We start from the raw sequence: 56,721 nt of genomic DNA, 5'->3' as shown, positions 1-56,721 counted from the left end.
CCAGAGGAACAGGAAGCAGCTGAGGATGCCCAGCAGCCAGTTGACGGCCGTCATCGGGTAGTAGACGAGCATCAGGGTGTACGAGAACAGCCGGCCGCAAGGCATGGTGAAAGGCGCCTTCCAGTACTGCTTGAACAGGGTCTCGTAGGTGCCGCGCGACCAGCGCAGCTGCTGGGTGAAGAAGTCGGTCCAGGAGGACGGTCCCTCACCGACGGCGAGGACGTCCGGTGTGTAGACGGACCGCCAGTGCCTGCCCGTCCTCGGATTCCGGTGCAGATGCAGCTCGAACCCGGTGGCCATGTCCTCGGTGATGGAGTCGTACAGCCCCCCGACCTGCTTGAGGGCGGCGATGCGCACGACGTTGTTGGTGCCGACGAACATGGGTGCGCGGTAGCGGTTGCCGGCCCGCTGGATCAGGGCGTGGAAGAGGAACTGCTGGGACTCCGCGGCCTTGGTGACGCGGTTCTCGTAGTTCCCGTACACCTGGGGGCCGACGACGAACGCGACATCGGGGTCCCGGAAGTAGCCCATCATGCGCTCGAGGAAGCCGGGCAGCGGGACATGGTCGGTGTCGACCGAGGCCAGGAAGTCGTACGCGTGACCGTGCAGGGCGAGCCACGCGTTGTAGTTGCCGTGCTTGGTGCGGGCCTTGTGTCTTCCCTCGGGCCGGTTCCACTCGGGCACCCCGTTCCGGGTGAAGTGCCGCACCCCGAGCTCGGCGCAGAGGGCCCTGGCCCGCTCGTCGTCGCCCTCGTCGAGGAGCCAGACGTCGAGGGGGCCGGTATGGGTGATCCCGACCGCGCCTTCGAGGGTGGCGCGGACCGTGGCGAGGGGTTCCTTTCCCGGGACGTACGTGGTGAGGAAGGCGACCCGGGTCGCCTGAGCGGGGACGACGGGGACGGGGTCGCTCGCGACCATCGTCGCGTGGGCGATGCTCATGACGTTGACGACCATGAACAGCTCGATCAGACCGATGGCTATGAGCATGGTGACGTCGAGGGTGATCAGCCATCGCTCGCCGCCCTCGCGTTCCACCCAGTGCGTGGGCCAGACGAGGTAGACGAGGAGCGCGCCGGTGAGAAGGGGCGCGAGGACCATCAGCAGGACGGCTCGTATTCGGTGCGGTTCGCGCGACAGGAGCTTGGTGTACTGCACCTGGTAGGCCGTACCGGACGAAGGCTGGGTCAGAGGTCCGGCGAGTCGGCTGTAGGTGTCGTAGTCGTAGCCCTCGGGCCGCACATCGCCCTCCAGTGGTTGAACGTGTCAGATGATCGTTCTGGCTGGTACCCACACATAAGTGGAGTTTTCCCTACGTGTCGAACGGGGCGCGTCCGAAGGGGTACACGGGGCGTGCGGGCGGGTGGTCTTTCGCACCCGAGGCGCCCTCACCACTGTGAGCGCGGCCGCCACGACCGTCGGGGCACGAAAAAACCCCGGTCCAGGGACCGGGGTTCAGGGTGTGGGCTCCGCGCCCGGGGATCAGGACGACAGGTGTCGTTCCACCGTCTCCACCTTGGAGGTGAGACCGTCCGTCACGCCGGGGCGGATGTCCGCCTTGAGGACGACCGAGACGCGGGGCGCGCGTTCCTCGACGACGGCGACGGCCCGCTTGACGACGGCCATCACTTCGTCCCAGTCGCCCTCGATCGAGGTGAACATCGCGTCGGTGCGGTTGGGCAGGCCCGATTCACGGACGACCCGGACGGCGTCGGCGACGTACTCCCCCACGTCCTCGCCGACACCGAGCGGTGTCACGGAGAACGCGACGATCACGCGTTCACGACCCCTTCCTTGCGGGCGCGGGAGGCGATGACCGCGTCCTCGGCCTCGCGCCTGAGCCTGCGCTCGGCGAAGAAGCCGCCGGTGGGCAGGACGGAGAGGACGAAGTAGAGGACGCCGGTGCCGGCGCTCCACCGGGCCCGGTTCCAGGCGTCCGCCCAGAAGATCACGTACAGGACGAAGAGGACACCGTGGATCGCGCCCATCACGGGCACGGCGTTGAACTCCGTGGTCCGCTTCAGCACCGAGCAGACGAGCAGCAGCAGGAAGGAGACGGCTTCGGGGGCCGAGACCAGGCGGAGGCGTCGGAGTGCGGTGGCGGTCTTCATGTCCACGGGTCACCTTCGGTGGGAGTTTCGCTGTCGGGGGGAACGCTGCTTTGTGAACGCAAGCACAAGCGTCCCGGACATTGTGGCATCCACAGAGCGCGATCCCGGGTCCGGGGCCCCTCGGGGTCGTCTCAGGGGTGACATCCGTCCCGAGGCTCTGTCGGCGGTCCGGCGCTGCGGCTACCGTCACAGCGTGGCGATGTTTCGACTTCAAGGCAGCAAGGTGCTGGCCGTCGACGTGACCGGGGACGCCGTGAAGGCGAAGAACGGCTCCATGGTCGCGTACGACGGCCAGATGGCCTTCAAGAAGCTGAGCGGAGGCGGTGAGGGGATACGGGGGATGGTGACCCGGCGCCTCACCGGTGAGCAGATGACGATGATGGAGGTGAAGGGGCACGGCACCTGCTGGTTCGCGGACCGGGCCTCGGAGATCAATCTGGTGGGCCTTCAAGGGGACAAGCTGTACGTGGAGTCGAGCAATCTGCTCGCCACGGACGCGGGTCTGCGCACGGGCACGACGTTCACGGGGCTGCGCGGCGCCTCGCAGGGCAACGGGCTGTTCACGACCACCGTCGAGGGCCACGGCCAGGCGGCGATCATGTCGGACGGGCCCGCGGTGGTGCTGCGCGTCAGTTCCCAGTACCCGCTGACGGTCGATCCGGGGGCGTACATCGCGCATCAGGGCAACGTGCGGCAGTCGCTGCAGTCCGGTGTGACGTTCCGCACGCTGATGGGCGAGGGCGGCGGCGAGGCGTTCCAGATGCGCTTCGAGGGCGACGGGCTCGTCTACGTCCAGCCCAGTGAGCGCAACACGATCGCGGGGGATGTGTGACATGCCGTTCCGCGAGGTGAATTCGAAGGTGGTCGAGGCCACCGTGGTGCCGGGCCAGCGGCTGTTCAGTCAGCGCGGCGCGATGCTCGCGTACAAGGGCGAGGTGTCGTTCACGCCCAACATGCAGGGCGGGCAGGGCGGTGTGATGTCGATGATCGGCCGCCGGCTGGCCAACGAGGCGACTCCCCTGATGACCGTCGAGGGCGCGGGCACGGTGCTCTTCGGGCACGGCGGCCACCACGTCCATGTGATCGGCCTCACCGGTGACACCTTGTACGTCGAGGCGGACCGGCTGCTGGCGTTCGACGGGACGCTGCAGCAGGGCACGATGTTCCTGGGCTCGCAGGGCGGTGTGATGGGCATGGTGCGGGGTCAGGTGACGGGCCAGGGGCTCTTCACGACCACGCTCAAGGGGCACGGCGCGGTGGCCGTCATGGCGCACGGCGGTGTCTTCGAGGTCCCGATCACTCCGCAGCGGCCGGTGCACGTCGACCCGCAGGCGTATGTGGCGCACCACGGCGACGTGCGCAACAAGCTGTCCACGGCGCTGGGCTGGCGCGACATGGTGGGCCGCGGTTCGGGCGAGGCGTTCCAGCTGGAGCTGAGCGGGAGTGGTTCGGTGTACGTCCAGGCCTCGGAGGAGAAGCTGTGAGCGGGTACGGAGCCCCGGGCGGCCCGGTGATCCACGATCCGATGTCGCTGCCGGTCGACGACAACGTCAACAACTACACCTTCTGCGTGGAGCTCAAGGGGAGCCAGTGGTTCCTGCAGAAGGGCAAGATGATCGCCTACTACGGGTCGATGGAGTTCAACGGCATCGGGCACGGCCGTCTGGACCGACTTGTCCGTACGTCGTTCCATTCGCCTCTGCACGCGAGCGACTGGGTCGTGGCGGAGGGTTCGGGCAAGATGCTCCTCGCCGACCGGGCCTTCGACGTGAATTCGTACGACTTGGACGAGGGCAACCTGACCATTCGCTCCGGCAACTTGCTCGCTTTTCAGCCAAGTCTGGCACTCAAGCAATCGATCGTGCCGGGCTTTCTGACGCTGATCGGAACCGGCAAGTTCGTGGCCGCGTCCAACGGTCCGGTGGTGTTCATGGAACCCCCGATCCGGGTGGACCCGCAGGCCCTGGTCGGATGGGCGGACTGCCCGTCCCCGTGCCACCACTACGACCACGGGTACATGACCGGTGTGATGGGCGGTCTACGTGCGATGACGGGCCTCGGAGGGGCTTCCGGGGAGGAGCACCAGTTCGAGTTCGTGGGGGCGGGCACGGTGCTGCTCCAGTCCACCGAGATCCTGATGGCGGAGCAGGCCACGGGGGCGGTCCCGCAGCAGCCCGGAGTGCCCGGCGCGGGAGGGGTGCCCGGTCAGCACGGGCAGCAGGCCGGCGCACCGCGCCTTCCCGGACAGCTGGGGGACCTCCAGCGTCGCTTCGGGCTGTGAGCGGTAGTCTGCGGAGTGTGACATCGAACGCGTGCGCGCAGTCACACACACCCTCACTAGTTCGCCTTTCAACATTTTAGGTAGACTTCATTCATGGAGACCGAGACGGCCACGCGCTGGCTGACCGATGCGGAGCAGTGCGCCTGGCGCACCCACCTGGAGGTCAACAGGCTGTTGACGTACCAGCTCGAAAGGGATCTTCAGCCGTTCGGGCTGACGATGAACGACTACGAGATTCTGGTGAACCTCTCCGAGTCGGAGGGCGTACGCATGCGGATGAGCGACCTCGCGTCCGCCACCCTCCAGTCCAAGAGCCGCCTCTCGCACCAGATCACGCGCATGGAGAACGCGGACCTGGTGCGCCGGGAGAACTGCGAGTCCGACCGGCGAGGGCTGTACGCCGTCCTCACCGAGCACGGCATGGAGACGATGAAGAAGGTCTCGCCGCATCATGTGGCGTCCGTACGGAGGCACTTCATCGACCTGGTGTCACCCGAGGCGCTGGAGGACCTGCACAAGTCGCTGCGGCCGATCGCCGAGCACTTGCTGGGGCAGCGCGGCAAGCCGTAGCCCCCGTCAGAAGGTCCGGCGCGGCAGCCGGAGCTCGAAGAGCGCTCCGCCTGCGGGCGCCTCACCGACCGTGAGCGTCCCGCCGTGCCGTACGGCGACATCCCGGGCGATGGCGAGGCCGAGACCGGCTCCGCCGTCGTCCCGGCTGCGGGCGTCGTCGAGCCGTACGAACCGCTCGAAGACCCGATCGCGCTGACCGGCGGGGATCCCGTCCCCGTCGTCGGCGACGGTCAGCACCGCCCACGCGCCGTCGCCGCGCACCCGCACCTCGACCCGCTCCCGGGCATGCCGGCGCGCGTTGTCCAGCAGATTGGCCAGCAGCCGCCCCACCTGCCCCCGGGACCCGGCCACCTCCAGCTCGTCATCGGCCGCGACCGCGACCCCGGCCCGGCGTTCGCCCTCCTCCACCGCGAGGACGCCCAGGTCGAAGCGTCCGTCCACCGGCCGCTCCCCCGCGTCCAGCCGGGCGAGCAGCAGCAGGTCCGCGGCCAGCCGTTGCAGCCGTACGGTGTCCTCGACCGCGCCCGCCACGTCGAGCAGCTCCGGATGGGCGGCGCCCACCTCCAGCTGGGTCCGCAGCGAGGCGATGGGGCTGCGCAGCTCGTGCGAGGCGTCGGCGACGAACCGGCGCTGCCGCTCCACCGAGGCCTCCAGCGCGGCCAGCGTCTCGTTCGTGGTCCGGGCCAGCCGGGCGACCTCGTCGTGCGCGGCGGGAACGGGCACGCGCCGCGCGAGGTCCTGCGAGGCGGTGATGGCGGCCATCTCGCCGCGGATCCCCTCGACGGGGCGCAGGGCGCGCCGGGTCACCCGCCAGGTGACGCCTGCCACCGTCGCCAGGAGGAGCGGCAGGCCGATCAGCATCGCCGTCAGGGCGGTCCGGACGGCTCCCTGTTCGGCGGCGAGCGGGGCGCCCGCGTGCACGGTGAGGGTGACGTCCTGGGGGGTGGTGACCTCGACGGCCGCGAACCGGTACGCCGCGGTGTCGCCGTCGACGGTGGCGGTCCCCTGGCTGTTGCGCACGTCCTCGGAGATCTGCCCCACCGCGGGATCGTCGTCGTCCCGCCCGGCGTCGTCGTCCCCGCTGCCACTGCCACTGCCACTGCCGCGGCCGCTCCGCCTGCCGTGGTTGTCGTCCTTCCCGTCGTCGTCCCCGCCGTCGTCGTCCTCGGCGGTCACGGACGGGGCCGGGCTCGCGCTCGGGCTCCGGCTCGCGCTCGGCCGCACTGCGGAGACCCCCGTCCCGTCCACGCTCTCCAGGTCCTCGCTCGCGGCGACCAGCCCTCCCTCCTCCTCGGCCACCTGCACCGGGTGCTCCTCGGCGTCGCCGAGCTCCAGGTCCCCGTAGGCGATGCCCGCGGCCAGCTGCGAGGCCACGTGACGGGCCGCCGAGTCGGCCTGGGCGTCCGCCTGGTCGACGAGGTCGGCTCGCAGCGAGAGGAGCACGGCGGCGCCCGCGGCGACGAGCGCGACGGCGACCACGACCGTGGCGGCGAGGGTCGCCTTGGCCCGTACGGACCCGAACGGGCGCCTCATCGCGCGTCCAGGCGGTAGCCGGCCCCGCGCACGGTCCGGATCGTCTCGGCGCCGAGTTTGCGGCGCAGCGCGCTGACGTAGACCTCGACGATGTTGGGGTCGCCGTCGTAGGCGAAGTCCCAGACGTGTTCGAGGATCTCGGCCTTGGAGACGACCTCGCCCGCCCGGAGCACCAGGTGTTCGAGGACGGAGAACTCCTTCGTGGTGAGCGCGACTTCGTCCCCGTCGCGCAGCACGCGCCGGGCGGCGGTGTCGACCTCCATGCGGCCGAGGACGTGCACGGGCGAGGCACCGGCCTGCCCGCGCCGCCGCAGCAGCGCCTTGATGCGGGCGACGAGCACCACATAGGAGAAGGGCTTCGTCAGATAGTCGTCGGCGCCCGTGTCGAGTCCCTCGGCCTCGTCGTACTCGCCGTCCTTGGCGGTGAGCATCAGGATCGGGACGTCGTGTCCGGCGGAACGGAGCGCGGCGCAGACGCGGTAGCCGTTCATGCCGGGCAGCATGATGTCGAGAACGACGAGGTCGTGGTGTCCCTCGGCGGCCCGGTGCAGTCCTTCGAGCCCGTCGTGCACGACGTCCACGGCGTAGCCCTCGGCCCTCAGACCCCTCGCGAGCGACAGGGCGAGCCGCTTCTCGTCCTCCACGATCAACAGGCGCATGAGCACAGCGTCGCAAACCGAACCTGAAGACGGCTTCAGGTTTCTTCAGGCTGCCTTCAGCGTCCATCCCTCAGATTGGTCCCCGTCGAACCGCTCCGGCGGACCGACCTGGACGGAACAGCGGGAATCAGTGGATACCGGGAGGCTCTCCATGAAGCGCAACATCGTCATCGCCACGGTCGCGGCCGCGACCCTCATCGCCGGAGGCACGGCGACGGCCCTCGCCGTCACGGGGAACGACGCGACGGCACCGGCGAAACGGTCGAGCGTGCAGCCGGGGACGGACGACGCCCGGGACGCCACGGCCGAACGTACGGCCACGGCCACGGCCACGGCCACGGCCGAGGGTACGGGCGCGGCCGGCCGCACGGCCCTGACCGCGGAGGACGCCGTCACCCGCGCGCTGGCCCACACGCCGGGCACCGCCGTCGGCGCCGAACTCGACGACGAGCACGGCGCCGTGATCTGGGAGGTCGAGATCATCGACCCGGCGGGCGCCTGGCACGACGTCCGGGTCGACCCGACCACCGGCAAGGTGCTCGGCTCCCGGACCGAACACGAGGACGACACCGCCCGGGTACGGGCCGCGCTCACGGGCACCTCCGTCTCGGCGGCCGAGGCCGCCCGGGCCGCCGCGGCCAAGGGCACGGTCACCTCGATCGACGTCGACGACGACGGGACACGCGCCTGGGACGTGGAGACCCTGACGCCGAACGGCATCGAGCAGGAGTGGCGGATCGACCTCCGCACGGGCCGCATCACACCGGACCACGGATCGGACGCCGGGTCGGACGACGTGTCCGACGACCGGACGGCACGTGGATCGGACGACCGGACGGAGCACGGGTCGGACGACCGGACGGCGCGCGGGTCGGACGACGGAGCCGGACACACGTCGCACCATGGCGCGGGGCACGGGTCGGACGACAGTGCGGAGCGGGGGTCGGACGACGGTGCGGAGCGGGGGTCGGACGACGACTGACCGGCATCCGCGAGGGCGGCACCCACGTGTGGGTGCCGCCCTCGCGGGCTGCTCCGCCCCGCGGGGAGCCGCGCGTGGAGCCCCGGTGACCGCGGCGGTCAGACGCTGCTCGGCTCGGCCTCGGCCGTCGCGGCCTCGCCCGCCGGTGCGGGCGCCGTGGGCGTGGTCCGCAGCGCGATCATGCCCGCCGCCAGGGCCACCGCGCCCGAGATCGCGAAGCACCAGCCCAGGGACACCTGGCCCACCAGCAGGCCCGCACCGGCGGCGCCGCCGGAACTCCCGGCGTTCACCGCGGTGTTGACCCAGGCGCCGGCCTGGGTGCGAAAGCCGGGCGGGGCGGCCGCGTCGGCGATCAGGTAGGACGTCGTCAGGGCCGGGGCGACGAAGAATCCGGCGCAGACGATGGCCAGGGTCAGGGTGACGAGACCCGGAGCGAGCGCGGCGGCGAGCAGCGCTAGGCCGAGACCCGCGGCGAGCAGAGGCAGCCGTACGCCCGGGGACATCCGCCAGTCGACCGCGCCGTTCAGCAGGCCGCCCAGCGCGCTGCCCAGCGACAGTGCGGCGAGCACCCAGGCCACCACGCCCGCGCCGTGGTGGCGTTGCTCGGCGAACGCCATGACCAGGAGGTCGACGGCGCCCAGGGACAGTCCGACGCCGAGCGCGACGACGACGGGCTGGGCGAGTGCACGTCCGCCACGCCAACGGCGCCCGCCGTGCGCCGCCTTCGCCGCGGCCGGACGGACGCCCGCCACGACCGGGGAGAGGACGAACGCCAGGGTTCCTGACCACACCAGCAGGGCGCTCAGCGCGACCGCCGCGGCCGGCGGTGCCGTCTGGACGACCGCGCCGACGAGCAGCGGTCCGGAGACGAAGAGGATCTCCTCCACGACACCGTCCAGGCTGTAGGCGCGCTGCAACAGCCGCTCGTCCTGGACCACTTCGCCCCACACGGCACGCATCGTGGGGCCGAGCGGCGGCGTGCAGGCGCCCGCGGCGACCGCCAGCGCGCCGAGCGCCGCGGCCGGTGCGCCGGGGCGCCAGGCCGTGGCCGCGAAGGCCGCGAGCAGGCCCGCGTAGAGCGAGGCCATGGGGATCAGGGCACGGCGGGCGCCGTGCCGGTCGATCAGCGCAGCTCGCGCGGGCGACAGGAACACACTCATCGCGCCGAACAGCGCCATGACCGTGCCGGCCACGGCGTACGACCCGGTGGCCCGGGTGGTGGTGAGCATCATGGCAAGCGGGACGACGCCGTACGACAGACGGCCGGTCATGGCCGCGACGAAGGTGCGGCGGGCATGGGGAATGCGGAAGAGCGCGGCGTAGGACGGCCGCGAGGATGACGCAGACATGAAAGGAGTTCCTCAACAGCGAGGCGGGACAGGGGTCGCCGGAGTGCCGCGACGCCGCGGCCGGAATGCCGTCCGTGCGTCGCGAGCCTGGGCGGGCCCTATGCCAAGAGGAGGAACATGCCGCTCAACGTAACAGCGGGTGCGGGGAGTCGGCCAGGTGTTTCTCCCGGCCGTCCCGCACCCGCCGTCGGGGTGTGCTCGCTCAGGACTCCGTCAGGCCCTCGACCAGCGAGTCCGCGGCCCGGTAGGGATCCAGTTCGCCTGCCACGATGCGCTCCGCGAGGGCGCTCAGGCGGCGGTCCCCGTGGAGGTCGCCGATGCGTTGGCGCAGCGCGGTGACGGCGATCGTCTCGACCTCCTGGGAGGCCCGGGCGAGCCGGCGCTCGGCCAGCACGCCGTGCTCCTCCATCCACGCCCGGTGCTTCTCCAGGGCCTCGACGACCTCGTCGATGCCCTCGCCGCGCGCGGCCACGGTCTTGACGATCGGCGGACGCCAGTCGCCAGGACCTCGGGACTCACCGAGGCCGAGCATGTGGTTGAGCTCGCGGGCGGTGGCGTCGGCGCCGTCGCGGTCGGCCTTGTTGACGACGTACACGTCGCCGATCTCCAGGATTCCGGCCTTGGCCGCCTGGATGCCGTCGCCCATCCCGGGGGCCAGCAGCACCACCGAGGTGTCGGCCTGGGACGCGATCTCGACCTCGGACTGGCCGACGCCGACGGTCTCCACCAGGATCACGTCGCAGCCGGCCGCGTCCAGGACGCGGATCGCCTGGGGGGCCGACCAGGCCAGTCCGCCCAGGTGGCCGCGCGTCGCCATCGAGCGGATGTAGACGCCAGGGTCCGAGGCGTGGTCGGACATCCGGACGCGGTCGCCGAGGAGCGCGCCCCCGGAGAACGGCGAGGACGGGTCGACGGCCAGCACACCGACCCGCTTGCCCTGCCGCCGGTAGGCCGTCACCAGCGCCGACGTCGAGGTCGACTTGCCGACGCCGGGCGAGCCGGTGAGGCCCACCACGTACGCGTTGCCGGTCAGCGGGGCCAGCGCGGCCATGACCTCACGGAGCTGCGGTGCCGCGCCCTCCACCAGGGAGATCAGCCGGGCCACGGCCCGCGGCCGTCCTTCCCTGGCCTGGGTCACCAGCGAGGAGACGTCCTGCATCACAGCTCCGTTCACGAGAGGTCGTCGGTCGAAACGCGGGTCAGGCCTTGGCCACCCGCACGATCAGCGCGTCGCCCTGACCGCCGCCACCGCACAGGGCGGCCGCGCCCACGCCGCCGCCGCGCCGCTTGAGCTCGAGGGCGAGGTGCAGGACGACCCGCGCGCCGGACATGCCGATCGGGTGGCCGAGGGCGATGGCACCGCCGTTGACGTTCACCTTTTCCGTGGACACCCCGAGGTCCTTCATTGACTGGACCGCGACCGCCGCGAAGGCCTCGTTGATCTCGATCAGGTCGAGGTCCTCGACCTCCAGGCCCTCCTTCTTCAGGGCGTGCAGGATCGCGTTCGAGGGCTGCGACTGGAGGGAGTTGTCCGGGCCCGCCACGTTGCCGTGCGCGCCGATCTCCGCGATCCACTCCAGGCCCAGCTCCAGCGCCTTGGCCTTGCTCATCACGACCACGGCGGCGGCGCCGTCCGAGATCTGGGACGAGGTGCCGGCGGTGATGGTGCCGTCCTTGGCGAAGGCGGGGCGCAGCTTGCCGAGCGACTCGGCGGTCGTCTCGGCGCGGATACCCTCGTCCTTGCTGAAGACGACGGGCTCGCCCTTGCGCTGCGGGATCTCGACGGGTGTGATCTCCGCCTCGAAGATGCCGTTCTTCTGGGCGGCGGCCGCGCGCTGGTGCGAGAGGGCGGCGATCTCGTCCTGCGCCGGGCGCTGGATCCCGAGACGGGTGTTGTGCTTCTCCGTGGACTCGCCCATGGCGATGCCCTCGATGGAGTCCGTCAGACCGTCGTACGCCATGGCGTCGAGCATCTCGACCGCGCCGTACTTGTAGCCCTCGCGGGACTTCGTGAGCAGGTGCGGGGCGTTCGTCATGGACTCCTGGCCGCCGGCGACCACGATGTCGAACTCACCCGCGCGGATCAGCTGGTCCGCGAGGGCGATGGCGTCGAGGCCGGAGAGACACACCTTGTTGATGGTGAGGGCCGGGACGCTCATCGGGATGCCCGCCTTGACGGCGGCCTGGCGTGCCGGGATCTGCCCTGCCCCGGCCTGGAGCACCTGGCCCATGATCACGTACTGCACCTGGTCGCCGCCGATCCCCGCACGGTCGAGGGCGGCCTTGATCGCGAAGCCGCCGAGGTCGGCCCCGGAGAAGGACTTCAGCGAGCCCAGCAACCGTCCCATGGGCGTTCGGGCGCCCGCGACGATCACCGAGGTACTGCTGTTCGTTCCAGACATGAGGTGCGATCCCCTTACCGGCTTGCACAGCCGAGGAGTGAACGAGGGTTTACTGAGAATGTACTGAGCGGTAGGCCACCCGTCATCCGGCCCGCAGTGTGATCGCGCGCACGTTGCGTAACCACGCCGGGAGCGCTGCACTGACTAAATGCTGACGCGAATCGACCACATCGGGATCGCCTGTTTCGACCTCGACAAGACTGTTGAGTTCTACCGTGCGACGTACGGCTTCGAAGTCTTCCACTCCGAGGTCAACGAGGAGCAGGGTGTCCGGGAGGCCATGCTCAAGATCAACGAGACGTCCGACGGCGGCGCCTCCTACCTCCAGCTGCTCGAACCCACCCGCGAGGACTCCGCCGTCGGGAAGTGGCTGGCCAAGAACGGCGAGGGCGTGCACCACATCGCCTTCGGCACCGCGGACGTCGACGGAGACGCCGCGGACATCCGGAACAAGGGCGTCCGAGTGCTCTACGACGAGCCCCGGATCGGGTCCATGGGGTCCCGGATCACCTTCCTCCACCCCAAGGATTGCCACGGAGTACTGACAGAACTGGTCACTTCGGCGGCGGTTGAGTCACCTGAGCACTGACCTCCGTATATCTGGGCCGGTAGGGTTGGGGGCGGCCGTCACCTTTCGCGGGGGACGGCCGTGGTCCTGGCGCCTTCCGGCGAGCGGGACCAAGGGCCGGGGTCCAGGTTTCGGGGGGCGAGCGTCGGGGCAGCAGCCCGTGCTCCGCCGTTGATCTGACACCATTCCCCGGGGGCCCCGTTCGGCGGATGGACGGTGCTCGTTCGGATTTACTTGCGACCAGGGGACGGATGGGACCGCGCAGTGCGGGGCTACGAACGCCAGGAGCGAGAGCCGGCGGCTGACGTCGACCACCTCTCTCGGTTCGAGGCCGAGATGGAGCGGCTGAAGACCGAGCGGGAGAAGGCCGTCCAGCACGCCGAGGACCTCGGCTATCAGGTCGAGGTGCTGCGCGCCAAGCTGCATGAGGCGCGCCGCAGTCTGGCGACCCGTCCTGCCTACGACGGGGCCGACATCGGCTATCAGGCCGAGCAGCTGCTCCGTAATGCCCAGATGCAGGCCGATCAGCTGCGCACCGACGCCGAGCGCGAGATCAGCCAGGCCCGGGCGCAGACACAGCGCATCCTCCAGGAGCACGCCGAGCAGGCCGCCCGGCTCCAGGCGGAGCTGCACCAGGAGGCGGTCACCCGTCGCCAGCAGCTCGACCAGGAGCTGGCCGAGCGCCGGCAGACCGTCGAGTCGCACGTCAACGAGAACGTGGCGTGGGCGGAGCAGCTGCGCGCCCGCTCCGAGGCACAGGCCCGCCGTCTCCTGGAGGAGTCGCGTGCCGAGGCCGAGCAGGCGCTGGCCGCGGCCCGCGCGGAGGCCGAGCGGGTCGCCGCCGAGGCACGCCAGCGGCTCACCAACGACGCCGAGTCGGCCCGGACGGAGGCCGAGGCGCTGCTGCGCCGGGCCCGCACGGACGCCGAGCGGCTGCTGAACGCCGCGTCGACGCAGGCCCAGGAGGCCACCGACCACGCCGAGCAGCTGCGCAGCTCCACGGCCAGCGAGTCGGACAACGCCCGACGCCAGGCCACCGAACTGAGCCGGACCGCCGAGCAGCGGATGAGCGCCGCCGAGACGGCGCTGCGCGAGGCGCAGGCCGAGGCGGACAAGGTCCTGGGCGAGGCCAAGGAAGCCGCGGCCAAGACGCTCGCCGGCGCCGAGTCGGTCAACGAGCAGCGCACGCGGACGGCGAAGGAGCAGGTCGCCCGGCTGGTCAGCGAGGCCACCAAGGAGGCCGAGAGCACCAAGTCCGAGGCCGAGCAGATCGTCGCCGACGCCCGCAGCAAGGCCGAGACGATCGTCGCGGAGGCCGAGGACAGCGCGCGCAGCCTCACCGCCGAGGAGACCGCCTCCCAGCTCGCCAAGGCCGCCCGTACCGCCGAGGACGTGCTCAACCGGGCGTCCGAGGAGGCCAAGAGGACCACGAAGGCGGCGTCCGAGGAGGCCGAGCGGATCCGCACCGAGGCGGAGACCGAGGCCGACCGGCTGCGCGCCGAGGCGCACGACATCGCCGAGCAGCTCAAGGGCACGGCGAAGGACGACACCAAGGAGTACCGCGCCAAGACGGTCGAGCTCCAGGAGGAGGCGCGCCGGCTGCGCGGTGACGCCGAGCAGCTGCGCTCGGACGCGGTCGCCGAGGGCGAGCGCATCCGTGCCGAGGCCCGGCGCGAGGCCGTCCAGCAGATCGAGGAGGCGGCGCGGACCGCCGAGGAGCTGCTCGCCAAGGCGAAGGCGGACGCGGACGAGCTGCGCCAGGCCGCCACGGCGGACAGCGAGAAGGTCCGCACCGAGGCCATCGAGCGCGCCACGACCCTGCGCAGGCAGGCCGAGGAGACGCTGGAGCGGACCCGCGCGGAGGCCGAGCGGCACCGCGCGGAGGCCGTCGAGCAGGCCGAGACGATCGCGGCCGACGCGGAGCGGGCCGCCGAGCGGCAGCGCGAGGAGACCGAGCGGGCCATAGCGGCCCGTCAGGCCGAGGCCGCCGAGGGACTGGCCCGGCTGCACACGGAGGCCGAGGAGCGTCTCACCGCCGCCGAGGCTGCGCTGACGGACGCGCGCGCGGAGGCCGAGCGGATCCGTCGCGAGGCCGCCGAGGAGACCGACCGGCTGCGTTCGGAGGCCGCCGAGCGGCTCCGTACGCTCCGGGCGCAGGCCGACGCCGAGGCCGAGCGGCTGCGCAACGAGGCCGCGGCGGACGCCGCGGCGTCCCGCGCCGAGGGCGAGACCATCGCCGTACGGCTGCGTTCGGAGGCGGCGGCGGAGGCCGAGCGCCTGAAGTCGGAGGCACAGGACAGCGCCGACCGGGTGCGCAGCGAGGCGCAGGCCGCGGCCGAGCGTCTGGCGACCGAGGGCGCCGAGACACTGGCCGCCGCCCAGGAGGAGGCCGCACGGCGCCGCCGCGAGGCCGAGGAGACCCTCGGTTCGGCGCGCCAGGAGGCCGACCAGGAGCGTGAGCGGGCCCGCGAGCAGAGCGAGGAACTTCTCGCCTCCGCGCGCAAGCGGGTCGAGGAGGCCCAGACCGAGGCCGTACGGCTGGTCGAGGAGGCCGACCGGCGCGCGACCGAGATGGTCTCCAACGCCGAGCAGACCGCGCAGCAGGTGCGGGACGCGGTGGCGGGGCTGCACGAGCAGGCGCAGGAGGAGATCACCGGGCTGCGCTCGGCCGCCGAGCATGTGGCGGACCGTACGCGGACCGAGGCGCAGGGAGAGGCGGACCGGGTCCGCGCCGACGCGTACGCCGAGCGCGAGCGGGCGTCCGAGGACGCGGCGCGCCTGCGGCGGGAGGCGGCCGTGGAGACGGAGGCCGCGAGTTCCCTCGCGGAGCGCACGGTCGCCGAGGCGATCGCGGAGTCGGAGCGGCTGCGTTCGGAGGCCGCCGACCACGCCCAGCGGGTGCGCACCGAGGCGTCGGACGCGATCGCGAACGCCGACCAGGACGCCTCGCGCACCCGTGCGGACGCCCGGGAGGACGCGAACCGGATCCGTTCGGACGCGGCCACGCAGGTGGACACCCTCATCACGGAGGCGACGGCGGAGGCCGAGCGGCTCGGGACCGAGACCGCGGCCGAGGCCGAGCGGCTACGCACCGAGTCCGTGGCCAAGGCCGAGCAGCTCATCTCGGACGCGACCGGTGACGCGGAGCGGCTGCGTGCCGAGGCCGCCGAGACGGTCGGTTCCGCGCAGCAGCACGCCGAGCGGATCCGCACCGAGGCCGAGCGCGCCAGGACGCGGGCGGCGGAGGAGGCCGAGCGGCTGACGTCGTCGGCGCGCACCGAGGCCGAGCGCACGCTGGACGAGGCCCGCAAGGAGGCCAACAAGCGGCGCTCCGAGGCGGCCGAGCAGGTCGACACGCTCATCTCCGAGACGGCGTCCGAGGCGGACAAGCTGCTCTCCGAGGCGCAGCAGAGCGCGCAGAAGACGACGGCGGACGCCGAGTCGCAGGCCGACACGATGGTCGGGGTGGCGCGGGGCGAGGCCGAGCGGCTCGTGTCGGAGGCGACGGTCGAGGGCAACACCCTCGTGGAGCGGGCGCGTACGGACGCGGACGAGCTGCTGGTCGGCGCACGCCGGGACGCCACGGCGATCCGGGAGCGCGCCGAGGAGCTGCGGGACCGCATCACCTCGGAGATCGAGGATCTGCACGAGCGGGCCCGCCGTGAGTCGTCCGAGACGATGAAGAACGCGGGCGACCGGTGCGACGCGCTCATCAAGGCCGCCGAGGACCAGCTCGCCGAGGCCGAGGCGAAGGCCAAGGACCTGCTGTCGGAGGCGAACTCCGAGGCGAGCAAGGTCCGTATCGCCGCCGTGCGCAAGGCCGAAGGACTCCTCAAGGAGGCCGAGCAGAAGAAGTCCTCGGTCATCGGCGAGGCCGAGAAGATCAGGTCCGAGGCCATCCAGGAGGCGAAGGCCGCCGTCGAGGAGGGCAAGCGCGATCTGGAGGTGCTGGTCCGCCGGCGCGAGGACATCAACGCCGAGATCTCCCGTGTCCAGGACGTCCTGGAAGCGTTGGAGTCGTTCGAGGCCCCGCCGGGCACCAAGGACGGCGGGGTGAAGGCGGGGGCCGCCGCGGGTGCGACCCGTTCGGGTGGCAAGGCGTCGGAGAGCTAGCCAGATACACAGGTTCCATGCTTAATAGGGACCTTTGCCACAGGCTCTGGCAAGCCATCCGACAGCTAGCCACCCAAAAGGAGTGTCATTCTCCAGATCAAACACGTATCCGCTCGATGACACACCGCATTGACCCCTAGGATTCCCCTATCACCTCACCGGTCTCATTCGACAGGAACCCCATGAGCGACACTTCCCCCTACGGCTTCGAGCTTGTGCGGCGTGGATACGACCGCGCTCAGGTGGACGAACGCATTTCGAAGCTCGTCTCCGACCGTGACAGCGCTCTGGCCCGTATCACAGCCCTCGAAAAGCGCATCGAAGAACTCCATCTCGAGACGCAGAACGCCCAGGCCCAGGTCAGCGACGCCGAGCCGTCGTACGCGGGTCTCGGCGCGCGCGTCGAGAAGATCCTCCGCCTCGCCGAGGAGGAGGCCAAGGACCTGCGCGAGGAGGCCCGTCGCGCGTCCGAGCAGCACCGCGAACTCGCCGAGTCGGCCGCCCAGCAGGTGCGCAACGACGCAGAATCGTTCGCTGCGGACCGCAAGTCCAAGGCGGAGGACGAGGGCGTCCGGATCGTCGAGAAGGCCAAGAGCGACTCCTCTCAGCTGCGCTCCGAGGCGCAGAAGGACGCGCAGTCCAAGCGCGAGGAGGCGGACGCCCTCTTCGAGGAGACCCGCGCCAAGGCCGCCCAGGCCGCCGCCGACTTCGAGACGAACCTCGCCAAGCGCCGCGAGCAGTCCGAGCGTGACCTGGCGTCGCGCCAGGCCAAGGCCGAGAAGCGCCTCGCGGAGATCGAGCACCGCGCGGAGCAGCTCCGCCTGGAGGCCGAGAAGCTGCGTACGGATGCCGAGCGCCGCGCCCGCCAGACGGTGGAGACGGCTCAGCGGCAGGCCGAGGACATCGTGGCCGACGCGAACGCCAAGGCCGACCGCATCCGCTCGGAATCCGAGCGCGAGCTGGCCGCCCTCACCAACCGTCGCGACTCGATCAACGCGCAGCTCACGAACGTCCGCGAGATGCTCGCGACGCTCACGGGCGCCGCGGTGGCCGCCGCCACCGGCCCGGCCGAGGACGAGCCGATCTCGCGTGGGGTTCCGGCACAGCAGTCCCGGTAACCGCGCAGTCCGACACCAGGGCCCGCTCCTTCTGCCGAGGGTGCGGGCCTTGTCGTACCGTCAGGTCCTGCCGCCCGGAGCGCGCCCGCCCGTGTCGTCCGGCGCCACCGCCTCCCCCGCCGAGGGGTGCCTCCGTGCCGGTGCGGCGCCCCCCTGACGAGCCTCCCGACCGTCTCCCCGCTCAAGTGGCATGCCCCCGGGGGCCGTCTTAGCGTGGCCGCATGATCGAGCTCGAGGGGCTGACCAAGCGGTACGGCGAGAAGGTGGCGGTCAACAACCTCACCTTCGCCGTCAGACCGGGCATCGTGACCGGCTTCCTCGGTCCCAACGGCGCCGGGAAGTCCACGACGATGCGGATGATGCTCGGGCTCGACCGTCCCACCACGGGCGACGTACGGATCGACGGAGAGCACTACGACCATCTCAGGGACCCCCTGAAGTACATCGGCGCCCTGCTGGACGCCAAGGCCATGCACGGCGGCCGCAGCGCCTTCAACCATCTCCTCTGCCTAGCCCAGAGCAACGGCATCCCCAAGGCGCGCGTGCACGAGGTGCTCGACACGGTCGGCCTCACCGCGGTCGCGAGGAAGAAGGCGAAGGGGTTCTCGCTGGGCATGGGCCAGCGGCTCGGCATCGCGGGCGCGCTCCTCGGCGACCCGCGGATCCTGATGTTCGACGAGCCGGTCAACGGCCTCGACCCCGAGGGCATCCACTGGATCCGCAATCTGATGAAGTCCCTCGCGACCCAGGGCCGTACGGTCTTCGTCTCCTCCCACCTCATGAGCGAGATGGCGCTGACCGCCGACCACCTCGTCGTCATCGGCCAGGGCCGGCTGCTCGCCGACACCTCGATGGCCGACTTCATCCAGCAGAACTCGCGTTCGTACGTCCGTATCCGTTCCCCGCAGCGCGAGCGGCTGCTCGACGTGCTGCAGGGCGCGGGGGTCACCGTCGTCCGGACGGGCAGCGGCGCGCTCGAGGTGGACGACGGAAAGCCGGAGCACATCGGTGAGCTGGCCGCGCGGCACCAGATCGTGCTGCATGAGCTGAGCCCCCAGCAGGCCTCGCTGGAGGAGGCGTTCATGCAGCTGACCGCGGAGTCGGTGGAGTACCACGCGCACTCCGACACGCCGGGTCCGCCGGGCACGCCAGGTCCGCCGGGTTCACCGCGCGCTCCGGGTCCGCCGGGCACTCCGCCCGCCCCGCAATGGGGCGGCGACTGGAAGAAGGGCTGACGATGGCGGCCACCCAGGTCCTCAAGTCCGAGTGGACCAAGATCCGGTCCGTGTCGTCCACGGTGTGGACACTGAGCCTCGCGGCGGTCGTCACGATCGCCCTGGGCATCCTCATCTCGCTCCTGTCCAAGAACGAGTGGGACAGGATGAGCACGAGGGACCAGCTCTCCTTCGACCCGACGTTCATCAGCTTCGCGGGCATGAGCCTCGGCCAGCTCGCGATGATCGTCTTCGGGGTGCTGGTGGTCGGCAACGAGTACAGCACCGGCATGATCCGGACCTCGCTCGCGGCGGTCCCGCAGCGTGGCACGTTCCTCTTCAGCAAGGTCGCGGTGGCGGCCGGTCTCGCCCTCGCCGTCGGCATGGTCACCAGCTTCATCACGTTCTTCCTGGGCCAGGCCGCGCTCGGTACGCACAAGGCCTCGATCGGCGATCCGGGTGTCCTGCGCGCGGTGATCGGCGGAGGGCTCTACATGACGCTCATCGCCGTCTTCTCGATGGGCGTCGCGGCGATGCTGCGCAGTCCGATGCTCTCGCTGGGCATCCTGATGCCGTTCTTCTTCCTGATCTCCAACATCCTGGGCGCCGTGTCCGCGACGAAGAAGGTCGGCCGCTACCTCCCGGACCAGGCCGGCAGCAGAATCCTGCGGGTGGTGACTCCCCTCGACGACACCCCGTACGGGCCCTGGGGCGGCCTCGGCATCATGGTGCTGTGGGTGGCGCTGGCCCTGATCGGCGGCTACACGCTGCTCAAGAAGAGGGACGCCTAGGTCTCCGGCCGGGTGCCCGTGGCCCGGACGCCTAGCCGGGCTCTTCACCGTTCGGCCGGGGCGGGGTCAGTCCGTCGAAGTCGGACCAGCCCTCCCAGCGCCACACGTCCTTGTCGAGCTCCGGCTGGAGCGGCACGAAACGGCCGAGCTCGAAGTCCCCGGCCTCCAGGTCGAACCAGCGCTCGTCGGCGACCTCGGTGCCGAGCCCGACGGTCCGCGCGGTCAGCCGGACGAGCAGCTTCACGCCGTGCGAGCCGGACAGGTCCTTGCCCTGGATCCGGCGGAACGGCAGTTCGGCCACCGGCGCCTCGACCGGTATCCACACCGTGAAGGGCGCCCCGCGCTCGACCGCGAGCCAGCTCCGCTCCTCCGCCGGCTCGCCCTGCGCGTCCAGGACCTTCAGCCACTGCTTGTAGATGACGAGGCTGCCGTCGTGCGGGGAGCGCTCCAGGTAGCGCAGATGTGCGCGGGCCCGCAGGTCGACGACCGACAGATTGTCGAAGCGGTTGTAGAAGCGGACGGCGATGATGGCGTCGTCGCTGTCCGCGTTCCGCCGCGAGTAGCCAGGGAAGTCGGCGGTCCAGGCGTGCGAGATGCTGGCCCGCCGCCGCCAGACGAAGGGCCGCAGCGCGAACATCTTGATCAGTACGATGCCCAGCAGCACCGCGGGCACCAGCGAGCCGGTGACGGAGGCGAGCGTGGCGAGCAGCTGGTGAGCGGTGCTGTCCGGTTCGGGTTCGAGATTGTCCGTGCCGACACAGGCCCGCAGTACAGTCAGGCTGAGGTCGAAGAGCCGCTCCTCGTTCGAGAACCGCTCCGCCATCGAACGCGGCGAGTGCTCCGTCAGCGTCCACGCCGTCGCCACGACCACCGAGAGTCCGGCCAGCGCGCCCAGCGCCATCAGGAGCAGCGCGTGGACCGTGCGTCCCGCCATCCACCAGCGCACGGACGTGCGATAGCGCGGATGCGCCCGTCCCCGCCCAGGCCCTCCGTCCCGCCCTGCCCCGCGCCACATCGAGTTCAACTCACTTCCCCCGTAACAGACTTCGGCCCCACTCGTACACTGGGGAGAGCATGATTCCCGGTACCGGTTCGGGCCAACCCGGCTCGACCGGGGGAGACCGGGCCCCGCCCCGGGTACATCTCGCGTGAAAGGCTGTGCCCGTATTCGCGCGACCACCCCCGAAGGGCGTCACCGTGACGACGAAGGACCGAAGCCTTGAGGCGCTGGGCCTGGACGACGTGCCCGCGAAGAAGCCCCTCACCTATCCCGGCCGGCCCACCACCGAGCCGTCCCTGCTGACCGGCGGTGAGCTGCTCCAGCTCGACGTCCGGCCGCTGCGGCTCGGCGAGTGGTACGTGGAGGAGCGCCAGGAGCAGCAGCGACTCGACGAAGCCCTCGCCGACCTGGGCCAGGTCGGCACCGGGCGGCGCCACCCGGTCATCGCGGTCGGCTCGAACGCCTCCCCCGGGCAGGTCGCCCACAAGCTGACCCGGCTCGGCATCCCGGCGACGGTGCCGATGGTTCCGGTGCGGGTGGGCGGGATCGCCGTGGGCTGCTCGGGGCACATCAGCCCGGCGGGCTACGTGGCCGGGACGCCGTACGTGGACCGGACCGCCGAGACGACGCTCGTGGTGACCTGGCTGGACTCGACCCAGCTCAAGGCCGTCGACGACACCGAGTTCCCGGACTACCGGCGGGCGATACTCCCCGGCGACGAGTTCACCATGACGATGCCCTCCGGGGAACGGCTCGGCGGCGCGTACATCTATTTCAGCGCGCACGGCGTGCTCGCGGAGCCGGAGACCGGGCGGCCCCGCCAGGGCGGCGGCGACCAGTCCGAACTGCTCGCCTCCCTGCTCGCCGCCTCCGCACGGCTGCGCGAGCTCCTCGGGCCCGACCCCGCGGCCTGGGTGCGCGACGCCGGGGCCGACCGGTCGCTGCGCGAGAAGGGAACGCTGATCTTCGGCCAGGAGGGCTGGGTGCTGCCGCAGACCGACTTCCTGCCGTACGTCGACGAGTCGGCCGAACTGCGCCTGTACGACGACCTGCCGCCGCTCGGCGGCTCCCTGCCGCACCGGCCCTGAGGATTCCCGCGGACCAGCCGGGCGCCCCTTCCCTTCCGGGCCCGACCAGGAACGACGGGTACCTGACAGGACGCCCGTGCGAAATGTCGCCCCCTACTGGATCTTTCCCCGGCCGACCGGGCACGGTTTTACCCTCTCTTGAGTGGAACCGTCAGCGCCCGGCTATCCTCCTAACCCTTACGGGGGCGTGCGCCCCGACGTCCTGAACCTTTCGATGGGTGCGGAGAATGATCGAGGCAGTCGGCCTGACGAAGCGCTACGGCGCCAAGACAGCCGTGTACAACCTTTCCTTCCAGGTTCGGCCGGGTGCCGTCACCGGCTTCCTCGGGCCCAACGGCTCGGGCAAGTCGACGACGATGCGCATGATCCTCGGACTCGACAATCCCACCTCCGGGCGGGTGACGATCGGCGGCTTCCCGTACCGCAAGCTGCAGAACGCGCCCCGCCAGGTCGGCGCGCTCCTCGACGCCAAGGCCGTGCACGGTGGCCGGCATGCCCGCAACCACCTGCTGAGCCTGGCCCAGCTGTCGGGCATCCCGGCCCGCCGCGTGGACGAGGTGCTCGGCGTCGTGGGCCTCCAGGACGTGGCCAAAAAGCGCTCCAAGGGCTTCTCCCTCGGCATGGGCCAGCGCCTCGGCATCGCCGCCGCGCTCCTCGGCGACCCCCAGGTACTGCTCTTCGACGAGCCGGTCAACGGCCTCGACCCCGAGGGCATCCTCTGGGTGCGCAACCTGATGAAGTCCCTCGCGGCGGAGGGCCGTACGGTCTTCGTCTCCTCGCACCTGATGAGCGAGATGGCGCTGACCGCCGACCACCTCATCGTGATCGGCCGTGGCCAGCTGCTGGCCGACCAGAGCATCAAGGAATTCATCTCGCACAACTCGGCCGACTTCGCCCGGGTGCGCACGCCGGACACCGAGCCGCAGCAGCGCGAGAAGCTGACCGCCGCGCTGACCGAGGCGGGCGGCCAGGTGCTGCCCGAGCAGGACGGCGCGCTGCGCATCACCGGGCTGCCGCTCGCCCGCATCAGCGACCTCGCGCACTCCGCCGACGTCCGCCTGTGGGAGCTGTCGCCGCACCAGGCCTCGCTGGAGGAGGCGTACATGCGGATGACGCAGGGCGCCGTCGACTACCGCTCGACCATCGACCAGAAGGCCGGGCTCCAGCAGCAGCTGCCGCCGGGCGCCATGCCCCCGCCGCAGACGCCGGTGGCGGGCCAGGGCCAGCCGGGCTGGTACGCACCGCCGCCGCCCCAGCAGGGCGGGCAGCCCTTCGCCATGCCGCAGGGCCAGCCGCAAGCCGGTCCGTACGGCGCTCCCGCGGCCCTGCCGGGCCCGTACGGCGCTTCGGCCGCCCCCGGCGCCTCGGACGCCAACCCGTACGCCCACGCGGCACCCCAGGCCCCCGCGGGCCCCCCGGCGGCCGCCGCCGCGCCCGCCCCCGCCGCCGCCGACCTGACCAAGCCCGAGGACGCCCGATGAGCACGCCCCAGCCCCCGATGCCGCAGCAGGCCGCCGCTGCCCCCGAGTGGCAGGCGCCGCCCGGCACTTCGTACACCTCGCCGATCCCCGTCACCCGCACCCACCTCGGACACGCGCTCAACTCCGAGTGGACGAAGATCAAGTCGGTGCGTTCCACGATGTGGACGCTCGGCACCTTCCTGCTCCTGGTGGTCGGCATCGGCTTCCTGGTCGCCGCACAGACCACGAACGAGGACTTCGGCGACGTGCCGTACACGATCCCGGCGTTCTTCGGACTGATGCTCGGACAGATCTGCCTCATCACGCTGGGCGTGCTGGTGGTCTCCTCCGAGTACGGCACGGGCATGATCCGTACGACCTTCACGGCCTCGCCGCAGCGGCACCGGGTGCTCACCGCGAAGCTGGTCATCTTCTTCGCGGTGGCGTTCAGCGTCTCGGCGTTCGCGATCGGGCTCGTCGGCCTGTTCACCGAGGGGATGCACAGCGACGCCGCCGGCGACGCCTCCGAGATCGCCTGGGGCGGCACCGTCGTGATGGGCGCGCTGTACGTGTCCCTGCTCGGCGTGCTCGCGCTCGCGGTGGGCTCGATGCTGCGTCACTCGGCCGGCGCGATCACCACGATGCTCGGCGTCGTGCTGGTGCCCGCGATCATGCCCGCGTTCCTGATGATGTCCGAGAGCATGCGCACGATCGGCGAGAAGATGCAGGAGTACAACGCGCCGAACGCCCTCGCCCATGTCTTCCGGCTGGACTCCGAGAACGGCAACGGCGGCGCGCAGCTCGGTCTGCTCGCCGGGGTGACGGCGGCGGCGGTCATCGGTGCCTTCGTACTCCTGGAGCGCCGGGACGTGTGACGCCCGCGCCCACCGGCCGGACGGCCCGGGCCACCGGGAACGCCGAAGTCGAAGTCGAAGTCGCCTAGAACCTGGGCGCGTTACGGGACCGCTGCACCCGCGAGGTGCGGCGGTCCTTCGCGTTCCAGCAGGCCTTGTGCCAGTGGCGCCGCTCGTCGACGCCCGAGTGCTCCGGCCAGGCCACCACATGCGGAACCCCGGACGGGATCAACTGGTCGCAGCCGGGACAGCGGTAGGTCTTGCCCTGCGCGCTCGCGCCCGCCACATGGCGCACGCTCCACTCCTCGCCCTGCCAGCTCTCCGTGGACTGCCAGCCGCCGTAACGGTCCGACGGGTCCTCCCCGCCGTTCCTGCCGGACGGGCCGGCGTCCTTCGGACGGTTGCGACGCGGGGACAAGGGACACCTCACGGAGCTATACAGGGAGCAGGGGCCACGTCCAGCCTACGCGGCGCGCACAGGGGTACGCGTACTCCGCCAACCCGCACAGATCCCCCATCGGACAGCCCAATTCCCAGACAATCCGCAAATCTCTCCGCAAGGCCGTGTCTTCGGCACGTGTCACGCGGTTATGCCGTGCGGGGGAGCTCCTTGTCGGAGCCGAGGAAGCAGGAAGTTCGATGCACGTTGGAAGCTTTGTACTGGCCGCCCAGTTCCCTGGACAGGGCCAGGGGGAGGCCCTGCACCGCGCGGCGCGGTCGGCCGAGGTCGCCGAGGAGGCCGGGCTCGACACCGTCTGGCTGGCCGAGCACCACTTCGTGCCGTACGGGACATGCCCGTCGGCCGTCACACTCGCCGGGTATCTGCTCGGCCGCACCAGCCGGATCCGGGTCGGCACGGCGGTCAGCGTGCTGCCCACCGTCCACCCCGTGGCGCTCGGCGAGCAGGCCGCGCTGCTGCACATGATGTCCGGCGGACGGTTCTCGCTGGGCGTCGGACGCGGCGGGCCCTGGGTCGATCTGGAGGTCTTCGGCGCGGGTCTCGCCGCATACGAACAAGGGTTCCCGGAATCGCTCGATCTGCTGATGCAATGGCTGCGCGAGCCGTCCGTCGCCGGCGCCTCCGAGCGGTTCTCCTTCCGTGAAGTCCCCGTCGTCCCGCGCCCGTCGGAGGCGCTGAGCGGCGCTCCGGGTCCCGAGGTCGTCGTCGCGTGCACCTCACCGGCGAGCGTTCGGCTCGCCGCCGAGCGCGGGCTGCCCATGCTTCTCGGCATGCACGTCGGGGACGAGGAGAAGGCCGAAATGGTCGCGCTGTGGCGGCAGCACGCCCGTGCCGCGGGCCGCCCGACGGACGAGATCCTCGCGGCCGCCCATGTCTCCGCCGGTGTCTGCCAGATCGCGGACCGCCGCACCGACGCCGTCGAGACACTCGTCAAGGCGATGCCGGGCTGGCTCAAGCAGGGCCTGGACGCCCATGTGACGGTCGACGGCCGCCCCCGCTCGATGCGGGACCCGGTGGCGTACACCGAACTGCTCTGCGGGCTGCACCCGGTGGGCACGCCGCGGCTGTGCGCCGACCGGCTCGCGGCGACCTCGGAGCGGACCGGCATCTCGCGTTTCGCCCTGCTCGTCGAGGGATCGGGCGACCTGGCGGCGACCGAGGAGAACGTACGACGGCTCGGGGCCGACGTACTGCCCCACCTCGGGTGACCGTGCGAAGTCCGGCCCAGCGGGCCGGACACGCGGGGAGCTTGCCGCCCCAGTACCAATGCACCTCCCGCGTACGGAGCGGCAAGCAATGCGGCATCAGTGCGTCAGCAGTCCCTGAACTCCGGGGACTGGTTCAGCAGCTGACTGCGGACCGAGGTGAAGCGTGCCAGTGTGTCGTCCACCGAGTCGTCCAGCGGGAACACCGCCACCCGGTGGCAGTTCTGGAAGGCCAGCCGCACTCCGAAGTGCCGCTGCAGCGCGCCGCGTATCGCGTCACTCGCGAGCGCACGCAGCAGCTGGCCACGTGCCTGCTCGTCCGGCGGGGGCGTCTGGTTGTCGGCGAAGTTGCCGCCGTCCACCTTCAGCTGTGCCACCAGGGAGCTGATCATCTCCCATGCGTAGGGCAGGGAGGTCCGGACGCAGTCGACGAAATCAGCTTCATCGACCTCGCCTCGCTCGGCCTGTTGGAGTAGGGCCGGTGAGACGTCGAGCGACATGGGTTCTCCTCTCGCACCCCCATACCTCGGGGGTTGCCGGACAGGGATGGGGAATTCGCGATATCGAACACGCTGAGTACACGCATCGCGACCTCCCGTTCATACGGTAAGCATCGCCAGGTAACGGCACCAGGAGAATGCGCACATAGCGAACGCCGAGTAGGCCGACAATCAGCCACGACCGAACAGGGAACCTTCAGGATCAATGGGGTGACCCGCGAAAACACCGGTCGTGCACCAAGACGGGAGACGAGAGCGCAAAAGGGGCGAACCGTGGCTTCTCCGTCGGGTGGGGCCACCGGGTCGGGCGGGAGAATCGCGTGCACCACCGCCGGTCGAGTAGCGTTGCCGACCATGCGTCTCGTCATTGCCCGCTGTTCCGTGGACTACGCGGGCCGGCTCACCGCCCATCTCCCGTCAGCCCCCCGCCTCATCCTCGTGAAGGCGGACGGGAGCGTCTCGATCCACGCGGACGACCGGGCCTACAAGCCCCTCAACTGGATGTCGCCGCCCTGCACGCTGAAGGAGGGGTCCGGCGACGACGAAGGCACCTGGACCGTCATCAACAAGGCGGGCGAGAAGCTCATCATCACGATGGAGGAGATCCTCCACGACTCCTCGCACGAACTCGGCGTGGACCCCGGCCTGATCAAGGACGGCGTGGAAGCACACCTCCAGGAACTGCTCGCCGACCGCATCGAGACGCTCGGCGAGGGCTACTCCCTGATCCGCCGTGAGTACATGACGGCCATCGGCCCGGTCGACATCCTGTGCCGGGACGCCGAGGGCCGGACCGTCGCCGTGGAGATCAAGCGACGCGGCGAGATCGACGGCGTGGAGCAACTCACGCGCTACCTGGAGCTGTTGAACCGCGATCCGCACCTCGCGCCGGTCCGCGGCATCTTCGCCGCCCAGGAGATCAAGCCGCAGGCCCGCGTCCTCGCCACCGACCGCGGCATCGGCTGCGCGGTCCTGGACTACGACGCCCTGCGCGGCATCGAGGACGACAAGCTCCGGTTGTTCTGACCCGTACGACGGCCCCACGGCCCCACGGCCCCCACGGTCCGCGGGCTCCACGGTCCGCGCGACAGCCGCCGGGCCTGCTCCCGCACCACGTACGACCGACACACGAGAGGGCCGGATCCGATGGCGGACCCGGCCCTCTCCTGTCGTCTCCTGCGGTCGGATCACCGCTCTCTTACGGTCAGATCACCGCGCCGCCGAGCGAGGTGGCGACGTCGCTGCTCGCCGGCCCGCTGTTCCCCGGCACACTCGCCGGCGCGCTGCTCGCCACGGGGCCGCTCGCGGAGTCCGAGGTGGACGGACTCGTCGAGGTGCTGGCCGACGGCGACGCGGACGGCGAGCCCGACGGCGGCCTCGTGGGGGACGAGGACGGCGAACCGCTCGGCGGCTTCGTGGTGGACGACGACGGCTTGGTCGTCGGCGACTTCGAGGGCGACTTGGACGGCGACTTCGAGGGCTTGCCCGAGGTGTGCGTCCCGCTCGGGCCGGCGGACGGCTCGTGGCCGGCCGTGGCAGGGGGCGTCGGATCGTCCGAGGTGCCGTACGTGCCGTCGGGCCCCGGGTCGGTGGGCGTGGCCACGGCTCCGGTGGAGGAGTCGTCGCCCTTCTTCGCCTTGTCCGCGCCCAGGCTGTCGTCCTGGCCGTCCTGGGTGACCGACGGGTTGACGCCGACCTTCTCGGACGGGGTGTCGTCGCTGTGGTCCGAGGTCGCGCCGAGGGTCACCACGGTGCCCAGGACGGCGACCAGGAGCGCGCCCGCGCCCGCGGCCACCAGATTGCGCCGGGTGCCGGTGACCAGCCGCCTCGCGACTCCCTGCCGCTTCGTCCCGGGGGTGCCGGGACCGGCGGCGAGCACCGTCACGCCGTCGCCGGACGGGTCGGCCTGGGGGAAGGCGGCCGGTACACCACCGGGAGGCGACATCGACTCCTCGTGGCGCGCGTCGGGCACCTCTTCGCCCGCCGGGGTGCGCCCGCCGACGATGTGCACGGTTCCGGAGCGGTCGGCGACCAGCGCGAGGGCGCGGCGGCCGGCGGTGGTGCCGCGCTTGTCGGCGAGGGCACCACGCAGCGCGATGGCCGCCTCCAGGTCGGTGCGGGACCGGTCCAGCTGGCCGCCGCAGAGCGCGAGGATCCCCAACTCGTGGTGGAAGTAGGCCTGTTCCCCGACCTCACCGGACAGCTGGGAGGCCTCGGCACCGAAGCGCAGGGCGCGCTCCCAGGCGCTCCAGTGCTGTCCCGCGGCGAAGGCGGGCGCGGCCGTGCGGGCCAGCTGGACGGCGACGGTCTCGTCCTGCTCGTCCAGCGGGGCGGTGGTGACCGGGACGAGCACGTTCAGGGCGGCGAGCAGCGCGTCGGCCTCGGCACAGACCCGCTCCGGGGTCACCGACGGGTGCCCGGCCCACCAGGTGAAGTGCTGGGCGGCGGCGAGCGCCTGGTCCTGGAGGGTGTCCGCGTATCCGGAGGCCTCCAGCTGGGCCTGCACTCCGGCGGCGAGCCGGTAGTGCGAGCCGACCGGGGAGACCAGCGCGCAGCCCGCCAGTTCGGCGAGTGCGGCGTCGGCGTGGGTGTCGCCCACGAGCGCGGGCAGGTGAGCCTGGTGGGGCACCTCGCCGCCGAGCGCGACGGCGAAGCGCAGGGTGGCGCGCGCCGAGTCGCTCAGCCGGGAGGCGAGCAGCGCGGCGGGCGCGGCACCTTCGGCGAGGGAGGGCAGCGGCACGTCGTGGCCGTCGCCGGCCTCGAAGGGCGCGTCGACCGGGGCCTCCCGGAAGACGCCGTACTCGTCGAATGCCTCCTCGCTGGCCTGCAGCCGGTCGCGCTGCCGCAGCAGCGCTCCGGCCTGCATGAAGCGCAGGGGCAGTCCCTCGGACTCGAACCAGAGGTCGCCCGCCCAGTTCGACTCTTCCTCGGTCAGGACGCGCCCGACGGCGCGCTCCAGCAGTTCGAGACCGCCGCTGCGGTCGAGGCCGCCGAGGAAGACCTCTTCGAGGCCCGCGTCGGCGGACGGGGCCGGGATGTCGGGGGTGGCGGCGATCACGAAGGCGCACTCGGGGGTGGCGTCGAGCAGCTCGTCGAGGGCGCTGCCGCCGATCTCCGCGTCGTCGAGGACGACGACGGCGCCGATCTCGTGGACGAGCCGGAGCAGGTCGTCGCGGTCCGGGCGGTACAGCGACGCCTCGTAGACGGCGGTGAAGAGGTCGTACAGCAGGTCGCTCGCCGTGCGCCGGTAGCCGGACAGACGGATCACACCGTCGGGGGCTAGGTCCGCGCAGTCGTCGGCGACGGCGTCGAGCAGGACGGTCCGACCCGAGCCGGACGGGCCGGTGAGCCGCACCGAGCGCCCGCGCGCGAGAAGGCGTACGAGCCGCTCGCGCTCCTCCTGGCGTTCCAGGAGCGGCAGCCGGGGCTGAGCCTGGCCGGGCGGAACGGGCGGCCGGGCCGCGCGGGCCAGCTCGGCGCGTTCGGCGGCGCCGTGCTTGACCGGCGGCTGCGGTCGCTCGTGCGGCGGGCAGTTCTCCATCTCGCTGCCGTCGACGGGGTTGACCGTGAGCAGGAAGTCGCCCGTGATGAGCTGGACCGTTCGGGCGAGCACGGGCTTGTGCTGGCTCAGGTCGGCGGCCAGTGGGTCGCGCGGCGGGCGCGGACGAGGCGCCTGGCCGTCGTCGTCATGACCGTATTCGTCGGATCCCCGGTGGTTCGGGTCCATGTTCCAAGCCCCCCAAAAGCGTCGTGTGCCGATGCCCTCCCGGCCTTGCTGCACACCGCTCTGTCGCTTCTGGTCCGGTGCCCGCTCGTAGGGTTTCGGTCGGCGGGCAGCCGAACCCTAAACCTTCGCACAGTATCTACGAACAGGCGGGGTACCGCGCCGTCCGAACCGTCACAGCTTCGTGAGGATTGTGCACGTGGTGCCCTTCGTACGCCGGTCAGGGCGCGTACGCGGTCGCACACGCGGAGCGAGTGGGGCGCGCGCTCGGGTCACACCCGGGGCAGGGACTCGACCCCGATACCACCCTCGATCGCCAGGATCCGGTGCAGCCGGGTGGCCACCAGCAAACGCTGCATCTGTGGTGGTACGCCGCGCAGTACGAGCCGTCGGCCGCACCGCCCGGCGCGTCGGTGGGCCCCCATGATGACACCGAGGCCGGTGGCGTCCCAGGAGTCCAGCTCGGACAGGTCCAGCACCAGGTCGCCGGCTCCGTCGTCGACGGCCGAGTGCAGGACCGTACGGGCGTCCGCCGCGCTGCGTACGTCGAGGCGGCCCCCGACGACCAGCTCGGCGTGGTCGCCCCTGATGTACATATGCGCTCCCCGAGAATGCGTCTCGTAACTCCGCGTGTGTCTGTTTCCGCGTCTTCGCGTCTGCATGTTGTGCATGGTCTGACTGCCTGAGGGCCGCTGAGGTTGCCGTCTGTAAGCGAACCGATACCGAATTCACCTCATGGGGTGACACCCGAGAGGCGTGTGCGGCTTCCGTGGCGGATGCGGACCGGAATCCGGTCGCCGCGTGATCATTCAGTGCTTGTAGAAGCCCTGCCCGCTCTTGCGCCCGATGTCACCGGCGTCAACCATCCGGCGCATCAGCTCCGGCGGCGCGAACTTCTCGTCCTGGGTCTCGGTGTAGATGTTGCCGGTGGCGTGCAGCAGGATGTCGACGCCCGTGAGGTCGGCCGTGGCCAGGGGACCCATGGCGTGGCCGAAGCCCAGCCGGCAGGCGAGGTCGATGTCCTCGGCGGTGGCCACGCCCGACTCGTACAGCTTCGTCGCCTCGACGACGAGGGCCGAGATGAGACGGGTGGTCACGAAACCGGCGACGTCACGGTTGACGACGATGCAGGTCTTGCCGACGGACTCGCTGAACTCCCGCGCGGTGGCGAGCGTTTCGTCGCTCGTCTTGTAGCCGCGGACCAGCTCGACGAGCTGCATCATCGGCACCGGCGAGAAGAAGTGAACGCCGACGACCCGCTCCGGGCGCTCGGTGGCCGCCGCGATCTTGGTGATCGGGATCGCGGAGGTGTTGGAGGCGAGCACGGTGTCGGGGCGGACGATCTTGTCGAGGGCCTGGAAGATCTCGTGCTTGATCTCGAGCTTCTCGAAGACCGCCTCGACGACGATGTCCACGTCGGCGGCCGCGTCCAGATCGGTGGTCGCCGTGATGCGCGCGAGCGCCGCCTCCGCGTCCGCGGCGTCCAGCTTGCCCTTGCTCACGAACTTGTCGTACGAGGCCTTGATGCCGTCGAGGCCACGGTTCAGTGCCTCGTCGGTGACATCGCGCAGGACGACGTCCCAGCCCGCCTGTGCGGAGACCTGGGCAATACCGGACCCCATGAGTCCGGCTCCGATGACGGCGAGCTTCCGTGCCACTCCGACTCCCCTTTATCCAGTGCTTGAGTTGGCTCTTTCGGCGGACCCTAGCGCCCGTGAGGGCCTGTGTGACCGGTAAGTAATGCGCGTCACGTCTCATCTGACGGACGTCACACCGACGCGGGTCATTCGACCGCCCGTACGGCGTAGTTGAGGACCTTCCGGCTCATCAGGTCCTCCATGTCGTCGAGGAGCACGAGGATCTCTCGTGACACTTCGTCCGGATTTCGACCGGCCATCATCTCGCGGCCGATGGCCGCCATGACGGTCTGGTGCACCCAGTTGACCTGACCGGCGACGAGGCCCGGCAGCGAGTCCTCGGGCCGCGCGCCGGTCTCCTCGCGCAGCGCCTCCTCCAGGTTGACGAGGGCGTCCTGCCCGATCGCCCACAGCCGCGAACGGAGCGCGGGGGCCTCGTGGATGACCTGCATGAAGCGGGCATAACCCACCATCAGGCCGAGTCGGGGAGAAACCGCCTCGACCTCCTCGCGCAGTTCGCGCAGGACGGCGGCCGCGGCCGACTCGCCCTTCGCCCGGCCGCGCACCCAGCGGGCCAGCCGGTCGACCACGCCCATGGAGCGGTCGAGGAAGAGGTCCTCCTTGGCCGGGAAGTAGTTGTAGACGGTGTTCACGGAGACGTTCGCGGCGTCCGCGATCTCCGCGACCGTCACCGCGTCGAAGCCCCGCTCCAGGAACAGCCCCGTGGCGACATCGGAGATGTACTGCCTGGTCTGCCGCTTCTTCCGTTCCCTGAGTCCCTCAGCCATGTCCGCACTCAACGCGCTGACCATGCCGTCCATGCTGCTGTCCGGCCTGATGCTGCCGATGACCCTGGCCCCCGGCTGGCTGGACGTCCTCTCGCACCTCATGCCGTTCCGCTACCTGGTGGACGCGGTGCGGGACGCCTACATCGGCTCGTACGCCACCGCGCACATGCTGTACGGCGTCCTGGTGGCCCTCTCCCTCGCCGGGCTCGCCGTGACGGTGGGCACACGGGTCTTCCGGCGGGCCGGGGCCTAACTAGGCTGACCCCATGGTCAATCTGACGCGCATCTACACCCGGACCGGCGACCAGGGCACCACCGCCCTCGGCGACATGAGCAGGGTCGCCAAGACAGATCTGCGGATCTCGGCGTACGCCGACGCCAACGAGGCGAACGCGGTGATCGGCACGGCGATCGCGCTGGGCGGCCTGGAGGCGGAGGTCGTCCAGGTCCTCACCCGCGTCCAGAACGACCTGTTCGACGTGGGCGCGGACCTGTCGACTCCGGTGGTCGAGGACCCGAAGTACCCGCCACTGCGGGTGGAGCAGTTCTACATCGACAAGCTCGAGGCGGACTGCGACCTCTTCAACGAGCGGCTGGAGAAGCTCCGCTCCTTCATCCTGCCCGGCGGCACCACCGGCGCGGCCCTCCTCCACCAGGCGTGCACGGTCGTGCGCCGGGCCGAGCGCTCCACCTGGGCGGCGCTGGAGGTCCACGGCGAGGCGATGAACCCGCTCACCGCCACCTACCTCAACCGGCTCTCCGACCTTCTGTTCATCCTGGCGCGCACGGCGAACAAGGACGTGGGCGACGTGCTGTGGGTGCCGGGCGGGGAGCGCTAGCACCGCAGAGACGGGCGGCCGGCGCCCAGGGAGCGAAAGGCGCGGGCGCCCGGCTCCTCGTGGGCACAAGGCTCCGGCCCTCAGCTCCTGGTGAGCGGGCGCGCCCGCTCACGGTCGCCCGCCGGCGCCTTCTTCGGCCACAGCAGATACGTCAGGGCGACCACCCCGTGGATCGCGGCAGCGCGCAGGGCCGTCCACTGGCAGCCGCGCAGCGACTCCGTGGCGCCGTCGCCGACATACCGGACGGCGCCCTCCAGCAGGGCGCAGGCGACGGCGGCCGCGAGCACCGTGCGCAGCCAGAGCCGGCCCTCGTGGGCGGCGCGCGCCATGCCGTGGCGGGGCGGCCCCGGCGGCCGCGGGCCGTCGGCGAGACGGTGGGCGGCGTACCCGTCGAGACGGCGGATCGTGTACGGGCCGTAGGCGACGGTGAAGCCGATGTAGAGGGCCGCCAGGCCGTGTTCCCAGCCCGGTTCGGTGCCGTTCCCGAGATCGACCGCCGTCACCACGAAAAGGACCAGTTCGAGGACGGGCTCGCACAGCAGCAGGGCCGCACTCGTGCGGCGCCACCCCAGCAGGTAGCGGACGGCGAGCCCCGCCGCCAGCAGCACCCAGAAGCCCGCCTCGCAGGCGATGACCAGTCCGACGACCACGGTTCGCTCCTCTCGCTCACCGTTCCAGGTTCGCGGGCGTGGCCGCCCGATACGTCGTCGGCGATGACGAGGCCGGACTGCGACTTTCGATGCAGTGGCAGGTCACCCGCGACGGCGAGGCCCCGGCGCCGCCCGCCGTGTTGGATGGGTCCATGGCCCCGCGACTCCCCCGCCCGCACCGCGACGACGTCCGCATCGCCGTGGGCGGGCTGCTCGGCGGACTCTGTCTGTGGGGCGTCGGCCTGTACAGCCGCACCGCGGACGACGCCATCGCGCGCGTCGACCAGGGCTGGGCGGTCCTCGTCCCGCTGGCCGTGATGTCCGGCTGCGAGCTGTTGCGCCGTTCCCGGCCGCGCACCGCCCTGCTCACCGGCACCCTGGCCCTGGTCGCGGACCTGCTGACTCGGGGCAACCTCGCCACCGTCGTGATGTTCACGGACCTGGTGTACGCGGCCGTGCTGTACGGATCGTCCGGCGCGGCCCGGCGCATCCCGTGGATCACCGGGCTGGTCACGGTGATCGCCACGGTGTGGCCGGTCGCCGCCTGGCACAGACCCGAGGGGCTGCTGATCGGGGCGTTCACCGGCCTGGTGACGTTCACCCCCGCCGCCACCGGCTGGATCGTCCGCAACCACCGTGACACCGCCGACGCCGAGCGGCTGCGCGCCGAACAGACCGCCCTGCTCGCCGAGGTCGACCGGGTCCAGGCCGTCACGGCCGAACGCGCCCGGATGGCACGGGAGCTGCACGACATGGTCGCCAACCATCTCTCGGCGATCGCCATCCACTCCACGGCCGCGCTCTCGCTCGACGACCCGAGGACCTCGCGGGACGCCCTCACCGTCATCCGGGAGAACAGCGTCGAGGGTCTCGCCGAGATGCGGCGGCTGATCGGCATCCTGCGGGACGACAGCGGCGACCGGGAACCCGCGGCGGCGCCCACGCTCGACGGTCTCGAAGCGCTGCTCGCGGGCGCCCGCACCAACGGGCTCGACGTGACACTGGAGGCGGCGCACGGGGAGCGGCTGCCGGCCCCGGTCGAGCTCGCCGCGTACCGGATCGTCCAGGAGTCCCTGACCAACGCCCTCAAGCACGCCGCGCCGGGGCGGGTGACCGTCGCGCTCACCCGGGCGGACGGCGCGCTCACCGCGCGGATCACCAGTCCGTACGGCGACCGGGACGGTCCGCGCGCCCCCGGCTCGGGGGCCGGTCTCGTCGGGATGCGGGAGCGGGCCGCGCTCCTCGGGGGCGCCTTCGAGGCGGGCCCCGGGGACTCCCCCGCGGGCCGGACCTGGACCGTGCGCGCCACTCTGCCCCTCACCCGGGGAGAACCCGTCACCCGAGGAGAAGAAGCATGATCCGTGTCCTCGTCGCCGAGGACCAGTCGGCGGTACGCGCCGGACTCGTCCTCATCCTGCGCAGCGCGCCCGACATCGAGGTGGTCGGTGAGGCCGCGGACGGGGAGCGGGCGGTGGCCCTCGCTCGCGAACTGCGGCCGGATCTCGTCCTGATGGATGTGCAGATGCCGCGTCTGGACGGGGTGTCCGCCACCCGGCAGGTGGTCGCCGAGCGGCTCGCCGACGTCCTCGTGCTGACCACCTTCGATCTCGACGAGTACGTCTTCGGGGCGCTGCGCGCGGGCGCGTCCGGCTTCCTGCTGAAGAACACCGACGCGCGGGATCTGCTGGAGGCGGTACGGACGGTGGCGCGCGGGGAGGGTCTGATCGCGCCGGCCGTCACGCGCCGGCTGATCGCCGAGTTCGCGGCGAAGCCCGTACGGGAGCCGACCGCCGATCCGGCCGTCCTGGACGCGCTGACCCGGCGCGAGCGCGAGGTTCTTTCCTGTCTGGGTGAAGGGCTGTCGAACGCGGAGATCGCGACCCGGCTCACGATGGCGGAGGCGACGGTGAAGACGCACGTCAGCCGTCTGCTGGGCAAGCTGGAACTGCGCAACCGGGTCCAAGCGGCCGTGCTCGCGCAGGAGTTGGGAATCTGAACCGAACTGGATGCACTGGTCCAGACCTATTGACCCGTGGTCCAGACCTTTCTATTCTCGCCCCACTGCGCTTAGACATGCCCACGACACCCCCAGCCGAAGGGACGCGTCGCCGGCCGGAGCGCGAGCGCGCGCACGCCCCCCACGGGCCGAGCACGGTCGCGGTCCCCCACCCCCTGCGACACACCCCCGAGGCAACAGACGAAAGAGGAGAGGCGTCATGCGCTTCCGGCAGAGAGCCAGACATAGAACCGTGGCGGGGCTCACCACCCTGCTCCTCCCCCTCGCCGCCCTGGTCGGCCTCGCCGGCCCCGCCCAGGCCGCCACCACCGCCACCGCCACTTACGCCAAGACCCAGGACTGGGGCACCGGCTTCGAAGGCAAGTGGACCGTCAAGAACACCGGTTCCACCGCCATCAGTTCGTGGACGATCGAGTGGGACTTCCCCTCCGGAACCTCCGTCACCTCGGCCTGGGACGCGGACGTCACCAACTCCGGCACCCACTGGACCGCCAAGAACAAGTCCTGGAACGGCAGTCTCGCCGCGGGCGCCTCCGTGTCCTTCGGCTTCAACGGCGCGGGCTCCGGCTCCCCCAGCAACTGCACCCTGAACGGCGGCAGTTGCGACGGCGGCCCCACGGTCCCCGGTGACAGCGCGCCCTCCGCGCCCGGCACCCCCAGCGCCTCCTCCATCACCGACACCTCGGTGAAGCTCTCCTGGAGCGCGGCCACCGACGACAAGGGCGTCAAGAACTACGACGTCCTGCGCGGCGGCACCAAGGTCGCGACCGTGACGACGACCTCGTACACGGACACCGGTCTGACCGCCGGCACCGACTACTCGTACACGGTCCAGGCCCGTGACACCGCCGACCAGACCGGTCCGGTCAGCGGCGCGGTCTCCGTGCACACCACCGGTGGAGGCACCAACCCGCCGCCCACCGGCAACGCCGTCAAGCTCGGCTACTTCACCGAGTGGGGCATCTACGGCCGCAACTACAACGTCAAGAACCTGGTGACGTCCGGCTCGGCCGCGAAGATCACGCACATCAACTACGCCTTCGGCAACGTCACCGGCGGCAAGTGCGCGATCGGCGACTCCTACGCCGACTACGACAAGGCCTTCACCGCCGACCAGTCGGTCAGCGGCGTCGCCGACACGTGGGACCAGCCGCTGCGCGGCAACTTCAACCAGCTGCGTGAGCTGAAGGCCAAGTACCCGAACATCAAGGTGCTGTGGTCCTTCGGCGGCTGGACCTGGTCCGGCGGCTTCGGCGAGGCGGCCAAGAACCCGGCGGCCTTCGCGCAGTCCTGCTACGACCTGGTCGAGGACCCGCGCTGGGCCGATGTCTTCGACGGCATCGACATCGACTGGGAGTACCCGAACGCGTGTGGTCTGACCTGTGACACCAGCGGTGCCGCGGCCTACAAGAACCTCATGCAGGCCCTGCGCGCCAAGTTCGGCACGAGCAACCTGGTCACCGCCGCCACCACGGCCGACGGCACCTCGGGCGGAAAGGTCGACGCCGCCGACTACGCGGGCGCCGCACAGTACGTCGACTGGTACAACGTGATGACGTACGACTTCTTCGGCGCGTTCGACGCGGACGGCCCGACCGCCCCGCACTCCCCGCTCACCTCGTACAGCGGCATCCCGCAGGCCGGGTTCACCACGGCCGACGCGATCGCCAAGTTCAAGTCCAAGGGCGTCCCGGCCAAGAAGCTGCTGATCGGCATCGGCTTCTACGGGCGCGGCTGGACCGGTGTCACCCAGGACGCCCCGGGCGGCACCGCCACCGGTCCCGCGCCGGGAACGTACGAGCCGGGCAACGAGGACTACAAGGTCCTCAAGACGTCCTGCCCCGTCACCGGCACCATCGCCGGCACGGCGTACGCCCACTGCGGAAGCAACTGGTGGTCCTACGACACCCCGACCACCATCGGAACGAAGATGGCGTGGGCCAAGACCCAGGGTCTCGGCGGCGCGTTCTTCTGGGAGTTCAGCGGAGACACCAGCAACGGTGAACTCGTCGGCGCCATCAACAGCGGCCTGAACTGACCCCGCACCATCGCGAACAACCGCCGCGGGCAGACCTCCGGGTCTGTCCGCGGCGTTCCTTTCGGCTCACCCGGCGCCGACGGCCGGGGTGGGTCAGGCGACGTTCACCCGCTGGCCGGGCGGAGCCGCCTCCAGCCAGGCGAGGAATCCGGTCAGCGCGTCCTCGCTCATCGCCAGTTCGAGGCGCGTCCCGCGATGGAGACAGGCGAGGATGATCGCGTCGGAGAGCAGCGCGAGCTCCTCCTCGCCCTCGGCGGCACGCCGGCCCGCCACCTCGATCGCCGAGCGTTCCAGGACGCGGCGCGGGCGAGGGGCGTAGGAGAAGACGCGGTACCACTCGATGCGGTCGCCGTTGTAGCGGGCCACGCCGTAGCTCCAGCCCTTGCCGCTGAGGTCGCCCTTCTCGGGGACGTCCCAGCGCAGACTGCAGTCGAACGTTCCGCCGGAGCGCTGGATCAGCCGGCGGCGGAGGCCGAAGACGAACAGCCCCACCACCACGAGCGCCACTACCAATCCGCACACAGTCAGAGCGAGGACCATCGACACCGACCTCCTCGTCTCCTAGGTAACGGAAAAGGAAAAACTTCCGGATTTGCCTCAGCCGCGGCCAGGGCCGGAGTGATCCGGTCCCAGCCGCGGCTGAGGCAAAGCTTCACACAGTGCGCCCCCAGCGCCTAAAGGCCTGGGGTCGCACCGACGGTCAGCGCGTCGACACCGCACGCAGACGGACGTCCGCGCGGCGCTCGGCGGACGCGTCCGCGTCCGACTTCGCGCGCTCGAGCGCCCGCTCCGCACGCTGGACATCGATCTCGTCCGACAGCTCGGCGATCTCGGCCAGCAGCGACAGCTTGTTGTCAGCGAATGAGATGAAACCGCCGTGCACCGCGGCGATGACCGTTCCACCATCACTCGTACGGATGGTCACCGGGCCCGACTCCAGCACACCGAGCAGCGGCTGGTGACCGGGCATGACGCCGATGTCGCCGGACGTGGTACGCGCGACGACCAGGGTGGCCTCGCCGGACCAGACACTACGGTCCGCGGCGACGAGCTCGACGTGCAGCTCAGCAGCCAAGGTGGGCTCCTCGGGTCACCACCCGGCGTTGCTGCCGGGTGTTGGGTCAAAGTCTAGTAGGCGTACGGAGGGGGGACGGACCGCACCCCGTGAGGCGCGGCCCCGCCCCCCTCACTCAGAACACGAGGTTCAGGAGACGCCGAGCTCCTTGGCGTTGGCCTTGAGGTCCTCAATGCCACCGCACAGGAAGAACGCCTGCTCCGGGAAGTGGTCGTACTCGCCGTCGATGATCGCGTTGAAGGCCACGATCGACTCGTCCAGCGGGACGTCCGACCCGTCGACGCCGGTGAACTGCTTGGCGACGTGGGTGTTCTGGGACAGGAAGCGCTCCACGCGACGGGCACGGTGGACGGTGAGCTTGTCCTCCTCGCCCAGCTCGTCGATACCGAGGATCGCGATGATGTCCTGAAGGTCCTTGTACTTCTGAAGAACCGACTTGACGCGCATCGCGGCCGCGTAGTGGTCCGCCGCGATGTAGCGGGGGTCCAGGATGCGGGACGTGGAGTCCAGCGGGTCCACGGCCGGGTAGATGCCCTTCTCGGAGATCGGACGGGAGAGAACCGTCGTCGCGTCGAGGTGGGCGAACGTGGTGGCCGGGGCCGGGTCGGTCAGGTCGTCCGCGGGGACGTAGATCGCCTGCATCGAGGTGATCGAGTGACCACGGGTCGAGGTGATGCGCTCCTGGAGGAGACCCATCTCGTCGGCCAGGTTCGGCTGGTAGCCCACCGCGGAAGGCATACGGCCGAGCAGGGTCGAGACCTCGGAACCGGCCTGCGTGAAGCGGAAGATGTTGTCGATGAAGAACAGCACGTCCTGCTTCTGCACATCGCGGAAGTACTCCGCCATGGTCAGACCCGCGAGGGCCACGCGCAGACGGGTGCCCGGGGGCTCGTCCATCTGGCCGAAGACAAGGGCGGTCTTGTCGATGACGCCCGACTCCGCCATCTCCGCGATGAGGTCGTTGCCCTCACGCGTGCGCTCGCCGACACCGGCGAACACGGAGACACCGTCGTGGTTGTTGGCGACGCGGTAGATCATCTCCTGGATGAGCACTGTCTTGCCGACACCGGCACCACCGAACAGACCGATCTTTCCACCCTTGACGTACGGGGTGAGGAGGTCGATGACCTTGACGCCGGTCTCGAACATCTCGGTCTTCGACTCGAGCTCGTCGAAGCGCGGGGCCTTGCGGTGGATGGACCAGCGCTCGCCCGAGTACTTCTCGTCGCTGTTCAGCACCTCACCGAGGGTGTTGAACACCTTGCCCTTGGTGAAGTCACCGACGGGAACCGTGATGCCGGCTCCGGTGTCGGTGACCGCGGCCTGGCGGACCAGACCGTCGGTGGGCTGCATCGAGATCGTGCGGACCAGGCCGTCACCCAGGTGCTGGGCGACTTCCAGGGTCAGCGTCTTCAGCTCGCCGGCGTTGGCCGGGTCGGCCACCTCGACGTGAAGGGCGTTGTAGATCTCCGGCATCGCGTCGACGGGGAACTCCACGTCGACGACCGGGCCGATGACCCGGGCGACGCGGCCCGTGGCAACGGCCGTCTCAGAAGTCGTCGTCATTACTTGTCACTCCCCGCGGTCGCGTCGGCAAGGGCTGCGGAGCCGCCGACGATCTCGCTGATTTCCTGGGTGATTTCGGCCTGGCGGGCCGCATTGGCAAGACGGGAGAGCGAGGTGATCAGGTCTCCCGCGTTGTCGGTCGCCGACTTCATCGCGCGGCGCGTGGCGGCGTGCTTGGAGGCAGCCGACTGGAGCAGCGCGTTGTAGATACGGCTCTCGACGTAGCGCGGCAGAAGGGCGTCAAGGACGTCCTCCGCCGACGGCTCGAACTCGAACAACGGAAGGATCTCGCCCTTGGGCGCCTCCTCCGCGACCTCTTCGAGGCGAAGCGGCAGCAGCCGGCCGTCAATGGCCGTCTGCGTCATCATCGAGACGAACTCGGTGTAGACGATGTGGAGTTCGTCCACGCCGCCGTCCGCCGTCTCCTTCTCGATGGCCTCGATGAGCGGACCCGCCACCTTCTTCGCGTCCGCGTACGTGGGCTCGTCGGTGAAGCCCGACCACGACTCCACGACCTTGCGCTCGCGGAAGTTGTAGTGGGCCAGACCGCGGCGGCCGACGATGTACGTGTCGACCTCCTTGCCCTCGGCCTCAAGACGGGCGGTCAGCAGCTCCGCCGCCTTGATGGCGTTGGAGTTGAAGGCGCCGGCCAGTCCGCGGTCGCTCGTGAGGAGCAGCACCGCGGCACGGGTCGCCGTCTCCGCCTCCGTGGTCAGCGGGTGCTTGGTGTTCGAGCCGGTGCCGACCGCCGTGACCGCGCGGGTGAGCTCGGTCGCGTACGGCGCGGAGGCCGCCACCTTGCGCTGCGCCTTGACGACGCGCGAGGCGGCGATCATCTCCATCGCCTTGGTGATCTTCTTGGTCGCGGTGACGGATCGGATGCGACGCTTGTAGACCCGGAGCTGGGCTCCCATGAGTCAGGTCCCTTCCTTACGTCACTTGGCAGCGGCCGGAGAGTCCTCGCCGAGAAGCTTCCCGTCCGAGGTCTCGAACTGCTTCTTGAAGTCGACGATGGCGTCCGCGATGGCGGTGAGGGTGTCGTCCGACATCTTGCCGCCCTCCTTGATGGAGGTCATGAGGCCCTGCTCCTTGCGGTGCAGGTGCTCCAGGAGCTCCGTCTCGAAGCGGCGAATGTCGGCGACCGGTACCTCGTCCATCTTGCCGGTGGTGGCGGCCCAGACGGAGACGACCTGGTCCGCGGTCGGCATCGGCTGGTACTGAGCCTGCTTGAGCAGCTCGACCAGGCGCTGACCGCGCTCCAGCTGCGCCTTCGACGCGGCGTCCAGGTCGGAACCGAAGGCGGCGAACGCCTCCAGCTCACGGTACTGGGCGAGGTCCAGACGGAGTCGGCCGGAGACCTGCTTCATCGCCTTGTGCTGGGCGGAGCCACCGACGCGGGAGACCGAGATACCGACGTTCAGGGCCGGACGCTGACCGGCGTTGAACAGGTCGGACTCCAGGAAGCACTGACCGTCGGTGATGGAGATGACGTTGGTCGGGATGAACGCCGACACGTCGTTCGCCTTGGTCTCGACGATCGGCAGACCCGTCATCGAACCGGCGCCCAACTCGTCGGAGAGCTTCGCACAGCGCTCCAGCAGACGGGAGTGCAGGTAGAAGACGTCACCGGGGTAGGCCTCGCGCCCCGGCGGACGGCGGAGCAGCAGGGACACGGCGCGGTAGGCGTCGGCCTGCTTCGAGAGGTCGTCGAAGATGATGAGGACGTGCTTGCCCTCGTACATCCACTGCTGGCCGATGGCCGAACCGGTGTACGGCGCCAGGTACTTGAAGCCGGCCGGGTCGGACGCCGGGGCGGCGACGATGGTCGTGTACTCCAGCGCGCCGGCCTCTTCGAGGGCGCCACGCACGGAGGCGATGGTCGAACCCTTCTGACCGATGGCGACGTAGATGCAGCGGACCTGCTTCTTGGTGTCGCCCGAGCGCCAGTTGTCGCGCTGGTTGATGATCGTGTCGACGGCCAGCGCGGTCTTGCCGGTCTGGCGGTCGCCGATGACCAGCTGACGCTGGCCACGGCCGATCGGGGTCATCGCGTCGACGGCCTTGTAGCCCGTCTCCATCGGCTCGTGCACCGACTTGCGGATCATGACGCCCGGGGCCTGCAGCTCGAGGGCGCGGCGACCGGACGTCTCGATCTCGCCGAGGCCGTCGATCGGGTTGCCGAGCGGGTCGACGACGCGGCCGAGGTAGCCCTCGCCCACCGCGACGGACAGCACCTCACCGGTGCGCTGCACCGGCTGGCCCTCTTCGATACCGCTGAACTCGCCGAGGACGACCGCACCGATCTCGCGCTCTTCCAGGTTCAGCGCGAGGCCGAGGGTTCCGTCCTCGAACTTCAGCAGCTCGTTGGCCATGGCCGAGGGCAGACCCTCGATCTTGGCGATACCGTCGCCGGCGACGGTGACCGTACCGACCTCCTCGCGCGAGGCCGCGTCCGGCTGGTACGACTGGACAAAGTTCTCCAGCGCGTCCCGGATCTCCTCCGGCCGGATCGTGAGCTCCGCCATCTGGGTTCCCTGCTCTCCTTGTTGGGCCCGAAGTTTCACTTGGGGGGATGGGGACTCCCCCCTGTAAGAGGTGAATCCTCTGCACGGCCCAACATGGGCCGTAATTGCGTACTGCTTATGGGATTGCTAGCTCGCCATGCGGCGGGCGGCGTCCTCGAGACGGTCCGCGATGGAACCGTTGATGACCTCGTCGCCGACCTGCACCCGGATCCCGCCGAGGACATCGGGGTCCACGTCGAGGTTGAGGTGCATCGGGCGGCCGTAGAGCTTCGCCAGAGCGGCGCCGAGGCGCTGCTTCTGTCCGTCACTCAGCGGCACCGCCGAGGTGACCACGGCGACCATGCGGTTGCGGCGCTCGGCGGCGAGCCTGGACAGGGACTCGAGTCCCGCTTCCAGGCTACGTCCGCGAGGCGCGGTCACAAGGCGCGTCACCAGACGCTCGGTCGTCACGTCGGCCCGGCCGCCGAGCAGGCTGTGCAGCAGCTCGCTCTTGGCCGCCTTGGAGGCGGCCCGGTCGGTCAGCGCGGCGCGCAGCTCGGTGCTCGAGGCGACGATCCGGCCGAAGCGGAACAGTTCGTCCTCGACGTTGTCGAGCGCACCCGTCCGCTGTGCCGCCGTGAGGTCGGCTGTGGCGGTGAGCTCCTCGAGGGCGTCCACCAGGTCGCGGGGCTGCGACCAGCGGGAACGCACCAGGCCGGACACCAGGTCGGCGGTGGTGCCGCCCACCTGGGCGCCGATCAGGCGCTGGACCAGCTCGGCCTTGGCCTCGCCGGGCTGCGCCGGGTCGGTGAGGACCCGACGCAGCGACACCTCGCGGTGGAGCAGCGCGGTGACCGCGGCCAGCTCGTCGGCGAGCTGGGCCGCGTCCACGGACGTCGAGTCCGTCAGCGCGTCGAGACGCTCACGTGCGGCTGCGGTTGCCTCGCGGCTCGCTCCGTGCGCTGTCATCGAGCCGCCTCGGCCTTCTCCTCAAGCTCGGAGAGGAAACGGTCGATGACGCGGCTCTGCCGGGCGTGGTCCTCGAGGGACTCGCCGACGAGCTTGCCGGCCAGGTCGGTGGCCAGGTGGCCGACGTCCTGACGCAGCGCCTGAGCGGCGGCCTTGCGGTCGGCCTCGATCTGCGTGTGACCGGCGGCGACGATTTCCTCGCGCTGCCGCTGGCCTTCCGCGCGCATCTCGGTGATGAGCGTGGCGCCCTGCTCCTGTGCCTCCTGGCGCAGGCGCGCGGCCTCGTGACGGGCCTCGGCGAGCTGAGCCTTGTACTGCTCAAGAACGCTCTGGGCCTCGGTCTGAGCGGCCTCGGCCTTTTCGATACCGCCCTCGATGGCCTCGCGACGCTGCTCCAGAACCTTGTTGATGTTCGGGAGAAGCTTCCACGCCAGGAAGCCGAAGACGATGACGAAGGCGATCAGGCCGATGACAAGCTCGGGGATCGGCGGGACGAGGGGGTTTTCGGCTTCCTCGGCCGCCAGAATGAGCAGCTGGCTCATATCAGTGCCTTTCGTCTAGTGGGCTGTCGTGGATCCGAAGATCACTTGCCGTAGACGAACGGCATGACCAGACCGATGAGGGCGAGCGCCTCACAGAAGGCGAAGCCGAGGATCTGGTTGGCGCGGATCAGACCGGCGGCCTCAGGCTGACGGGCGAGCGCCTGGGTGCCGTTACCGAAGATGATGCCGACGCCGACGCCGGGGCCGATGGCCGCGAGGCCGTAACCGATCGAGCCGAGCGAGCCGGAGACAGCGGCAAGGGTCTGGGACATGCCAGTTCTTCCTTTTCTTTACGGACCGGTGGGGGTTGGCCACCGGACGACTGCGGGGTCGAGAGGACGGGCGCTCAGTGGTGCTCGGCCAGCGCGCCCTGGATGAAGGTGCAGGTCAGCAGCACGAACACGTACGCCTGCAGAGCCTGGATGAACAGCTCGAAGGCCGTCATCACGATGACCATGATGAACGAGACGCCCGAGTAGACGATCCCGAAGCCGTTGAGCAGGTACCAGGAGGCGATCGTGAACAGCAGCAGCAGCGTGTGGCCCGCGAACATGTTCGCGAACAGTCGCACCGCGTGCGTGAACGGCCGGACGATCAGGTTCGAGAGGAGCTCGATGAACATGGCCAGCGGGAGAACCGGGCCCAGCGACTTGTCGTAGCCGCTGAAGTTCTTGAACGCTCCGACGAATCCGTGGCGCTTGAACGTCAGGGACACCCAGACGATGTAGACGATCCCGGCGAGCACCGCGGGGTAGGCGATGATCGCCGTGACCGGGAACTGGGCGACCGGGATGATCGACCAGAGGTTCATCATCCAGATGAAGAAGAACAGCGAGACGACCAGGGGTACGTACTTCTCGCCTTCCTTCTTGCCGATCGTCTCGTAGACGACACCGCGGCGGATGAAGTCGTAGCCGGCCTCGGCGACCATCTGCAGCTTGCCCGGGACGACCTTCGGCTTGCGGAAGGCGGCCCAGAAGAAGCCGACGACGACAAGCGAGCCGAGCAGCGCCAGGAGCATCGTCTTGTTGAAGTACAAGTTGCTGTCCCCGTCGCCCCAGAGGGGCTCGAACAGGAACGAGTGCAGGCCGGGAGCCGGGAAGCCACAGCCGTCGAAGATGTGGCAGTCGGTCTCGAAGGCGAGCACCTGCGTCGGGTCAGCACTCACCGCGGGCTCCTTCAGCGTGGCGCATAGGTACGGCAACCTCGTTGTGTCGGCGCGGCGCACGGCCGCGGTTCGGCACTGGACTGGTGTTACGGATGTGGGGGCGGCTGTGGGGCATCAAGCCTCGCGATTGAGCAGGCGTCAGCTCAGATGCCCGCGCCCGCGATGCCGCAGTTGGCACCGGACGATAGCAGGATCTCTTCCGAGCACTTATCCCGGCCCTACCCCTCACGACGAGTGGCCCTTCTTTTCGGGCTTGTCGCCCTTCGAGGAGTCCGGTTCGACGTAGAGAATCTTGGCCTTCATATGGGCACGCGCCTGTGCGCCGATCCACACGAGGGTGGTGGCGACCAGGGTGAGCGCGAAGGCCTTGGGGTTGAACAGCGAAGTGTTCTTGAACACGGCGACAAAGATGAAAAGCAGAAGAATCTGTGCCGTGTAGAGCAAGAGGCCCATCGCCTGGAACAGGTGCGGAAGCGATTTGGCAGTGCGCTGCAGAGCGTAGAGCCCGAGCCCCATGAAGAGGATCACGACCAGCGTCGCGACGATCGCCCCGATCGCCCCCTTGCCGCCGGCGACCACGCCGCTGACAACGGCGGCAATCGCGCCGACGGCAGCTGTGGGAACAGCGGCTTGAAGGAGGATCCGGGCGTCATTGGACGGCATGGCGGCAACTCCGCTTGCTAAGGGGGGCGTGTCGTCATGGACGAGCGTAGACCCGGGCCGAGAGAGAACCTCACGCCAAGGGACCGTCGTACTGGGGTCCTTCGGCTCTGCCCTGGGTTCTCGTGAACCGTATCACAAACTATTTGATGAGGTCTTTACCTGGTGGTGTGCCAACTGTCACACATGAGAGTGAAGGCGCGCGTCTGTGCATCCAGAGAGTCAACTTGTCTGGTATTGGGACGCTTTACTACCCCACGAATTGGTCACGCGTTAGTCAGATTCTTACCTTCGCGTCAGCGCGAGGACTCGGCCTCACGCCGGTCCAGGAGTCGCGAACGGGTACCGATCGCCGTCGCTCCGTTGACTCCTGAGACTCCGGCAGCCACCGGAGCACGGTGCTCGCGTGCCTCGTCCGGCCCGTCGGCACCCGCCGCCTCGTGGGTGACGGACGCCGCCGCGGCGGCCCTGCGGCGGCGGTAGCGAGGCGGCAGGAGGTGCTCGGCCCAGCGCGGGGCCCGCGGCGTGAAGCGCGGCAGCAGAAGCAGCACGAGACCGACCGCGCTGAGCGCCGCGATGACGAGCACGCTCCACATGGCCCCGGAGTTGACCGAGTACGCGAGGGCGCCGAAGGAGATCAGCGCCGACCAGAAGTACATGATCAGCACGGCGCGGCTGTGCGAGTGGCCGACCTCCAGGAGGCGGTGGTGCAGGTGCCCGCGGTCGGCGGCGAACGGCGACTGACCGCGCCAGGTGCGCCGCACGATGGCGAGCACCAGGTCGGCGGCCGGGATCGCGATGATCGTCAGCGGCAGCAGCAGCGGGATGAACACCGGCACCGTCTGGTGCACGGTGTTGCGCTCGGAACCGGAGAAGAGGTTCATCACGTCGGGGTCGATCTGCCCGGTGATGGAGATCGCGCCGGCGGCCAGCACGAGCCCGATGAGCATCGACCCGGAGTCGCCCATGAAGATCCGCGCGGGGTGCATGTTGTGCGGCAGGAAGCCCAGGCACATGCCCATCAGGATCGCCGCGAACAGCGTCGCCGGGGCGGCCGCCTCGATGCCGTACGAGTACCAGATCCGGTAGGCGTACAGGAAGAACGCGGCGGACGCGATGCACACCATGCCGGCGGCCAGTCCGTCGAGGCCGTCCACGAAGTTGACCGCGTTGATGGTGATGACGACGAGCGCCACCGTCAGCAGCGTGCCCTGCCACTGGGTCAGCGCGACCAGGCCGACCCCCGGGATCGGCAGCCACAGGATCGTCAGACCCTGGACGACCATCACGCCCGCGGCGATCATCTGGCCGCCCAGCTTGATCAGGGCGTCGATCTCGAACTTGTCGTCCAGCACGCCGATCAGCCAGATCAGGGCGGCTCCGGAGAGCAGGGCGCGCGGTTCGTTGGAGTTCGAGAAGACCGCGTTGAGGTTCGTCAGGTGATCGGCGACCAGCAGGCCGGCGCACAGTCCGAAGAACATCGCGATGCCGCCGAGCCTCGGCGTGGGTTCACGGTGCACGTCGCGCGCCCGGATTTCCGGCATGGCTCCGGCCACGATCGCGAACTTACGTACCGGCCCTGTCAGCAGATACGTCACCGCGGCCGTGATGCAGAGCGTCAGCAGGTATTCACGCACGGGCTTCCCCACAGGTCTCGCTGGCCATCACAGCCCCACACCCTAGCGATGCACGCATACGGTTGAGGACTTCCGGGTAGCGACGATGGTTGCACGAGTGGCTGTGCGGCCCGGTACGCGTACCCCCGATCAGTCCGGATAAGGGGGAAATCTTCCCGTCAGTTCCCGCACTTCATCACGCGCGGTCCTGCCGTCGATCTCCTCCCGCAGCACCCCCGCGAACAGTGCGGCGACCCGTGCCATCTCCGCCTCGCCCATCCCCTGCGTGGTCAGCGCCGCGGTGCCGAGCCGCAGACCGCGGGCGTCACCGTGAGGCAGCGCACAGGTGTCGAGGACCATACCGGCGGCGGCGAGCCGGCCACGCGCGGTGCGCCCCTCGACACCGAGCGGCGCCGGGCTCGCGACGAGCAGATGGGTGTCGGTGCCGCCCGTGGTGATCGTGAGCCCTTCCGCGGCCAGCCCCTCGGCCAGCACCCGCGCGTTCGCGACCACCTGATGGGCGTACGCGGTGAACGCCGGGGATGCCGCCTCGCCGAACGCGACGGCCTTGGCCGCGATGGTGTGCATCTGCGCGCCGCCCTGGGTGAACGGGAAGACGGCCCGGTCGACGCGCTCGGCCAGCTCGCTCCCGCACAGGACCATGCCGCCGCGCGGCCCGCGGAGCACCTTGTGGGTCGTCGCGCACACGACATCGGCGTACGGCACCGGATTGGGCGCCGCTCCCCCCGCGACCAGCCCGATCGGGTGGGCGGCGTCCGCGATGAGATAGGCGCCGACCTCGTCGGCGATCTCCCGGAAGAGCGCGTAGTCGATGTGCCGGGGGTAGGAGATCGATCCGCAGACGATGGCCTTGGGGCGGTGGGCGCGGGCCAGGGTGCGCACCTGCTCGTAGTCGATGAGCCCGGATTCGGCCTCGACCCCGTAGCCGACGAAGTCGAACCAGCGGCCGGAGAAGTTCGCGGGCGACCCGTGGGTCAGATGACCGCCGAAGGGCAGGCCCATCGCCAGCACGGTGTCACCGGGGCGCAGCAGGGCGGCATACGCGGCGAGGACGGCCGAACTCCCCGAGTGGGACTGGACGTTGGCGTGATCGGCGCCGAAGAGGGCTCTGGCGCGGTCGATGGCGACGCGCTCGGCGACGTCGACGATCTCGCAGCCGCCGTGATGGCGGGCGCCGGGATATCCCTCGGCGTACTTGTTCGCCAGCGGCGAGCCGAGCGCTGCCAGCACGGCCGGCGAGGTGAAGTTCTCGGCGGCGATCAACTGCAGCGTGGTGGACTGCCGGTCCAGCTCACCGAGCAGGATCTCGGCGAGCTCGGGGTCCTGACGGCTCAGGACATCCGCTTCGAGCATGGTTGCGACCGGCATGGTGGACTCCGGGCCTTGGCGGGGACGCTTACGTCCAATGTAGAACCGGGACCGGTGGGACGCCCGGTGTTACGCCCGGGCGGGTACCCCTGTCAGTGCGGTGACGACCGGATCCAGCGCCTCGTTGATCTCGTCCCCGATGGAACGGAAGAACGGCAGCGGCGCCCCGTAGGGGTCGTAGACCTCGTCGGCCTCCGCGGTCGGGGCCAGCAGCCAGCCGCGCAGAGCCGCGGCGGCCCGCACCAGGGCGACGGCGCGTTCGACCACGCCGTCCTGGAGGGGCGGCAGGGTCGCCGTGTCTATGGCGCGGACCAGGCGGGTGAACTCCTTCAGGGTGAAGGTGCGCAGGCCCGCCGAGTGGCCCATCGAGATGACCTGGGCGCGGTGGTCGCGGGTGGCCGTCAGGACCAGGTCGGCGCGGATGACGTGGTCGTCGAGCAGCTCGCGCCCGACGAAGCCGGAGGGGTCCGCGCCGAAGTCGGCGAGGACGGTCTCGGCGTTGGCCTCCATGGGCGCGCCCTCGTGGCCCCAGGTGCCGGCGCTCTCCACGATGAGGCCGCCCCACAAGGGGTCGCCGAGCCGGTCCGCCAGGGCATGCCGGGTCAGCCGCTCGGTGATCGGCGAGCGGCACACATTGCCGGTGCTGACGTGGAGGATGCGGAAGGACCCCCTGGGGGACCCACCGGTCCCCGTGATCCCCGTGCCTATCCATCCACGCCCCGCGTCAGGGGCTGTCAATTCGCCACCTCGAGGTCGGGTACGACCTTCCGGAGCTCCTCCGCCGACAGTGCGCCCGCGCGCAGCAGCACGGGCACCTTGCCGGTCACGTCGACGATGGAGGAGGGCACGTTGCCCGGGGTCGGGCCACCGTCCAGGTAGACCGAGACGGAGTCGCCGAGCATGTCCTGCGCGGCGTCGCAGTCCTCCGGCGCGGGGTGGCCCGTGAGGTTGGCGGAGGAGACGGCCATCGGGCCGACCTCCGTGAGGAGCTCGATGGCGACGGGGTGCAGCGGCATACGGATCGCCACCGTGCCCCGGGTGTCCCCGAGGTCCCACTGGAGGGAGGGCTGGTGCTTCGCGACGAGCGTCAGGGCGCCCGGCCAGAACGCGTCGACGAGCTCCCAGGCCATCTCGGAGAAGTCCGTGACCAGGCCGTGCAGGGTGTTCGGGGAGCCGATGAGGACAGGGGTGGGCATGTTGCGGCCCCGGCCCTTGGCGTCCAGCAGGTCGGCGACGGCCTCGGAGGTGAAGGCGTCGGCACCGATGCCGTAGACCGTGTCCGTCGGGAGGACCACCAGTTCGCCACGGCGGACGGCGGACGCTGCCTCACGCAGACCTGTGGTGCGGTCGGTCGCGTCGTTGGTGTCGTATCGCCGTGCCATTTAGCGGGCCTCCTCATACGCGTACTGCTGACTGGGGGTGCGCGGAAACGCGATGCGTGCGCGCGCGACGGCGCCGTGCGCCGGGACACCCTGGGCGGCGCTCACGGCATCGCCTTGCGGGCGGTCGCGAACCGCGGCCGGTTGTTGAGGTCCGGGTGGTCGGCCGCGTCGGCCCAGCCCCGCTCCTCGGTGAAGATCCACGGCACCTGGCCGCCCTGGGTGTCGGCGTGCTCGATGACGACGACGCCGCCGGGGCGCAGCAGGCGGTGCGCGGTGCGCTCGATGCCGCGGATGAGGTCGAGTCCGTCCTCCCCCGAGAAGAGGGCGAGTTCGGGGTCGTGGTCCCGGGCCTCCGGCTGCACGTACTCCCACTCGGTGAGCGGGATGTACGGAGGGTTGGAGATCACCAGGTCGACCTGGCCGTCGAGGTCGGGGAAGGCCGCGAGGGCGTCTCCCTGGCGCAGGTCGACCCTGGACCCCTCGACGTTCTTGCGCGTCCACCGCAGGGCGTCCTCGGACAGCTCCACGGCGTGCACACGGGAGCGCGGGACCTCCTGCGCGAGGGCGAGCGCGATGGCGCCCGAGCCGGTGCACAGGTCCACGATCAGCGGTTCGACGACGTCCATCGCGCGGACGGCGTCTATGGCCCAGCCGACGACCGACTCGGTCTCCGGGCGGGGGACGAACACGCCCGGCCCCACCTGGAGTTCGAGGTAGCGGAAGTAGGCGCGCCCGGTGATGTGCTGGAGCGGCTCGCGGGCCTCGCGGCGCGCGGTCACCTCCCAGTAGCGGGCGTCGAAGTCGGTGTCCTTGACGGAGTGCAGCTCGCCCCGCTTCACGCCGTGCACGAAGGCGGCGAGCTCCTCCGCGTCGTTGCGCGGCGAGGGCACGCCGGCGTCGGCCAGCCGCTGGGTGGCCTGGGCCACTTCCGCGAGCAGCAGGTTCACGCTGGTCCTCCGGGGCTGAGCTGTTGTCGTTTGCTGTTACGCGGCGGCGAGCTTGGCGGCCGAGTCCGCGTCGACGCAGGCCTGGATGACCGCGTCGAGCTCTCCGTCCAGGACCTGGTCCAAGTTGTACGCCTTGAAGCCGACGCGGTGGTCCGAGATCCGATTCTCCGGGAAGTTGTACGTACGGATCTTCTCGGAGCGGTCGACGGTGCGGACCTGGCTGCGGCGGGCGTCCGCGGCCTCCCGCTCCGCTTCCTCCTGCGCCGCCGCGAGGAGCCTGGAGCGCAGGATACGCATCGCCTGCTCCTTGTTCTGCAGCTGGCTCTTCTCGTTCTGGCAGGAAGCGACGACTCCGGTGGGAATGTGCGTGATGCGCACCGCGGAGTCGGTCGTGTTGACGGACTGGCCGCCGGGGCCCGAGGAGCGGTAGACGTCGATACGGAGATCGTTCGCGTGGATCTCGACCTCGACCTCCTCGGCCTCGGGCGTGACCAGCACACCGGCGGCGGAGGTGTGGATGCGGCCCTGCGACTCGGTCGAGGGCACGCGCTGCACGCGGTGCACACCGCCCTCGTACTTGAGGCGGGCCCAGACACCCTGGCCGGGCTCGGTGGCACCCTGGCCGCCCTTGGTCTTCACCGCGACCTGGACGTCCTTGTAGCCGCCGAGCTCGGACTCCGTGGCGTCGATGAGCTCGGTCTTCCAGCCGACGCGCTCGGCGTAGCGCAGGTACATGCGCAGCAGGTCACCGGCGAACAGGGCGGACTCGTCGCCACCGGCGCCCGCCTTGATCTCCAGGATGACGTCCTTGTCGTCGCTCGGGTCGCGCGGGACCAGCAGCATGCGGAGCTTCTCGGTGAGCTCCTCGCGCTGCTTCTCCAGGTCCTTGACCTCGGCCACGAAGTCGGGATCGTCGGCGGCGAACTCCTTCGCCGTGCCGATGTCGTCCCCGGTCTGCTTCCAGGAGCGGTACGTCGCGACGATCGGGGTCAGCTCGGCGTAGCGCTTGTTGAGCTTGCGCGCGTTGGCCTGGTCGGCGTGCACCGACGGGTCAGCGAGCTTCTTCTCCAGATCGGCGTGCTCGCCGATCAGTTCCTCGACCGCCTCGAACATCTCCGGCTCCAATGGACTGTCCCCAGCTCCGTGACGGGCTCGGGGACGTAGGTACGGCGTGGGGGTCCCCCTGCTCGAACGGGTTCGAGTGCCTGGGGGGAGAGGGCTGGACCGCAAAGCGCCGGTCCCGGCGTCCCCGTGCAGGGGACACCGAAGACCGGCGCTGTGGGCTCGCTACTTGTTGGCAGCCGCAGCCTTGCCGAAGCGGGCCTCGAAGCGGGCCACACGGCCACCGGTGTCGAGGATCTTCTGCTTGCCCGTGTAGAACGGGTGGCACTCGGAGCAGACCTCGGCACGGACGGTGCCGCTGGAGATCGTGCTCCGCGTGGTGAACGACGCGCCACAGGTGCAGCTGACCTGCGTCTCGACGTACTCGGGGTGGATGTCGCGCTTCAAGGTGTCTCCTAGATTCGGGAGGGCACCGGGTCGCCGCCGCGGGATGCGGGGTGCGTGAACCGGGGCCGACGTACCAGTCTGCCAGCACTGGCCGTATCCCCCAAAACGGGGGGACGCGACGATCTATTCCCAGGGGCTCCGCGCACAGGTCAGCCGGGGCTGACGACGCCCTTCGCGGTGCCGGTGGCGGTGCCCTTGGTGGCCGCCTTCGGGATCGGCCGGTCGTCCTTCAGCGCCTTCCAGACCAGCTCGGCCTTGTCCTTGTCGACCAGGACACGGTTGGCGTCGGCGCTGTCGTACTGGACCGGCATCGTCACCATGGTCATGTGGGACGAGCTGATGCCCTTGAGGCCGCTCGCGAAGGAGGCGAGGTCGGTGACACTGCCGATGTCGGAGTCGGTGGTGACCGCCTTGGTCGCGGTGTCGGCGAGGTCGTACAGCTTTTTCGGGTTGGACAGGATCCCTATGTGCTTGACCTGGTCGACGAGCGCCTTCATGAACGCCTGCTGGAGCTGGATACGGCCGAGGTCGGAGCCGTCGCCGACGCCGTGCCGGGTCCGGACCAGGCCGAGTGCCTGCTTGCCGTCGAGTTCGTGCGATCCGGCCGTCAGGTTCAGATGGCTCTCGGGGTCCTTGATGTCCTTGGTCGTGGTGACCGTGACACCGCCGAGGTCGTCGATCAGCTTCTGGAATCCGCTGAAGTCGACCTCGATGTAGTGGTCCATGCGGATGCCGGTGACGGACTCGACGGTCTTCACCGCGCAGGCGGCGCCGCCGGTGGAGTAGGCGGAGTTGAACATCACGCCGGAGGCCGCGTCGTGGCGGGTGCCCTTGGCGTCGACGCAGGAGGGCCGCTTGATGAGGGTGTCGCGGGGGATGGACACCACGCTGGCCTTCTTGTGGCCCTTGTACACGTGGACGACCATCGCGGTGTCGGAGCGGGCGCTGCCGTCGTCGGTGCCGCCGCCCAGCTTCTTGTTGCCGCCGGAGCGGGTGTCGGAGCCGAGGACCAGGATGTTCTCGGAGCCGTTGTCGACCTTCGTGGGCCGGTCGCTGCCGAGCGCCTGGTTGATGTCGACGTTCTTGAGGTTGCCGTTGAGCTTGAAGTACAGGTAGCCGGCTCCGGTGCCGCCGAGCACCACGATGCCCGCCGCGGTCCAGGCCGTGACGAGCAGGGCCTTGCTCCGCGTGCTGCGGGTCCTGCGGCGACGGCCCTTGGCCCGGCGCGGGGTGCTGTTGCCGGGGTCGCCCGGTATGGCGGGCTCCGGCGTGCTCTCGGCAGGCATGTGCTCCTCGGTTTCCTTTGCGGTCGGTTACCCCCTGCTTTCAGGGCCAGGCCCATCTGGTCGTGACGAGGCGTACCGCTCCATGGTCACTCCGTACGGTCAGACGGGGAAACCCGGGAAAGGGTTGCACAACGAAATGTGCCCACCGCGTGGCGCGATGGGCACATTCCGTGATCGGTGAGATCGGGAAGAACCCGCTCACCTGCGATTTCAGCCGAAGATGTCGTACTGCTGGAAACCGGTGCCGACCGAGATCCGCGTGGCGAAGATCTCGCTGGTGGCCTTGCCGGTACCCGGGTACAGGTACAGCGTGCCGCCGGAGGTGCGGGCCAGGAAGTCGGCCTTGCCGTCGCCGGTCACGTCACCCACGGCGTCGAAGGCGTTGTAGCTGCTCCAGGTGCGCACCTTGATGCGGCTGGAGAAGGCTTCGCTGCCGGTCTTGCCGGTGCCCTTGTACAGGTAGATGTACGAGCCGGTCTTGCTGCGCGCGATCAGGTCGGCCTTGCCGTCGCCGGTGAAGTCGCCGTGCCCGCGCACCGAGTTGTACTGGCTCCAGCCGGTGCTGACCTTGACCCGGGAGGAGAAGGTGCCGTTGCCCTTGCCCGGGTACTGCCACATCGCTCCGGAGGAGTCGACGGAGAGGATGTCGGGCAGGCCGTCGCCGTTGAGGTCGCCAGGCGCGATGATGCGCTGACGGGTACCCCAGCTGCTGAAGATCCTGTCGGTCGACCAGTCGCCGTTCGACACCACGTAGTGCATCCAGTAGACGTCTCCGGTGGCGCTGTCGCGGACCACGAGGTCCTGGTAGCCGTCACGGTTCAGGTCCGTCTGGAGCACGACGTTGACGCCGTCCCAGCCGCCCCACGACTCGCGCGTGGCGAACGAGGTGCCCTTGGAGTCCTTCGAGTAGCCCTTCTTGGTCGACGCGCTGCGGACCCACAGGTCGGCCTTGTGGTCACCGCTCAGGTTGGTGTCCTCGACGCGCGGGTAGGCGGCACCGACATAGGTGCTGACCTTGGAGAAGACGCTGTACGCGCCCTCCGCGACGCAGTCCTCGACACCCCAGGAGACGACACCGACGATGCGGCCGTTGACGATCAGCGGGCCGCCGGAGTCGCCGTTGCAGGCCGTGGTGGTGCCCGCGTCGGAGCCGGTCGCCGGCTTGCCCGCGCAGACCATGTGGCCCTTGACGAAGTCGCTGCCGTAGGTGGCGCCGCACGTGCCGTCCGAGTTGATCGGCAGCTTGGCCGTCTTCAGCGTCTCGGAGATGTCGTCGGTGGTGGAGCTGGTGCGGCCCCAGCCGTAGAGCGTCGCCTCGGTGCTGGCCGCGTACGAGGCGGTGTCGCCGGACGTCGTCATGCGGATCGGCTTGGCGGTGACGGGGTTCGCCAGCGTGATGACCGCGATGTCGTTGTCGATGGTCGTCGAGCTGTACGACGGGTGGTTCCACTGCCGCCAGGGGGCGCTGACCGTGGCCCCTGCCGGCAGGTCGCTGCCGCTCGGCAGCTGGGCGGTGCCGGTGATGACGGCGCCGTTGGCCTTCCAGTCGTAGCCCTTGACGCAGTGGGCGGCGGTGAGGATCTTCGTCGGCGACACGACGGAGCCACCGCAGAAGAAGCCGAGGTCGTCGGCCTCGCTCGTGGTGCCCTTGTCGTCGTAGTACCAGAGCTGCGCCATCCACGGAGCCGTGGCGATGGTGGTCGTGGTGCCGCCGATGATCTTCGGGTCGACCTTCGCCGTGTTCGTACCGGCGCTCAGCGACGCCTTCCGGCTCGTCCGGCCCGCGGTGTCGTCACCGGCGACGGCGCCCGCGACGCGCTTCTCCAGTACCGCCTGGGACGGCGTGGAGTTGCCGACCTTCACGGTCGGCGTGGGCGGCGTCGAACTGGGCGCGGCGTTCGCCGACGAGATCAGGAGCGCTCCGGCGACCGCGGCGGCGAGGCCGGCTGCGGCGACCGGGACGGCGATCCGTATGCGGCGTCTGTGCCGACCGCCCCCGGACGTGGACGTATCCACTCAAGTCCCCCCTCAGAGTCAAGAGTTCACATCTGCTTCAGCAGAAGTTCAAGGGCGCGATCGTACACGTGTCCCGGGCAGCGCAAAGGACCGCCCCCGTCACGTGCGTGACGGGGGCGGTCCCTGGTGGTTCTTGCCCTGTGG

General features: G+C 70.3%; 54 protein-coding genes and 1 pseudogene (1 of these 55 running past the window's edge). 20 read left to right on the top strand and 35 right to left on the bottom strand.

What is annotated here, in order from left to right:
• The 3 genes from ACWD68_RS06445 to ACWD68_RS06435 all read right to left on the bottom strand — a co-directional run.
• Positions 1–1,239 carry the 5' portion of a glycosyltransferase family 2 protein gene (locus ACWD68_RS06445; protein ID WP_451805328.1) on the bottom strand. 549 nt of this gene lie to the left of the window's left edge, so only the first 1,239 of its 1,788 coding nucleotides appear in the window; its start codon is at positions 1,237–1,239; its stop codon lies off the left edge, out of view.
• Positions 1,240–1,479: 240 nt separating this feature from the next.
• Positions 1,480–1,773, bottom strand: a complete 294-nt coding sequence (locus ACWD68_RS06440; RefSeq protein WP_328553354.1) for an MTH1187 family thiamine-binding protein — start codon at positions 1,771–1,773, stop codon at positions 1,480–1,482.
• A complete protein-coding gene (locus tag ACWD68_RS06435; RefSeq protein WP_451805327.1) occupies positions 1,770–2,114 on the bottom strand; it encodes a DUF3817 domain-containing protein in 345 nt (114 codons plus the stop codon). Before ACWD68_RS06435 ends, ACWD68_RS06440 begins: the two co-directional genes overlap by 4 nt.
• Positions 2,115–2,307: 193 nt before the next feature.
• Between ACWD68_RS06435 and ACWD68_RS06430 the strand changes: the two genes are divergently transcribed.
• From ACWD68_RS06430 to ACWD68_RS06415, 4 genes are all read left to right on the top strand, one after another.
• Positions 2,308–2,940: an AIM24 family protein gene (locus tag ACWD68_RS06430; protein ID WP_451805354.1), complete on the top strand. Its 633-nt coding sequence runs from the start codon at positions 2,308–2,310 to the stop codon at positions 2,938–2,940.
• A gap of 1 nt (position 2,941) precedes the next feature.
• On the top strand, positions 2,942–3,592 hold the full coding sequence (locus ACWD68_RS06425) for an AIM24 family protein (RefSeq protein WP_451805326.1): 651 nt from the start codon (positions 2,942–2,944) through the stop codon (positions 3,590–3,592).
• Positions 3,589–4,389: an AIM24 family protein gene (locus tag ACWD68_RS06420; protein WP_451805325.1), complete on the top strand. Its 801-nt coding sequence runs from the start codon at positions 3,589–3,591 to the stop codon at positions 4,387–4,389. The genes ACWD68_RS06425 and ACWD68_RS06420 overlap by 4 nt, the downstream gene beginning before the upstream one ends.
• Positions 4,390–4,482: 93 nt before the next feature.
• Positions 4,483–4,959 carry a MarR family winged helix-turn-helix transcriptional regulator gene (locus tag ACWD68_RS06415; protein WP_365879541.1) on the top strand — a complete coding sequence of 159 codons (477 nt, stop codon included), beginning with the start codon at positions 4,483–4,485 and terminating at the stop codon, positions 4,957–4,959.
• A 6-nt stretch (positions 4,960–4,965) separates the two neighbouring features.
• Here the strand turns inward: ACWD68_RS06415 and ACWD68_RS06410 are convergent, their stop codons facing one another.
• Entirely contained in the window at positions 4,966–6,492 is a 1,527-nt protein-coding gene (locus ACWD68_RS06410; protein WP_451805324.1) for a sensor histidine kinase, read from the bottom strand.
• Complete coding sequence (locus tag ACWD68_RS06405) at positions 6,489–7,151, bottom strand: response regulator transcription factor (RefSeq protein ID WP_451805323.1); 663 nt, start codon at positions 7,149–7,151, stop codon at positions 6,489–6,491. Before ACWD68_RS06405 ends, ACWD68_RS06410 begins: the two co-directional genes overlap by 4 nt.
• A gap of 151 nt (positions 7,152–7,302) precedes the next feature.
• On the opposite strand from ACWD68_RS06405, the gene ACWD68_RS06400 reads away from it, so the two are divergent.
• Entirely contained in the window at positions 7,303–8,133 is an 831-nt protein-coding gene (locus tag ACWD68_RS06400) for a PepSY domain-containing protein (protein WP_451805322.1), read from the top strand.
• 98 nt (positions 8,134–8,231) lie between these two features.
• Here the strand turns inward: ACWD68_RS06400 and ACWD68_RS06395 are convergent, their stop codons facing one another.
• The 3 genes from ACWD68_RS06395 to ACWD68_RS06385 all read right to left on the bottom strand — a co-directional run bounded on the left by ACWD68_RS06395 (position 8,232) and on the right by ACWD68_RS06385 (position 11,884).
• Positions 8,232–9,482 (bottom strand): MFS transporter, encoded by a 1,251-nt coding sequence (locus tag ACWD68_RS06395; RefSeq protein ID WP_451805321.1) that lies wholly within the window; start codon positions 9,480–9,482, stop codon positions 8,232–8,234.
• Between the two features lie 202 nt (positions 9,483–9,684).
• On the bottom strand, positions 9,685–10,641 hold the full coding sequence (gene meaB / locus ACWD68_RS06390) for a methylmalonyl Co-A mutase-associated GTPase MeaB (protein ID WP_451805320.1): 957 nt from the start codon (positions 10,639–10,641) through the stop codon (positions 9,685–9,687).
• A gap of 40 nt (positions 10,642–10,681) precedes the next feature.
• A complete protein-coding gene (locus ACWD68_RS06385; RefSeq protein WP_451805319.1) occupies positions 10,682–11,884 on the bottom strand; it encodes an acetyl-CoA C-acetyltransferase in 1,203 nt (400 codons plus the stop codon).
• A gap of 148 nt (positions 11,885–12,032) precedes the next feature.
• Between ACWD68_RS06385 and mce the strand changes: the two genes are divergently transcribed.
• The 5 genes from mce to ACWD68_RS06360 all read left to right on the top strand — a co-directional run bounded on the left by mce (position 12,033) and on the right by ACWD68_RS06360 (position 19,688).
• Complete coding sequence (gene mce / locus ACWD68_RS06380) at positions 12,033–12,473, top strand: methylmalonyl-CoA epimerase (protein ID WP_266762866.1); 441 nt, start codon at positions 12,033–12,035, stop codon at positions 12,471–12,473.
• A 243-nt stretch (positions 12,474–12,716) separates the two neighbouring features.
• Positions 12,717–16,565, top strand: coding sequence for a polarized growth protein Scy (gene scy, locus ACWD68_RS06375; RefSeq protein ID WP_451805318.1), 3,849 nt, complete (start codon positions 12,717–12,719; stop codon positions 16,563–16,565).
• 182 nt (positions 16,566–16,747) lie between these two features.
• Positions 16,748–17,683, top strand: coding sequence for a cellulose-binding protein (locus tag ACWD68_RS06370; RefSeq protein ID WP_451805317.1), 936 nt, complete (start codon positions 16,748–16,750; stop codon positions 17,681–17,683).
• A gap of 221 nt (positions 17,684–17,904) precedes the next feature.
• A complete protein-coding gene (locus ACWD68_RS06365) occupies positions 17,905–18,918 on the top strand; it encodes an ABC transporter ATP-binding protein (RefSeq protein ID WP_451805316.1) in 1,014 nt (337 codons plus the stop codon).
• Between the two features lie 2 nt (positions 18,919–18,920).
• The gene (locus tag ACWD68_RS06360) at positions 18,921–19,688 is read left to right on the top strand and encodes an ABC transporter permease (protein WP_451805315.1); all 768 of its coding nucleotides are present in this window, start codon (positions 18,921–18,923) and stop codon (positions 19,686–19,688) included.
• 31 nt (positions 19,689–19,719) lie between these two features.
• Here ACWD68_RS06360 and ACWD68_RS06355 read toward each other — a convergent pair whose 3' ends face one another.
• Entirely contained in the window at positions 19,720–20,634 is a 915-nt protein-coding gene (locus ACWD68_RS06355) for a hypothetical protein (RefSeq protein ID WP_451805314.1), read from the bottom strand.
• Positions 20,635–20,885: 251 nt separating this feature from the next.
• On the opposite strand from ACWD68_RS06355, the gene ACWD68_RS06350 reads away from it, so the two are divergent.
• The 3 genes from ACWD68_RS06350 (at position 20,886) to ACWD68_RS06340 (ending at position 24,111) form a co-directional block, all read left to right on the top strand.
• Positions 20,886–21,776, top strand: coding sequence for a hypothetical protein (locus tag ACWD68_RS06350; protein WP_451805313.1), 891 nt, complete (start codon positions 20,886–20,888; stop codon positions 21,774–21,776).
• A 227-nt stretch (positions 21,777–22,003) separates the two neighbouring features.
• Positions 22,004–23,257, top strand: coding sequence for an ABC transporter ATP-binding protein (locus ACWD68_RS06345; RefSeq protein ID WP_451805312.1), 1,254 nt, complete (start codon positions 22,004–22,006; stop codon positions 23,255–23,257).
• On the top strand, positions 23,254–24,111 hold the full coding sequence (locus ACWD68_RS06340) for an ABC transporter permease (protein ID WP_451805311.1): 858 nt from the start codon (positions 23,254–23,256) through the stop codon (positions 24,109–24,111). Before ACWD68_RS06345 ends, ACWD68_RS06340 begins: the two co-directional genes overlap by 4 nt.
• A gap of 64 nt (positions 24,112–24,175) precedes the next feature.
• On the opposite strand, the gene ACWD68_RS06335 is transcribed toward ACWD68_RS06340, so the two are convergent.
• A complete protein-coding gene (locus ACWD68_RS06335) occupies positions 24,176–24,508 on the bottom strand; it encodes an ATP/GTP-binding protein (protein ID WP_451805310.1) in 333 nt (110 codons plus the stop codon).
• A 221-nt stretch (positions 24,509–24,729) separates the two neighbouring features.
• On the opposite strand from ACWD68_RS06335, the gene ACWD68_RS06330 reads away from it, so the two are divergent.
• On the top strand, positions 24,730–25,758 hold the full coding sequence (locus ACWD68_RS06330) for an LLM class flavin-dependent oxidoreductase (protein WP_451805309.1): 1,029 nt from the start codon (positions 24,730–24,732) through the stop codon (positions 25,756–25,758).
• 104 nt (positions 25,759–25,862) lie between these two features.
• On the opposite strand, the gene ACWD68_RS06325 is transcribed toward ACWD68_RS06330, so the two are convergent.
• Positions 25,863–26,255, bottom strand: a complete 393-nt coding sequence (locus tag ACWD68_RS06325; protein WP_398394232.1) for an SCO5389 family protein — start codon at positions 26,253–26,255, stop codon at positions 25,863–25,865.
• A 354-nt stretch (positions 26,256–26,609) separates the two neighbouring features.
• Between ACWD68_RS06325 and nucS the strand changes: the two genes are divergently transcribed.
• On the top strand, positions 26,610–27,281 hold the full coding sequence (gene nucS, locus ACWD68_RS06320; protein ID WP_451805308.1) for an endonuclease NucS: 672 nt from the start codon (positions 26,610–26,612) through the stop codon (positions 27,279–27,281).
• A 178-nt stretch (positions 27,282–27,459) separates the two neighbouring features.
• On the opposite strand, the gene ACWD68_RS06315 is transcribed toward nucS, so the two are convergent.
• The 4 genes from ACWD68_RS06315 to ACWD68_RS06300 all read right to left on the bottom strand — a co-directional run bounded on the left by ACWD68_RS06315 (position 27,460) and on the right by ACWD68_RS06300 (position 32,404).
• The gene (locus tag ACWD68_RS06315) at positions 27,460–29,982 is read right to left on the bottom strand and encodes an ATP-binding protein (protein ID WP_451805307.1); all 2,523 of its coding nucleotides are present in this window, start codon (positions 29,980–29,982) and stop codon (positions 27,460–27,462) included.
• A 269-nt stretch (positions 29,983–30,251) separates the two neighbouring features.
• Complete coding sequence (locus tag ACWD68_RS06310) at positions 30,252–30,575, bottom strand: STAS domain-containing protein (RefSeq protein ID WP_261707178.1); 324 nt, start codon at positions 30,573–30,575, stop codon at positions 30,252–30,254.
• A gap of 213 nt (positions 30,576–30,788) precedes the next feature.
• Positions 30,789–31,637: a 3-hydroxyacyl-CoA dehydrogenase family protein gene (locus ACWD68_RS06305; protein WP_451805306.1), complete on the bottom strand. Its 849-nt coding sequence runs from the start codon at positions 31,635–31,637 to the stop codon at positions 30,789–30,791.
• Between the two features lie 125 nt (positions 31,638–31,762).
• Complete coding sequence (locus ACWD68_RS06300) at positions 31,763–32,404, bottom strand: TetR/AcrR family transcriptional regulator (RefSeq protein ID WP_451805305.1); 642 nt, start codon at positions 32,402–32,404, stop codon at positions 31,763–31,765.
• A 7-nt stretch (positions 32,405–32,411) separates the two neighbouring features.
• On the opposite strand from ACWD68_RS06300, the pseudogene ACWD68_RS06295 reads away from it, so the two are divergent.
• Together ACWD68_RS06295 and ACWD68_RS06290 are read left to right on the top strand one after the other, a co-directional pair.
• Positions 32,412–32,657 (top strand): annotated as a pseudogene (locus tag ACWD68_RS06295) (ABC transporter permease); the annotation flags it as partial.
• Between the two features lie 13 nt (positions 32,658–32,670).
• Positions 32,671–33,243, top strand: a complete 573-nt coding sequence (locus ACWD68_RS06290; protein ID WP_356751441.1) for a cob(I)yrinic acid a,c-diamide adenosyltransferase — start codon at positions 32,671–32,673, stop codon at positions 33,241–33,243.
• Between the two features lie 80 nt (positions 33,244–33,323).
• On the opposite strand, the gene ACWD68_RS06285 is transcribed toward ACWD68_RS06290, so the two are convergent.
• A complete protein-coding gene (locus ACWD68_RS06285) occupies positions 33,324–33,893 on the bottom strand; it encodes a hypothetical protein (protein ID WP_451805304.1) in 570 nt (189 codons plus the stop codon).
• 152 nt (positions 33,894–34,045) lie between these two features.
• Between ACWD68_RS06285 and ACWD68_RS06280 the strand changes: the two genes are divergently transcribed.
• The 3 genes from ACWD68_RS06280 (at position 34,046) to ACWD68_RS06270 (ending at position 37,948) form a co-directional block, all read left to right on the top strand.
• Entirely contained in the window at positions 34,046–35,251 is a 1,206-nt protein-coding gene (locus ACWD68_RS06280) for a sensor histidine kinase (protein WP_451805353.1), read from the top strand.
• Positions 35,248–35,889, top strand: a complete 642-nt coding sequence (locus ACWD68_RS06275) for a response regulator (protein WP_451805303.1) — start codon at positions 35,248–35,250, stop codon at positions 35,887–35,889. Before ACWD68_RS06280 ends, ACWD68_RS06275 begins: the two co-directional genes overlap by 4 nt.
• 220 nt (positions 35,890–36,109) lie before the next feature.
• Positions 36,110–37,948: a glycosyl hydrolase family 18 protein gene (locus ACWD68_RS06270; protein WP_451805302.1), complete on the top strand. Its 1,839-nt coding sequence runs from the start codon at positions 36,110–36,112 to the stop codon at positions 37,946–37,948.
• A gap of 93 nt (positions 37,949–38,041) precedes the next feature.
• On the opposite strand, the gene ACWD68_RS06265 is transcribed toward ACWD68_RS06270, so the two are convergent.
• The 19 genes from ACWD68_RS06265 to ACWD68_RS06175 all read right to left on the bottom strand — a co-directional run bounded on the left by ACWD68_RS06265 (position 38,042) and on the right by ACWD68_RS06175 (position 56,577).
• A complete protein-coding gene (locus tag ACWD68_RS06265) occupies positions 38,042–38,488 on the bottom strand; it encodes a DUF2550 domain-containing protein (RefSeq protein ID WP_451805301.1) in 447 nt (148 codons plus the stop codon).
• Between the two features lie 160 nt (positions 38,489–38,648).
• Positions 38,649–39,023 carry a F0F1 ATP synthase subunit epsilon gene (locus ACWD68_RS06260; RefSeq protein WP_451805300.1) on the bottom strand — a complete coding sequence of 125 codons (375 nt, stop codon included), beginning with the start codon at positions 39,021–39,023 and terminating at the stop codon, positions 38,649–38,651.
• A 129-nt stretch (positions 39,024–39,152) separates the two neighbouring features.
• Positions 39,153–40,589 carry a F0F1 ATP synthase subunit beta gene (atpD, locus tag ACWD68_RS06255; RefSeq protein WP_385704820.1) on the bottom strand — a complete coding sequence of 479 codons (1,437 nt, stop codon included), beginning with the start codon at positions 40,587–40,589 and terminating at the stop codon, positions 39,153–39,155.
• Positions 40,589–41,503 (bottom strand): F0F1 ATP synthase subunit gamma, encoded by a 915-nt coding sequence (locus tag ACWD68_RS06250; RefSeq protein WP_451805299.1) that lies wholly within the window; start codon positions 41,501–41,503, stop codon positions 40,589–40,591. Before ACWD68_RS06250 ends, atpD begins: the two co-directional genes overlap by 1 nt.
• A gap of 21 nt (positions 41,504–41,524) precedes the next feature.
• The gene (gene atpA / locus ACWD68_RS06245) at positions 41,525–43,114 is read right to left on the bottom strand and encodes a F0F1 ATP synthase subunit alpha (protein ID WP_451805298.1); all 1,590 of its coding nucleotides are present in this window, start codon (positions 43,112–43,114) and stop codon (positions 41,525–41,527) included.
• A gap of 126 nt (positions 43,115–43,240) precedes the next feature.
• Complete coding sequence (locus tag ACWD68_RS06240) at positions 43,241–44,062, bottom strand: F0F1 ATP synthase subunit delta (protein WP_451805297.1); 822 nt, start codon at positions 44,060–44,062, stop codon at positions 43,241–43,243.
• Positions 44,059–44,604, bottom strand: coding sequence for a F0F1 ATP synthase subunit B (locus tag ACWD68_RS06235; protein WP_356468126.1), 546 nt, complete (start codon positions 44,602–44,604; stop codon positions 44,059–44,061). Before ACWD68_RS06235 ends, ACWD68_RS06240 begins: the two co-directional genes overlap by 4 nt.
• A gap of 41 nt (positions 44,605–44,645) precedes the next feature.
• Entirely contained in the window at positions 44,646–44,876 is a 231-nt protein-coding gene (gene atpE, locus ACWD68_RS06230; protein WP_024884520.1) for an ATP synthase F0 subunit C, read from the bottom strand.
• A gap of 74 nt (positions 44,877–44,950) precedes the next feature.
• Positions 44,951–45,772, bottom strand: coding sequence for a F0F1 ATP synthase subunit A (gene atpB / locus ACWD68_RS06225; RefSeq protein ID WP_451805296.1), 822 nt, complete (start codon positions 45,770–45,772; stop codon positions 44,951–44,953).
• Between the two features lie 225 nt (positions 45,773–45,997).
• Positions 45,998–46,435, bottom strand: coding sequence for a hypothetical protein (locus ACWD68_RS06220; protein WP_451805295.1), 438 nt, complete (start codon positions 46,433–46,435; stop codon positions 45,998–46,000).
• 293 nt (positions 46,436–46,728) lie between these two features.
• Positions 46,729–48,069, bottom strand: a complete 1,341-nt coding sequence (locus tag ACWD68_RS06215; protein WP_451805294.1) for an MraY family glycosyltransferase — start codon at positions 48,067–48,069, stop codon at positions 46,729–46,731.
• Positions 48,070–48,198: 129 nt separating this feature from the next.
• Positions 48,199–49,437, bottom strand: coding sequence for a serine hydroxymethyltransferase (locus tag ACWD68_RS06210; RefSeq protein ID WP_451805293.1), 1,239 nt, complete (start codon positions 49,435–49,437; stop codon positions 48,199–48,201).
• A gap of 69 nt (positions 49,438–49,506) precedes the next feature.
• Positions 49,507–50,175: an arsenate reductase/protein-tyrosine-phosphatase family protein gene (locus ACWD68_RS06205; protein ID WP_266762821.1), complete on the bottom strand. Its 669-nt coding sequence runs from the start codon at positions 50,173–50,175 to the stop codon at positions 49,507–49,509.
• Positions 50,172–50,819 (bottom strand): L-threonylcarbamoyladenylate synthase, encoded by a 648-nt coding sequence (locus tag ACWD68_RS06200; RefSeq protein ID WP_266762819.1) that lies wholly within the window; start codon positions 50,817–50,819, stop codon positions 50,172–50,174. Before ACWD68_RS06200 ends, ACWD68_RS06205 begins: the two co-directional genes overlap by 4 nt.
• Before the next feature lie 101 nt (positions 50,820–50,920).
• A complete protein-coding gene (gene prmC, locus ACWD68_RS06195; RefSeq protein ID WP_451805292.1) occupies positions 50,921–51,766 on the bottom strand; it encodes a peptide chain release factor N(5)-glutamine methyltransferase in 846 nt (281 codons plus the stop codon).
• Between the two features lie 36 nt (positions 51,767–51,802).
• Entirely contained in the window at positions 51,803–52,879 is a 1,077-nt protein-coding gene (gene prfA / locus ACWD68_RS06190; protein WP_451805291.1) for a peptide chain release factor 1, read from the bottom strand.
• Positions 52,880–53,053: 174 nt separating this feature from the next.
• Entirely contained in the window at positions 53,054–53,275 is a 222-nt protein-coding gene (rpmE, locus tag ACWD68_RS06185; protein ID WP_100595864.1) for a 50S ribosomal protein L31, read from the bottom strand.
• 149 nt (positions 53,276–53,424) lie between these two features.
• Complete coding sequence (locus ACWD68_RS06180; protein WP_451805290.1) at positions 53,425–54,561, bottom strand: LCP family protein; 1,137 nt, start codon at positions 54,559–54,561, stop codon at positions 53,425–53,427.
• Between the two features lie 210 nt (positions 54,562–54,771).
• Positions 54,772–56,577 carry a trypsin-like serine protease gene (locus ACWD68_RS06175; RefSeq protein ID WP_451805289.1) on the bottom strand — a complete coding sequence of 602 codons (1,806 nt, stop codon included), beginning with the start codon at positions 56,575–56,577 and terminating at the stop codon, positions 54,772–54,774.
• Between the last annotated feature and the right edge of the window lie 144 nt (positions 56,578–56,721).

Source organism: Streptomyces sp. NPDC005141, assembly GCF_053599975.1.
Note: the sequence above shows the minus strand (reverse complement) of the source record. Positions and strands in the feature narration are given on the sequence as shown.

Bases quoted from the DNA above. Each gene is read 5' to 3' on its own strand.
- ACWD68_RS06430 (WP_451805354.1), top strand. From the start codon at position 2,308: ATGTTTCGACTTCAAGGCAGCAAGGTGCTGGCCGTCGACGTGACCGGG.
- ACWD68_RS06425 (WP_451805326.1), top strand. From the start codon at position 2,942: ATGCCGTTCCGCGAGGTGAATTCGAAGGTGGTCGAGGCCACCGTGGTG.
- ACWD68_RS06415 (WP_365879541.1), top strand. From the start codon at position 4,483: ATGGAGACCGAGACGGCCACGCGCTGGCTGACCGATGCGGAGCAGTGC.
- ACWD68_RS06410 (WP_451805324.1), bottom strand. From the start codon at position 6,492: ATGAGGCGCCCGTTCGGGTCCGTACGGGCCAAGGCGACCCTCGCCGCC.
- ACWD68_RS06405 (WP_451805323.1), bottom strand. From the start codon at position 7,151: ATGCGCCTGTTGATCGTGGAGGACGAGAAGCGGCTCGCCCTGTCGCTC.
- ACWD68_RS06400 (WP_451805322.1), top strand. From the start codon at position 7,303: ATGAAGCGCAACATCGTCATCGCCACGGTCGCGGCCGCGACCCTCATC.
- ACWD68_RS06395 (WP_451805321.1), bottom strand. From the start codon at position 9,482: ATGTCTGCGTCATCCTCGCGGCCGTCCTACGCCGCGCTCTTCCGCATT.
- meaB (WP_451805320.1), bottom strand. From the start codon at position 10,641: ATGCAGGACGTCTCCTCGCTGGTGACCCAGGCCAGGGAAGGACGGCCG.
- ACWD68_RS06385 (WP_451805319.1), bottom strand. From the start codon at position 11,884: ATGTCTGGAACGAACAGCAGTACCTCGGTGATCGTCGCGGGCGCCCGA.
- mce (WP_266762866.1), top strand. From the start codon at position 12,033: ATGCTGACGCGAATCGACCACATCGGGATCGCCTGTTTCGACCTCGAC.
- ACWD68_RS06370 (WP_451805317.1), top strand. From the start codon at position 16,748: ATGAGCGACACTTCCCCCTACGGCTTCGAGCTTGTGCGGCGTGGATAC.
- ACWD68_RS06365 (WP_451805316.1), top strand. From the start codon at position 17,905: ATGATCGAGCTCGAGGGGCTGACCAAGCGGTACGGCGAGAAGGTGGCG.
- ACWD68_RS06360 (WP_451805315.1), top strand. From the start codon at position 18,921: ATGGCGGCCACCCAGGTCCTCAAGTCCGAGTGGACCAAGATCCGGTCC.
- ACWD68_RS06345 (WP_451805312.1), top strand. From the start codon at position 22,004: ATGATCGAGGCAGTCGGCCTGACGAAGCGCTACGGCGCCAAGACAGCC.
- ACWD68_RS06340 (WP_451805311.1), top strand. From the start codon at position 23,254: ATGAGCACGCCCCAGCCCCCGATGCCGCAGCAGGCCGCCGCTGCCCCC.
- ACWD68_RS06330 (WP_451805309.1), top strand. From the start codon at position 24,730: ATGCACGTTGGAAGCTTTGTACTGGCCGCCCAGTTCCCTGGACAGGGC.
- ACWD68_RS06325 (WP_398394232.1), bottom strand. From the start codon at position 26,255: ATGTCGCTCGACGTCTCACCGGCCCTACTCCAACAGGCCGAGCGAGGC.
- nucS (WP_451805308.1), top strand. From the start codon at position 26,610: ATGCGTCTCGTCATTGCCCGCTGTTCCGTGGACTACGCGGGCCGGCTC.
- ACWD68_RS06315 (WP_451805307.1), bottom strand. From the start codon at position 29,982: ATGGACCCGAACCACCGGGGATCCGACGAATACGGTCATGACGACGAC.
- ACWD68_RS06310 (WP_261707178.1), bottom strand. From the start codon at position 30,575: ATGTACATCAGGGGCGACCACGCCGAGCTGGTCGTCGGGGGCCGCCTC.
- ACWD68_RS06300 (WP_451805305.1), bottom strand. From the start codon at position 32,404: ATGGCTGAGGGACTCAGGGAACGGAAGAAGCGGCAGACCAGGCAGTAC.
- ACWD68_RS06290 (WP_356751441.1), top strand. From the start codon at position 32,671: ATGGTCAATCTGACGCGCATCTACACCCGGACCGGCGACCAGGGCACC.
- ACWD68_RS06280 (WP_451805353.1), top strand. From the start codon at position 34,046: ATGGCCCCGCGACTCCCCCGCCCGCACCGCGACGACGTCCGCATCGCC.
- ACWD68_RS06275 (WP_451805303.1), top strand. From the start codon at position 35,248: ATGATCCGTGTCCTCGTCGCCGAGGACCAGTCGGCGGTACGCGCCGGA.
- ACWD68_RS06270 (WP_451805302.1), top strand. From the start codon at position 36,110: ATGCGCTTCCGGCAGAGAGCCAGACATAGAACCGTGGCGGGGCTCACC.
- ACWD68_RS06265 (WP_451805301.1), bottom strand. From the start codon at position 38,488: ATGGTCCTCGCTCTGACTGTGTGCGGATTGGTAGTGGCGCTCGTGGTG.
- atpD (WP_385704820.1), bottom strand. From the start codon at position 40,589: ATGACGACGACTTCTGAGACGGCCGTTGCCACGGGCCGCGTCGCCCGG.
- ACWD68_RS06250 (WP_451805299.1), bottom strand. From the start codon at position 41,503: ATGGGAGCCCAGCTCCGGGTCTACAAGCGTCGCATCCGATCCGTCACC.
- atpA (WP_451805298.1), bottom strand. From the start codon at position 43,114: ATGGCGGAGCTCACGATCCGGCCGGAGGAGATCCGGGACGCGCTGGAG.
- ACWD68_RS06240 (WP_451805297.1), bottom strand. From the start codon at position 44,062: ATGACAGCGCACGGAGCGAGCCGCGAGGCAACCGCAGCCGCACGTGAG.
- ACWD68_RS06235 (WP_356468126.1), bottom strand. From the start codon at position 44,604: ATGAGCCAGCTGCTCATTCTGGCGGCCGAGGAAGCCGAAAACCCCCTC.
- atpE (WP_024884520.1), bottom strand. From the start codon at position 44,876: ATGTCCCAGACCCTTGCCGCTGTCTCCGGCTCGCTCGGCTCGATCGGT.
- ACWD68_RS06220 (WP_451805295.1), bottom strand. From the start codon at position 46,435: ATGCCGTCCAATGACGCCCGGATCCTCCTTCAAGCCGCTGTTCCCACA.
- ACWD68_RS06210 (WP_451805293.1), bottom strand. From the start codon at position 49,437: ATGCCGGTCGCAACCATGCTCGAAGCGGATGTCCTGAGCCGTCAGGAC.
- ACWD68_RS06200 (WP_266762819.1), bottom strand. From the start codon at position 50,819: ATGGCACGGCGATACGACACCAACGACGCGACCGACCGCACCACAGGT.
- prfA (WP_451805291.1), bottom strand. From the start codon at position 52,879: ATGTTCGAGGCGGTCGAGGAACTGATCGGCGAGCACGCCGATCTGGAG.
- ACWD68_RS06180 (WP_451805290.1), bottom strand. From the start codon at position 54,561: ATGCCTGCCGAGAGCACGCCGGAGCCCGCCATACCGGGCGACCCCGGC.